This is a genomic window from Roseovarius sp. SCSIO 43702, assembly GCF_019599045.1.
Lineage (GTDB): Bacteria > Pseudomonadota > Alphaproteobacteria > Rhodobacterales > Rhodobacteraceae > Roseovarius.
Genome location: NZ_CP080623.1, coordinates 2,424,499 through 2,479,334 on the forward strand (window position 1 = coordinate 2,424,499; position 54,836 = coordinate 2,479,334).

Annotated in this window: 58 protein-coding genes (2 of these 58 only partly in view); 36 read left to right on the forward strand and 22 right to left on the reverse strand. The window is 66.8% G+C overall.

Translation table 11 applies throughout. The features are described 5' to 3' along the window. Window positions 1-435 carry the end of a class I SAM-dependent RNA methyltransferase gene (locus K1T73_RS11995; protein WP_220600931.1) on the forward strand. It extends 681 nt beyond the left edge of the window, so the window shows 435 of its 1,116 coding nt (coding positions 682-1,116); its start codon lies off the left edge, out of view; the stop codon is at window positions 433-435. Window positions 436-923: 488 nt separating this feature from the next. On the opposite strand, the gene K1T73_RS12000 is transcribed toward K1T73_RS11995, so the two are convergent. Further along, window positions 924-4,379: a chromosome segregation SMC family protein gene (locus tag K1T73_RS12000; RefSeq protein WP_220600932.1), complete on the reverse strand. Its 3,456-nt coding sequence runs from the start codon at window positions 4,377-4,379 to the stop codon at window positions 924-926. A gap of 234 nt (window positions 4,380-4,613) precedes the next feature. On the opposite strand from K1T73_RS12000, the gene K1T73_RS12005 reads away from it, so the two are divergent. The 3 genes from K1T73_RS12005 to K1T73_RS12015 all read left to right on the forward strand — a co-directional run bounded on the left by K1T73_RS12005 (window position 4,614) and on the right by K1T73_RS12015 (window position 6,034). Beyond that, entirely contained in the window at window positions 4,614-5,105 is a 492-nt protein-coding gene (locus K1T73_RS12005; protein ID WP_220600933.1) for a hypothetical protein, read from the forward strand. A 5-nt stretch (window positions 5,106-5,110) separates the two neighbouring features. Beyond that, a complete protein-coding gene (locus K1T73_RS12010) occupies window positions 5,111-5,566 on the forward strand; it encodes a GNAT family N-acetyltransferase (RefSeq protein ID WP_220600934.1) in 456 nt (151 codons plus the stop codon). Between the two features lie 69 nt (window positions 5,567-5,635). Next, a complete protein-coding gene (locus K1T73_RS12015) occupies window positions 5,636-6,034 on the forward strand; it encodes a GFA family protein (RefSeq protein ID WP_220600935.1) in 399 nt (132 codons plus the stop codon). Between the two features lie 3 nt (window positions 6,035-6,037). Here the strand turns inward: K1T73_RS12015 and K1T73_RS12020 are convergent, their stop codons facing one another. Together K1T73_RS12020 and K1T73_RS12025 are read right to left on the reverse strand one after the other, a co-directional pair. After that, window positions 6,038-6,355: a hypothetical protein gene (locus K1T73_RS12020; protein ID WP_220600936.1), complete on the reverse strand. Its 318-nt coding sequence runs from the start codon at window positions 6,353-6,355 to the stop codon at window positions 6,038-6,040. 198 nt (window positions 6,356-6,553) lie between these two features. Continuing rightward, window positions 6,554-7,033: a translation initiation factor 2 gene (locus K1T73_RS12025; RefSeq protein ID WP_220600937.1), complete on the reverse strand. Its 480-nt coding sequence runs from the start codon at window positions 7,031-7,033 to the stop codon at window positions 6,554-6,556. A gap of 412 nt (window positions 7,034-7,445) precedes the next feature. On the opposite strand from K1T73_RS12025, the gene K1T73_RS12030 reads away from it, so the two are divergent. Then, on the forward strand, window positions 7,446-8,768 hold the full coding sequence (locus tag K1T73_RS12030; protein WP_220600938.1) for an NAD(P)-dependent oxidoreductase: 1,323 nt from the start codon (window positions 7,446-7,448) through the stop codon (window positions 8,766-8,768). A 171-nt stretch (window positions 8,769-8,939) separates the two neighbouring features. Continuing rightward, window positions 8,940-10,241, forward strand: coding sequence for an NAD-dependent dihydropyrimidine dehydrogenase subunit PreA (gene preA / locus K1T73_RS12035; protein ID WP_220600939.1), 1,302 nt, complete (start codon window positions 8,940-8,942; stop codon window positions 10,239-10,241). Window positions 10,242-10,310: 69 nt separating this feature from the next. Here preA and K1T73_RS12040 read toward each other — a convergent pair whose 3' ends face one another. Next, window positions 10,311-10,928 (reverse strand): TetR family transcriptional regulator C-terminal domain-containing protein, encoded by a 618-nt coding sequence (locus K1T73_RS12040; RefSeq protein ID WP_220600940.1) that lies wholly within the window; start codon window positions 10,926-10,928, stop codon window positions 10,311-10,313. Between the two features lie 139 nt (window positions 10,929-11,067). Between K1T73_RS12040 and K1T73_RS12045 the strand changes: the two genes are divergently transcribed. The 8 genes from K1T73_RS12045 to K1T73_RS12080 all read left to right on the forward strand — a co-directional run bounded on the left by K1T73_RS12045 (window position 11,068) and on the right by K1T73_RS12080 (window position 18,367). Continuing rightward, window positions 11,068-12,318 (forward strand): Zn-dependent hydrolase, encoded by a 1,251-nt coding sequence (locus K1T73_RS12045; protein ID WP_220600941.1) that lies wholly within the window; start codon window positions 11,068-11,070, stop codon window positions 12,316-12,318. 96 nt (window positions 12,319-12,414) lie between these two features. Then, entirely contained in the window at window positions 12,415-12,729 is a 315-nt protein-coding gene (locus K1T73_RS12050; protein ID WP_259400236.1) for a GIY-YIG nuclease family protein, read from the forward strand. Between the two features lie 117 nt (window positions 12,730-12,846). Then, window positions 12,847-14,310: a dihydropyrimidinase gene (hydA, locus tag K1T73_RS12055; protein WP_220600942.1), complete on the forward strand. Its 1,464-nt coding sequence runs from the start codon at window positions 12,847-12,849 to the stop codon at window positions 14,308-14,310. Between the two features lie 3 nt (window positions 14,311-14,313). Beyond that, window positions 14,314-14,730 carry a VOC family protein gene (locus K1T73_RS12060; protein ID WP_220600943.1) on the forward strand — a complete coding sequence of 139 codons (417 nt, stop codon included), beginning with the start codon at window positions 14,314-14,316 and terminating at the stop codon, window positions 14,728-14,730. Beyond that, window positions 14,727-15,506, forward strand: a complete 780-nt coding sequence (locus K1T73_RS12065) for an ABC transporter ATP-binding protein (RefSeq protein ID WP_259400237.1) — start codon at window positions 14,727-14,729, stop codon at window positions 15,504-15,506. Before K1T73_RS12060 ends, K1T73_RS12065 begins: the two co-directional genes overlap by 4 nt. Before the next feature lie 129 nt (window positions 15,507-15,635). Next, complete coding sequence (locus K1T73_RS12070; RefSeq protein WP_220600945.1) at window positions 15,636-16,502, forward strand: ABC transporter permease; 867 nt, start codon at window positions 15,636-15,638, stop codon at window positions 16,500-16,502. Next, window positions 16,499-17,335, forward strand: coding sequence for an ABC transporter permease (locus K1T73_RS12075; RefSeq protein ID WP_220600946.1), 837 nt, complete (start codon window positions 16,499-16,501; stop codon window positions 17,333-17,335). The genes K1T73_RS12070 and K1T73_RS12075 overlap by 4 nt, the downstream gene beginning before the upstream one ends. 39 nt (window positions 17,336-17,374) lie before the next feature. Further along, window positions 17,375-18,367: an ABC transporter substrate-binding protein gene (locus K1T73_RS12080; protein WP_220600947.1), complete on the forward strand. Its 993-nt coding sequence runs from the start codon at window positions 17,375-17,377 to the stop codon at window positions 18,365-18,367. A 102-nt stretch (window positions 18,368-18,469) separates the two neighbouring features. Here K1T73_RS12080 and K1T73_RS12085 read toward each other — a convergent pair whose 3' ends face one another. The 8 genes from K1T73_RS12085 to K1T73_RS12120 form a co-directional block, all read right to left on the reverse strand. Then, window positions 18,470-18,820, reverse strand: a complete 351-nt coding sequence (locus K1T73_RS12085) for a RidA family protein (protein ID WP_220600948.1) — start codon at window positions 18,818-18,820, stop codon at window positions 18,470-18,472. A 25-nt stretch (window positions 18,821-18,845) separates the two neighbouring features. Next, complete coding sequence (locus tag K1T73_RS12090) at window positions 18,846-19,739, reverse strand: lysophospholipid acyltransferase family protein (RefSeq protein WP_220603725.1); 894 nt, start codon at window positions 19,737-19,739, stop codon at window positions 18,846-18,848. A 65-nt stretch (window positions 19,740-19,804) separates the two neighbouring features. Then, window positions 19,805-20,083, reverse strand: a complete 279-nt coding sequence (locus tag K1T73_RS12095) for an HPr family phosphocarrier protein (RefSeq protein WP_220600949.1) — start codon at window positions 20,081-20,083, stop codon at window positions 19,805-19,807. Continuing rightward, on the reverse strand, window positions 20,080-20,484 hold the full coding sequence (locus K1T73_RS12100; RefSeq protein ID WP_220600950.1) for a PTS sugar transporter subunit IIA: 405 nt from the start codon (window positions 20,482-20,484) through the stop codon (window positions 20,080-20,082). Before K1T73_RS12100 ends, K1T73_RS12095 begins: the two co-directional genes overlap by 4 nt. Then, window positions 20,481-21,443 (reverse strand): RNase adapter RapZ, encoded by a 963-nt coding sequence (gene rapZ / locus K1T73_RS12105; RefSeq protein WP_259400238.1) that lies wholly within the window; start codon window positions 21,441-21,443, stop codon window positions 20,481-20,483. The genes K1T73_RS12100 and rapZ overlap by 4 nt, the downstream gene beginning before the upstream one ends. Beyond that, on the reverse strand, window positions 21,427-21,864 hold the full coding sequence (locus tag K1T73_RS12110; protein ID WP_220600951.1) for an HPr kinase/phosphorylase: 438 nt from the start codon (window positions 21,862-21,864) through the stop codon (window positions 21,427-21,429). The genes rapZ and K1T73_RS12110 overlap by 17 nt, the downstream gene beginning before the upstream one ends. 6 nt (window positions 21,865-21,870) lie before the next feature. Then, window positions 21,871-23,580, reverse strand: coding sequence for a sensor histidine kinase (locus K1T73_RS12115; protein ID WP_220600952.1), 1,710 nt, complete (start codon window positions 23,578-23,580; stop codon window positions 21,871-21,873). A gap of 2 nt (window positions 23,581-23,582) precedes the next feature. After that, a complete protein-coding gene (locus K1T73_RS12120) occupies window positions 23,583-24,287 on the reverse strand; it encodes a response regulator transcription factor (RefSeq protein WP_220600953.1) in 705 nt (234 codons plus the stop codon). A gap of 361 nt (window positions 24,288-24,648) precedes the next feature. Between K1T73_RS12120 and K1T73_RS12125 the strand changes: the two genes are divergently transcribed. Further along, window positions 24,649-26,247 carry a phosphoenolpyruvate carboxykinase gene (locus K1T73_RS12125; protein ID WP_220600954.1) on the forward strand — a complete coding sequence of 533 codons (1,599 nt, stop codon included), beginning with the start codon at window positions 24,649-24,651 and terminating at the stop codon, window positions 26,245-26,247. A 63-nt stretch (window positions 26,248-26,310) separates the two neighbouring features. Here K1T73_RS12125 and K1T73_RS12130 read toward each other — a convergent pair whose 3' ends face one another. Together K1T73_RS12130 and K1T73_RS12135 are read right to left on the reverse strand one after the other, a co-directional pair. Further along, a complete protein-coding gene (locus K1T73_RS12130; RefSeq protein ID WP_220600955.1) occupies window positions 26,311-26,637 on the reverse strand; it encodes an AzlD domain-containing protein in 327 nt (108 codons plus the stop codon). Next, complete coding sequence (locus K1T73_RS12135) at window positions 26,634-27,335, reverse strand: AzlC family ABC transporter permease (RefSeq protein ID WP_220600956.1); 702 nt, start codon at window positions 27,333-27,335, stop codon at window positions 26,634-26,636. Before K1T73_RS12135 ends, K1T73_RS12130 begins: the two co-directional genes overlap by 4 nt. 60 nt (window positions 27,336-27,395) lie before the next feature. Here K1T73_RS12135 and K1T73_RS12140 point away from each other — a divergent pair, with 60 nt between their 5' ends. The 6 genes from K1T73_RS12140 to glp are packed head-to-tail and all read left to right on the forward strand — an operon-like array spanning window position 27,396 to window position 32,127. After that, complete coding sequence (locus tag K1T73_RS12140) at window positions 27,396-28,280, forward strand: formate dehydrogenase accessory sulfurtransferase FdhD (protein WP_220600957.1); 885 nt, start codon at window positions 27,396-27,398, stop codon at window positions 28,278-28,280. Then, the gene (locus K1T73_RS12145; RefSeq protein WP_259400239.1) at window positions 28,277-28,732 is read left to right on the forward strand and encodes a GNAT family acetyltransferase; all 456 of its coding nucleotides are present in this window, start codon (window positions 28,277-28,279) and stop codon (window positions 28,730-28,732) included. Before K1T73_RS12140 ends, K1T73_RS12145 begins: the two co-directional genes overlap by 4 nt. Before the next feature lie 60 nt (window positions 28,733-28,792). After that, on the forward strand, window positions 28,793-29,437 hold the full coding sequence (mobA, locus tag K1T73_RS12150; protein ID WP_220600958.1) for a molybdenum cofactor guanylyltransferase MobA: 645 nt from the start codon (window positions 28,793-28,795) through the stop codon (window positions 29,435-29,437). Beyond that, window positions 29,434-29,925, forward strand: coding sequence for a molybdopterin-guanine dinucleotide biosynthesis protein B (mobB, locus tag K1T73_RS12155; RefSeq protein WP_220600959.1), 492 nt, complete (start codon window positions 29,434-29,436; stop codon window positions 29,923-29,925). The genes mobA and mobB overlap by 4 nt, the downstream gene beginning before the upstream one ends. Window positions 29,926-29,929: 4 nt before the next feature. Beyond that, window positions 29,930-30,850: a molybdopterin guanine dinucleotide synthesis gene (locus tag K1T73_RS12160; protein ID WP_220600960.1), complete on the forward strand. Its 921-nt coding sequence runs from the start codon at window positions 29,930-29,932 to the stop codon at window positions 30,848-30,850. Continuing rightward, complete coding sequence (gene glp / locus K1T73_RS12165; RefSeq protein WP_220600961.1) at window positions 30,847-32,127, forward strand: gephyrin-like molybdotransferase Glp; 1,281 nt, start codon at window positions 30,847-30,849, stop codon at window positions 32,125-32,127. Before K1T73_RS12160 ends, glp begins: the two co-directional genes overlap by 4 nt. Before the next feature lie 37 nt (window positions 32,128-32,164). On the opposite strand, the gene K1T73_RS12170 is transcribed toward glp, so the two are convergent. Further along, window positions 32,165-33,175 (reverse strand): hypothetical protein, encoded by a 1,011-nt coding sequence (locus K1T73_RS12170; protein WP_220600962.1) that lies wholly within the window; start codon window positions 33,173-33,175, stop codon window positions 32,165-32,167. Window positions 33,176-33,189: 14 nt separating this feature from the next. Beyond that, window positions 33,190-33,660, reverse strand: coding sequence for a transcription elongation factor GreA (greA, locus tag K1T73_RS12175; protein ID WP_220600963.1), 471 nt, complete (start codon window positions 33,658-33,660; stop codon window positions 33,190-33,192). 273 nt (window positions 33,661-33,933) lie between these two features. On the opposite strand from greA, the gene K1T73_RS12180 reads away from it, so the two are divergent. The 3 genes from K1T73_RS12180 (at window position 33,934) to K1T73_RS12190 (ending at window position 38,250) form a co-directional block, all read left to right on the forward strand. Next, entirely contained in the window at window positions 33,934-35,583 is a 1,650-nt protein-coding gene (locus tag K1T73_RS12180) for an electron transfer flavoprotein-ubiquinone oxidoreductase (protein WP_220600964.1), read from the forward strand. Between the two features lie 119 nt (window positions 35,584-35,702). After that, window positions 35,703-37,418: a tetratricopeptide repeat protein gene (locus K1T73_RS12185; RefSeq protein WP_220600965.1), complete on the forward strand. Its 1,716-nt coding sequence runs from the start codon at window positions 35,703-35,705 to the stop codon at window positions 37,416-37,418. Further along, window positions 37,411-38,250 carry a 4-(cytidine 5'-diphospho)-2-C-methyl-D-erythritol kinase gene (locus K1T73_RS12190; protein WP_220600966.1) on the forward strand — a complete coding sequence of 280 codons (840 nt, stop codon included), beginning with the start codon at window positions 37,411-37,413 and terminating at the stop codon, window positions 38,248-38,250. The genes K1T73_RS12185 and K1T73_RS12190 overlap by 8 nt, the downstream gene beginning before the upstream one ends. 9 nt (window positions 38,251-38,259) lie before the next feature. Here the strand turns inward: K1T73_RS12190 and thyX are convergent, their stop codons facing one another. Further along, window positions 38,260-39,171: an FAD-dependent thymidylate synthase gene (gene thyX, locus K1T73_RS12195; RefSeq protein WP_220600967.1), complete on the reverse strand. Its 912-nt coding sequence runs from the start codon at window positions 39,169-39,171 to the stop codon at window positions 38,260-38,262. A 155-nt stretch (window positions 39,172-39,326) separates the two neighbouring features. On the opposite strand from thyX, the gene K1T73_RS12200 reads away from it, so the two are divergent. Genes K1T73_RS12200 through K1T73_RS12210 form a run of 3 tightly spaced genes read left to right on the forward strand, consistent with a single transcriptional unit; the run spans window position 39,327 to window position 41,346 of the window. Next, window positions 39,327-39,755, forward strand: a complete 429-nt coding sequence (locus K1T73_RS12200) for a VOC family protein (protein ID WP_220600968.1) — start codon at window positions 39,327-39,329, stop codon at window positions 39,753-39,755. Next, the gene (locus K1T73_RS12205) at window positions 39,749-40,462 is read left to right on the forward strand and encodes a DUF1194 domain-containing protein (protein ID WP_259400240.1); all 714 of its coding nucleotides are present in this window, start codon (window positions 39,749-39,751) and stop codon (window positions 40,460-40,462) included. The genes K1T73_RS12200 and K1T73_RS12205 overlap by 7 nt, the downstream gene beginning before the upstream one ends. Beyond that, entirely contained in the window at window positions 40,459-41,346 is an 888-nt protein-coding gene (locus K1T73_RS12210) for a DUF1194 domain-containing protein (protein WP_220600970.1), read from the forward strand. The genes K1T73_RS12205 and K1T73_RS12210 overlap by 4 nt, the downstream gene beginning before the upstream one ends. Here the strand turns inward: K1T73_RS12210 and K1T73_RS12215 are convergent. The 3 genes from K1T73_RS12215 to K1T73_RS12225 all read right to left on the reverse strand — a co-directional run bounded on the left by K1T73_RS12215 (window position 41,340) and on the right by K1T73_RS12225 (window position 42,583). Beyond that, complete coding sequence (locus tag K1T73_RS12215) at window positions 41,340-41,840, reverse strand: MarR family winged helix-turn-helix transcriptional regulator (RefSeq protein WP_409077705.1); 501 nt, start codon at window positions 41,838-41,840, stop codon at window positions 41,340-41,342. The genes K1T73_RS12210 and K1T73_RS12215 overlap by 7 nt on opposite strands. Before the next feature lie 91 nt (window positions 41,841-41,931). Further along, complete coding sequence (locus K1T73_RS12220) at window positions 41,932-42,195, reverse strand: succinate dehydrogenase assembly factor 2 (RefSeq protein ID WP_220600971.1); 264 nt, start codon at window positions 42,193-42,195, stop codon at window positions 41,932-41,934. Further along, the gene (locus tag K1T73_RS12225) at window positions 42,188-42,583 is read right to left on the reverse strand and encodes a helix-turn-helix transcriptional regulator (RefSeq protein ID WP_220600972.1); all 396 of its coding nucleotides are present in this window, start codon (window positions 42,581-42,583) and stop codon (window positions 42,188-42,190) included. Before K1T73_RS12225 ends, K1T73_RS12220 begins: the two co-directional genes overlap by 8 nt. Window positions 42,584-42,666: 83 nt before the next feature. On the opposite strand from K1T73_RS12225, the gene K1T73_RS12230 reads away from it, so the two are divergent. Then, complete coding sequence (locus K1T73_RS12230) at window positions 42,667-43,869, forward strand: pyridoxal phosphate-dependent aminotransferase (protein ID WP_220600973.1); 1,203 nt, start codon at window positions 42,667-42,669, stop codon at window positions 43,867-43,869. Window positions 43,870-44,071: 202 nt separating this feature from the next. Further along, the gene (locus K1T73_RS12235; RefSeq protein ID WP_220600974.1) at window positions 44,072-44,488 is read left to right on the forward strand and encodes a hypothetical protein; all 417 of its coding nucleotides are present in this window, start codon (window positions 44,072-44,074) and stop codon (window positions 44,486-44,488) included. Window positions 44,489-44,495: 7 nt separating this feature from the next. Here K1T73_RS12235 and K1T73_RS12240 read toward each other — a convergent pair whose 3' ends face one another. Beyond that, window positions 44,496-45,878 carry an MATE family efflux transporter gene (locus tag K1T73_RS12240; RefSeq protein WP_220600975.1) on the reverse strand — a complete coding sequence of 461 codons (1,383 nt, stop codon included), beginning with the start codon at window positions 45,876-45,878 and terminating at the stop codon, window positions 44,496-44,498. Between the two features lie 192 nt (window positions 45,879-46,070). Between K1T73_RS12240 and K1T73_RS12245 the strand changes: the two genes are divergently transcribed. Beyond that, window positions 46,071-46,781, forward strand: a complete 711-nt coding sequence (locus tag K1T73_RS12245) for an outer membrane protein (RefSeq protein WP_220600976.1) — start codon at window positions 46,071-46,073, stop codon at window positions 46,779-46,781. 205 nt (window positions 46,782-46,986) lie between these two features. Here the strand turns inward: K1T73_RS12245 and K1T73_RS12250 are convergent, their stop codons facing one another. Beyond that, window positions 46,987-47,298 (reverse strand): ETC complex I subunit, encoded by a 312-nt coding sequence (locus tag K1T73_RS12250; RefSeq protein ID WP_220600977.1) that lies wholly within the window; start codon window positions 47,296-47,298, stop codon window positions 46,987-46,989. A 167-nt stretch (window positions 47,299-47,465) separates the two neighbouring features. Here K1T73_RS12250 and K1T73_RS12255 point away from each other — a divergent pair, with 167 nt between their 5' ends. The 6 genes from K1T73_RS12255 to K1T73_RS12280 form a co-directional block, all read left to right on the forward strand. Beyond that, entirely contained in the window at window positions 47,466-48,341 is an 876-nt protein-coding gene (locus K1T73_RS12255) for a LysR family transcriptional regulator (RefSeq protein ID WP_259400241.1), read from the forward strand. Window positions 48,342-48,430: 89 nt separating this feature from the next. Continuing rightward, complete coding sequence (locus K1T73_RS12260; RefSeq protein WP_220600978.1) at window positions 48,431-49,882, forward strand: aldehyde dehydrogenase family protein; 1,452 nt, start codon at window positions 48,431-48,433, stop codon at window positions 49,880-49,882. 40 nt (window positions 49,883-49,922) lie between these two features. After that, on the forward strand, window positions 49,923-50,918 hold the full coding sequence (locus K1T73_RS12265) for a membrane dipeptidase (RefSeq protein ID WP_220600979.1): 996 nt from the start codon (window positions 49,923-49,925) through the stop codon (window positions 50,916-50,918). A 43-nt stretch (window positions 50,919-50,961) separates the two neighbouring features. Further along, entirely contained in the window at window positions 50,962-52,518 is a 1,557-nt protein-coding gene (locus K1T73_RS12270; RefSeq protein ID WP_220600980.1) for a BCCT family transporter, read from the forward strand. Between the two features lie 99 nt (window positions 52,519-52,617). Further along, window positions 52,618-54,297 carry a hypothetical protein gene (locus tag K1T73_RS12275; protein ID WP_220603730.1) on the forward strand — a complete coding sequence of 560 codons (1,680 nt, stop codon included), beginning with the start codon at window positions 52,618-52,620 and terminating at the stop codon, window positions 54,295-54,297. Beyond that, window positions 54,294-54,836, forward strand: partial view of a DUF3726 domain-containing protein gene (locus tag K1T73_RS12280; RefSeq protein ID WP_220600981.1) — the 5' portion only. 105 nt of this gene lie beyond the right edge of the window; only the first 543 of its 648 coding nucleotides appear in the window; the start codon lies at window positions 54,294-54,296; the stop codon falls past the right edge of the window. Before K1T73_RS12275 ends, K1T73_RS12280 begins: the two co-directional genes overlap by 4 nt.

The window sequence follows — 54,836 nt, forward strand, 5'->3', positions numbered from 1 at the left end:
TTCGACGCGGAAGGCTGGACCGCCCTGCGCGAGGCCACCGTGCCCCGCACCACGGCCCTCACCTTCCATGGCCGCGACCGCGACGCGGGCGCCATCAAGGGCGCGCGCGAAAATGCCCTCCGCGCCGGCGTCGCCGATCATTGCACCTTTGCCCAAGGCGCGATCAGCGACCTCACCCGCCCCGAGGGCCCGCCGGGCCTCGTCATCGTGAACCCACCCTATGGCGGCCGCGTCGGCAACAAGAAGATGATCTACGGCCTCTACGCCGCGCTCGGCAGGGTGCTGCTGGACGGTTTCTCCGGCTGGCGCGTGGGCCTCGTCACCACCGAGGGCGGTCTCGCCCGCGCCACCGCGCTCCCCTTCGCGCCGCCGGGACCGCCGGTCGCCCATGGCGGGCTCAAGGTGCGCCTCTGGCAGACCGGCCCGCTGCCCTGACCGTGCGCGAAAATCTTTACTTTTTGGCAGGAAATGACTAGTATCAGGTCATTGCGAAAGTTCGTTTTCAGAAGAATCACTGAAAGCAGTTGACCCTGCCGAGCGGCTACTCGGCAGGGTCTTTCCTTGTCCCGCACCCTAGGATGCGATCCAAAGTCGCAGAATGGTCACGATGAGCGTCGCCGCCGCGATCCCGACCATCCATTTGCGAAAGTTTCTTTCACTCAGAAGAATCACCTCCTCACACTGCGAAGGGTCGCAGCGAGAGGCACGCTATCCGTGCAATTGTCTGCAAATCGTTAAGGCTCGTGCGCGCGGTGGGTTAATCACGGCCCTTCCGGCTGCGCGCACCGACGCAATACCGACGTGGATACCGACATGGATACCGACGTCCGAAATCCGCCGATTTCCCCTGTTAACCGTGCGATCCGACCACCGATTCGCGCATCGGCCTCACCCACAGGCCGTACCGCGCGTTAACCACCCGGTCACGCGACCATCGCCTCGGCCTTCTTGAGATCGACCGAAACAAGCTGGCTCACCCCCTGCTCGGCCATTGTCACGCCGAACAGGCGGTCCATCCGGCTCATCGTCACGGCGTTGTGCGTGATGATCAGGAACCGCGTCTCGGTCCGGCGGCACATCTCGTCCAGCAGGTCACAGAACCGCCCCACATTCGCATCGTCAAGCGGCGCGTCCACCTCGTCGAGCACACAGATCGGCGCGGGATTGGCCAGGAACACCGCGAAGATCAGCGCGAGCGCCGTCAGCGTCTGCTCCCCCCCGCTCAGCAGGCTCAGCGTGGCCAGCTTCTTGCCCGGCGGCTGGCACATGATCTCGAGCCCCGCCTCCAGCGGATCGTCGCTCTCGACCATCACGAGATTTGCATCACCTCCGCCGAACAGATGCTTGAAAAGCAGGCCGAAATTCGAATTCACCTGCTCGAACGCCGTGAGCAGCCGCTCGCGCCCTTCGCGGTTGAGAGAGGCGATCCCCGACCGCAGGGTCCTGATCGCGTCCTCGAGATCGGTCTTCTCGCTCACCAGCGTGTCGTGCTCGGTCTGCACCTCGCGCGCATCTTCCTCGGCGCGCAGGTTCACGGCCCCCAGCGCGTCGCGCTGGCGCTTCAGACGGTTCACATCCGCCTCGATCGCATCGGCACCGGGCATGTCCTCGGGCACGGCATCCAGCTGTTCCAGAAGCGCCTCGGGCGTGGTCTCGAGCTCTTCCTCGATCCGGTGTGCGGCTTGCGCCCGGGTCTCGAGCGCGCCCTCGCGCCGCGCCTCTGCCGCCGCCCGCGCCTCGCGCGCTTCGCCCGCCGCGCGCTCGGCCTCGCGCTCGGTTACCGCGGCCTGCCGCGCGGCCCCCTCGCCGGTGCTCAGCGCATCCGCCGCCGCGGCCCGCCGCGCCTCGGCCTGCGCGATCTTGCCCGCCAGGTCCTCGCGCGTGCGGGCGATCTCCTCGGGCTGTGCCCGGGCCGTGCCCAGTTCTTCCTCCGACGCGGCCTTCCGCTCGGCCAGCTCGGTGCTTCTTTTCTCGGCGGTTTCAAGGCGATGGCGCCAGCCGCTCAACTCCTTGGCGACCTCCTGCGCGCGCCGCGTCCGCGCCTCGCCCTCGCGGCGCAACTCGTCATGGTCGGACCGGCGCGACATCATCGTGATCCGCGCGGCCTCGACCGTCAGGCGCACGTCCTCCACCTCCGCGCGCGCGGCCTCCAGATCGCCCAGGTCCTTCAGGCCCCGCTCCGCCTCCTGCGCCTGCGCGCGCGCCGCCATCGCCTCTTCCTCGTGGCGCGTCACGGCAAGGCCCAGCGCCTCGAGCCGCGACTGCGCGAGGTTGCGGTCGGCCTCGGTCCGGCTCAAGGCACGGCTCGCCTCGTTCAGCGCCTGGTCCGCCGCCTTGCGCGCCCGCCGCGCCTCGGCATCCTCCTCGTTCAACGCCTTCAGCCGCGCGGTCAGCGCCTCGTGCGCGGCCCGTGCCCCCTCGGCCCGCGCGGTGGCATGGGCCAGCAATTGCTTCAATTCTTCCAGCCGGTTGAGCTGCTCCAGCCTCAGCGCCGCCGCCGAGGGCGCCTCCTCGCCCCAGGCGCGATACCCGTCCCAACGCCACAGGTCACCCTCGCGGCTCACGAGGCGCTGACCGGGCCGCAGATCGGCCTGCAGATGCGCGCCGTCCTCGGCGTCGACGACGCCCACCTGGCTCATCCGGCGGGCCAGCACATCGGGCACCGAGACGTGATGCGTGATCGGCTGCACCCCGCCCGGCAGCGGCTGATGCGTGTCGTAGTCCGGCAGCACCAGCCAGCCCGACGCGCCATCGGGTGCCACCTCGGGCGCGCGCAGATCGTCGGCCAGCGCCGCGCCCAGCGCCTTCTCGAACCCCTGCTCCACCTGGAGCCGGTCGAGGATCTGCCCGCCCTCGCCCGTGTCCCGGTCCACCAGCCGCGCCAGCGCCGTCACCTCGGCGGAAAGCGCGTTGACCTCGCCCTCGGCCTCGGATCGCTCGGCGCGGGCATCGGCCTCGCGCGCCTGGGCCTCGGCGCGGGCGTCGTCGGCGCGGGTCAGCGCCTCGTCGGCCGCGCGTGCCTGCGCCTGCGCCACACGCTCGGCCTCGGTCGCCGCCTCGAAGCCGCGCGCCGCCTCCTCCAGCGCCGCGCGCGAGGCTTTCGCCGCCTCCCGCGCGCGCTCCGCTTCCCCTTCACTCTTCGTTAAGGTCTTGCGGCTATCGTCGAGCAACCTCTGGGCCGACTGGTGGCGCGCCGCCAACCGCGCGACATCCTCGGTCAGGGTGGACAGCGCGCTCTCGCGCTCCTGCAACACGCGCGCTGCCTCGCTTGCGGCGTCGCTGGCCTCGGCCAGCCTGTCGTCATGGCCCTCGCCCGCCTTCGCAAGCTCGCGCGCCTCCCATTCCAGCCGCTCGATCGTCTCGCCCGCGTCGCGGTTGAGCGTGGCCTCCCGCTCGATATCCTGCGCAAGCTGGCCGATCCGCTTCTCCAGCGTCTCGATCCGGTCCCGCGCGCCCCGCTCCTGGTCGGCCAGCGTGTCGTTCTGCACCTGCAACCGTTGCAGGACCGCCCCCGCGATGGCCTCCTCCTCGCGCAGCGCCGGCAGGGCTGCATCCGCCGTCTCGCGCGCCTTCGCGGCCTCCCGCGCGGCGCCTTCCGCACGCGCGGCCTCGGTGGTGCGCTCGCGCAGGGCAGCCTCCGCCCGCGCCACCGCCTCGTCGGCTTCCTTCCACCGCCGGTAGAGCAGCATCCCCTCGGCCCGGCGCAAGTCCTCGCCGATGGCGCGGTAGCGTGCGGCCTGCCGCGCCTGCCGTGCCAGTTGCGACAATTGCTGCGCCAGTTGCTCGATCACGTCGTCCACGCGGGTCAGGTTCGCCTCGGCGCCCTTGAGCTTCAGCTCCGCGTCGTGCCGGCGCTGGTAGAGCCCCGAGATCCCCGCCGCTTCCTCGAGGATGCGCCGCCGCGCCTTGGGTTTCGCGTTGATGAGCTCGCTGATCTGCCCCTGCCGGACCAGCGCGGGGCTATGCGCCCCGGTCGAGGCATCGGCAAAGAGCATCTGGACATCGCGCGCCCGCACGTCCTTGCCGTTCACCTGGTAGGCGCTGCCCACGTCGCGCGTGATCCGCCGCGTCACCTCGAGCGTGTCGGCATCGTTGAACCCCGCGGGGGCCAGCCGGTCGCCGTTGTCGATATGAAGCGCCACTTCCGCGAAGTTGCGCGCGGGCCGCGACGCGGCGCCGGCAAAGATCACGTCCTCCATCCCGCCGCCGCGCATGGCGGTGGGGCGGTTCTCGCCCATGACCCAGCGCAGCGCCTCGAGCAGGTTCGACTTGCCACAGCCATTCGGCCCCACCACGCCGGTCAGCCCGTCATGGATGATGAGGTCCGTGGGATCGACGAAGCTCTTGAAGCCCGTCAGCCTGAGCCGTGAGAAATGCACCCTGTCCCCTTGCTGCCCGATGGCCGCTGATTCCGGCCTCTTTGCCCTAATGTGACGAGGGCCGCGCGGGCCTGTCAACGCAAAACCCCACGATATGGCGCGGGACGGGCAGTTATCCACAAGATATTGCGCAATTCATCGCCGATCGCCCCGCCTCGCGCGGGGCTGGGCGCGCGGCCGCACCTGCGCTAGGCTCGCCGCACGTTCCTCCATCGACAGCCCCGGACCCCGCCCATGTCGAAACCCGCCGCCTTCCTTCTCATCGGCCTCTTCTTCGGGGCGGGCGGCGGCTATCTCGCCGGGCACGCGCTGGCGCCCGAGGCGCCCGATCCGCCCGCGACGGTCCATGACCATTCCGCCCACGATCACGGCGACGGCGCGCACGACACGGCCCATGACCGCATGGTCGAGGCCGGGAACCCCGCGCCGACGCTCCGCCTTGCGCTGACACCCGACGGCCCCCAAAGCCGCAACCTCCACATCATCGCCCGGAACTTCACCTTCGACCCCGAGGGGGTGAACGGTCCGCACGAACCGGGCCACGGGCACGCGCATGTCTACGTGAACGGCGTGAAGGTGATGCGCGCCTACGGTCCCCACGTCCACCTCTCGGCCCTGCCGCGCGGCGATCACGAGATCCGCGTGACGCTCACCACCAACGACCACGCGCAGCTTGTCCGCGACGGCACGCCCATCGCCGCCACGCTGCCCCTTGTCATAGAGTGAGGCCGATGCTCATCGTCGAACCCGCAGATCCCCTGGCCCCCGGTCCCCGCGCGCTTCTCGAGGCGAGCCATGCGCTCATGGCCGAGACCTTCCCGCCCGGGGACATCTACGCGCTCGACCTCGCCGATCTCACCGGCCCCGACATCCGCTTCTTCACCGCGCGCGACGGCGCCGAGGTGCTGGGCACCGGGGCGCTCGCCATCTGCCGGGGCTACGGCGAGGTCAAATCGATGTTCACCGCACCGCAGGCGCGCGGGCGCGGCGTCGCCGCCGCCCTCCTGCGCCGGATCGAGGACGAAGCGCGCGACCTGGGCCTGCCGCTCCTGCGGCTCGAAACCGGCGCGGCACTGGCGTCGGCCGTGCGTCTCTATGCCCGTCACGGATTCGTGGAATGCGACATTTTCGGCAGCTACGAACCCAACGGCACGAGCCTCTACATGGAAAAGCGCCTCGCCACGTGACCGCGCGCCGCGTTGCGCGAAAATCCCGCCCCACGCACCCGCCATCCCGCGACCCGAAAGGACACGACCATGCCCACCACCGGCCATTGCCTCTGCGGCTCCGTCACCTACAGCTTCGAGGGGCAACCCGGCTGGACCGGCTATTGCCATTGCGAAAGCTGCCGGCGCAACTGCTCGGCGCCCGTCACCGCCTTTCTCACCGTGGCCGCGTCGGGCTTCCGCTGGACCGGGGCCACCCCGGAGCGATACGCGAGCAGCAAGGGGGTGCGCCGCAGTTTCTGCGCCGCCTGCGGAACGCCCATGGCCTTCGAGGCCGATCACTACCCGGGCGAGGTGCATCTCTACATGGCCTCGCTTTCCGATCCGGCCGCGTTTCACCCGGCCGAGCATGTCCATCACGAGGAGCGCCTGCCCTGGTTTGACGTGGCCGATGACCTGCCACGTTTCGAGGGCTTTCACGGCGGCTGACGTCTATCGCGGGGCGGCGGTGCACAGCGCCTCCCCGAAGCCGTCGCCATCCACGACAAAGTCACAATCGAGATACGCCGCACGCGGCTTGGGCGGCGGCGCGCCTGCCCCGCAATCGAGCCGCGCCTCGAGCATCGCCTGGTCGCCCGAAAGCCCCGCCACGCGGCAGCCGCTCACCCGCTCGATCGCGTGGGTCGCGGCCACGGCGACGCTCATCCGGTCGGGGGCCCACCGGGAATTGAGCCGCACCGCCTCCGCCCGGCGCCCCTGCACGCGCACGTCGAACAGGTCGCCCGACACCGCCACACGCGTGACAGGCACCCCGCGAAATGCCGCGCTCGGGGTATCGCAGCCGGCGGTCAGCAACGCCGACAGGAAGATCGCACATCGCCACATCCGCCAACGCTTGCACGCCGCGTCCTAACAAAGCGTTTCGTTCGTCCGGATTTCTGCGGCCTCCCCATCCCGCCGCCCGGAAAGAAGGGGGCGCCGGCAACCGCCCGCGCCCCTCCCTTGGGATCAGCTGTCGTCCTCGGCCCGCTCCTTGGCCTTTGCCTCGGCCCGCGCCCGTGCGACCGCCTTCGCATGGGCCTCGGCGATCTGCTGCGCCGCCGCCTGGGGTTTCGAGAAATCGGCGTGAACCGGGTTGGGAACATGATCGAGGTTCGCCCCCGTCCCCGCATCCACCGCGACCCCCACGAGCCCGCCCACAAGGATGTTGCCCGCGCCCGCCGCGACGCCCTGGCCCGAGGTCTTCGGCATCACCTTGATCTGGCGCGTCTGCCCCTTGTGGCGGAACGCGGCGTAGAACGCCTCGTTGCGCTTGATGTCGAGCGTGCAGGGCGTCACGCAGGTCAGCCCTTGCGACGTGGTCACGGTGGCGCCGCTGGGGGCCGAGGTGAATTGCACGTCCTCGCTGTTGCCGCGCGTCACGGTGGCGCAAGCCCCCGTGGTCAGCACGGCGGCAAGGCAAAGGGCGGGAGTGAACGGTCGGATCATCGGTCGGTCCTTCTGGATGGTCTTCTGGAGGGTCATGTGTTCGATCGGGCCTCCGCCCGCAGGCGGCACCCGCGCGCCGCCTACCCGCGGCGCGCGGGGCGCGCAAGGAAAGACCGCCCGAGCCGCCCATGTCCCGCCGCCGAACGCCGGTTCGCGGGTGTAAACCATGCGTCCGCTGCGTTCACGATTGCTCCGAAAGGCCCTCCACCGACGTGGATACCGACGTGATACCGACATGATACCGACGCGGGTTTTCGACGTTAACCTTTCGATTCGCCTGCGGTTTTCCGGCGCCACCGCGCTCCGCATGACTTCGTTAACGCCACTTTCGACGCGGGTTGGATTTTACCAATTGATAAAATTTTCAGATGTGCTTTACTGAACGTCAGACTGTCAGCCAATGGAGACCCCCATGAGCCACAGCCCCCTGACGCCCGGCATCGTCGCGAACCGGCTCGCACCCGAGGACTACGCCGAGAACTTCTCGGATCTCCACCCGCCGCTCGACGCGCACGAGGCGATGGTCGCCGCCGATCGCTGCTATTTCTGCCACGACGCCCCTTGTGTCACGGCCTGCCCCACCGATATCGACATCCCCCTCTTCATCCGCCAGATCGCCACCGGCACCCCCGAGGCTGCGGCGAAGACGATCCTGACCCAGAACATCCTGGGCGGCATGTGCGCCCGCGTCTGCCCCACCGAACAGCTCTGCGAAGAGGTCTGCGTGCGCGAGGTGGCCGAGGGAAAACCCGTCATCATCGGGCAGTTGCAGCGCTATGCCACCGATACGCTCATGGAACAGGGCATCCACCCCTTCACCCGCGCCGAGCCCACGGGCAAGCGCGTGGCGGTCGTGGGGGCCGGTCCGGCGGGGCTGGCCTGCGCCCATCGCCTTGCGATGCACGGCCACGACGTGACCCTCATGGACGCGCGCGAGAAGCCCGGCGGCCTCAACGAATACGGGATCGCCGCCTACAAGACCGTCGACGATTTCGCCACGTGCGAGGTCGAGTGGCTTCTGCAGATCGGCGGCATCACCCTGCGCACCGGCACGGCCCTCGGACGCGACGTGACGCTCGAGGAACTGGCGGCCGACTACGACGCGGTTTTCCTCGGCCTCGGTCTCGGCGCCGTCAACGCGCTCGGACTCGAGAACGAGGACAAGGACGGCGTCCGGGATGCCGTTGATTTCATTGCGGAACTGCGCCAGGCCGACGATCTCGCCAAGCTTCCCATCGGGCGCGACGTGGTGGTCATCGGCGGCGGCATGACCGCCATCGACGCCGCCGTGCAGGCGCGCGCGCTGGGCGCGCTCAACGTCACGCTGGTCTACCGCCGGGGCCGTGACCGCATGAACGCCAGCGTCTTCGAGCAGGACCTCGCCGCCGCCCGCGGCGTGCGCATCATCACCAACGCGCAGCCCGTGGCGATCCACGGCAACGGCGCCGTGCGCGAGATCGAGTTCGAATATACCGACGACGATCTCACCCCCACGGGCGAAACCGTGCGCCTGCCCGCGGACCAGGTTTTCAAGGCCATCGGCCAGACCCTCACCCGCGACAGCCTGCCCGAGCTCGACGGGCGCAAGATCAGGGTCGAAGGTCCGGGCCGCACCTCGCTCGACCGGGTCTGGGCCGGCGGCGATTGCGCGGCGGGCGGCGACGACCTGACCGTCACGGCGGTCGCCGAAGGGCGCGACGCCGCGATGGACATCCATGCCAGGCTGATGGGCTGATGACCGGTCCGCGCGGCCCCAGAGACGAGGAAACGCCATGTATATCATGAGCTTCGTGGCCGCGGTTGATGAACGATCCGCGCCTGCGCGATCTGGGCGACATGCCCTTCGACGGCGCACGCATGATCTATGGCGGGTTCGAAACCCTCTTGGATGAATAGGAGGCCCCAAATGGCTGATCTGACAACGACTTTCATCGGAATCACATCCCCCAACCCGTTCTGGCTGGCCTCCGCGCCACCGACGGACAAGGAATACAACGTCCGCCGCGCCTTCGAGGCCGGATGGGGCGGCGTGGTGTGGAAGACGCTGGGCGAGGATCCGCATGTGGTCAACGTCAACGGCCCCCGTTACGGCGCGATCTGGGGCGCCGACCGGCGGCTCCTGGGGCTCAACAACATCGAGCTGATCACCGACCGCCCGCTTCAGACCAATCTCGACGAGATGACGCGCGTGAAGAAGGACTATCCCGATCACACGATCATCGCGTCGCTCATGGTCCCGGTGAACGAGGACAGCTGGAAGAACATCCTGGGGCGCATCGCCGAAACCGGCTGCGACGGGGTCGAGCTCAATTTCGGCTGCCCCCACGGTATGAGCGAGCGCGGCATGGGCTCGGCGGTGGGCCAGGTGCCCGAGTACATCCAGCAGATCGCCGAATGGTGCAAGACCCATACCGACCTGCCGGTGATCGTGAAGCTCACCCCCAACATCACCGACATCCGCAAGCCCGCGCAGGCCGCCAAGGCCGGTGGCGCGGATGCGGTCAGCCTCATCAACACCATCAACTCGATCACCTCGGTCAACCTCGACGCATTCTCGCCCGAGCCGATGATCGACGGGCAAGGCGCCCATGGCGGCTATTGCGGCCCGGCGGTCAAGCCCATCGCGCTCAACATGGTGGCCGAGATCGCCCGCGATCCCGAGACCGCCGGCCTGCCCATCTCCGGCATCGGCGGGATCACCACCTGGCGCGACGCGGCCGAATTCATGGCCCTGGGCGCGGGCAACGTGCAGGTCTGCACGGCGGCCATGACCTATGGCTTCAAGATCGTACAGGAGATGATCTCGGGCCTGTCGCAATATCTTGACGAAAAGGGCTTTTCCTCGGTCGAGGAGCTTGTGGGCCGGGCCGTGCCGAAGGTCGTGAACTGGCAGGACCTCAACCTCAACTACGTGACCAAGGCCCGCATCGACCAGGATCTCTGCATCAAGTGCGGCCGCTGCTACGCCGCCTGCGAGGACACGTCGCACCAGGCCATTTCCATGAGCGAGGACCGCACTTTCGAGGTCATCGACGCCGAATGCGTGGCCTGCAATCTTTGCGTCAATGTCTGCCCGGTCGAGGACTGCATCACCATGACGGAACTGGAGCCGGGCCAGGTGGACGAACGCACCGGCAAGGTGGTCGAGAAGGAATATGCGAACTGGACAACCCATCCCAACAACCCCGGCGCCTGCGCCGCCGAGTGATGGAGCGATCAGGCTACCCCCTCGGCGGTCGGTTCGACGCGGCCGCCGGCGCCCACCGTCACCCTCGGATCAGGGGGTGAGCATCCGGCGGTAGAGCGTGTCGAGGAACTGCGCCGCGCCGCCGAAACTGTCGGCGCCTTCCGTGAGGACGCTCACCTGCGCCTCGAAATCCGCGTAATGCTGCGTCGTGGCCCAGATCGAGAAGATCAGGTGCCGCGGATCGACCCGGGCGAGCCGCCCCTCCTCCATCCAGCGCTCGAAGAGCGACGCGGTGCGGTCGACAAGGGGCTTGAGCCCGCTCTGCAGATGCGGCCCCATGCGCGGTGCGCCCTGCAATATCTCGTTCGCGAAAAGCCTGCTTTCGCGCGGGTACTCCCGGCTCATCTCGAGCTTGCGGCCCACGTAGCGCAGGATCTCGTCGAGCGGTTCGCCCTCGGGGTCGATGTCATGCATCGGCGCAAGCCACGTCTCCATGAGGCGGCCCAGAAGCGTGACGTGAATCTCTTCCTTGTTCGCGAAATAGTAGAGGATATTGGGCTTGGACAGCCCCGCCTCCTCGGCGATCTGGTCGAGCGTCGCGCCACGGAACCCATGGGCCGCGAAGACCTCGAGCGCGGCGGACAAAATGCGCGCGCGGTTGCGGACCTGGATACGGCTCGGGCGGTTGCCGGACGTGGCGTGCTGCATGGTCGCTTGCGCTCTCGCTTTCCTCGTGCCAGATCAGCGTAGCGCCCCGGTCCGACAATCCCAACACGAAACTTGACTCTCGCGGTGGCGCCGTGGTCACATCTTTACCAAATGGTAAAATCGAGACGGGAGGCCCAGCATGTCAGCGCCAGGTGAGAATCTCAGGATCGACGGCGATCGCCTTTGGAACAGCCTCATGGAGATGGCCAGGATCGGCCCCGGGGTCGCCGGCGGCAACAACCGCCAGACCCTCACCGACGAGGACGCCGAGGGCCGCGCGCTTTTCCAGAGATGGTGCGAGGAGGCGGGCTGCAAGATGGGGCTCGACTCGCTCGGCAACATGTTCGCCGAAAGGCCCGGCACCGATCCCGATGCGCTTCCTGTCTACGTGGGCAGCCACCTCGACACGCAGCCCACGGGCGGCAAGTATGACGGCGTGCTCGGCGTTCTGGCCGGGCTGGAGCTCGTGCGCACGCTTAACGATCTCGACATCAAGACGCGGCATCCTATCGTGGTCACGAACTGGACCAACGAGGAAGGCACACGCTTCGCCCCCGCCATGCTCGCCTCGGGCGTTTTTGCCGGAATGCACGAGCAGGACTGGGCCGAGGACCGGCGCGATGCGGACGGAAAACGTTTCGGCGACGAACTGGACCGCATCGGCTGGCGCGGCGACGAGGAGGTCGGCGCGCGCAAGATGCACGCCTTCTTCGAGCTGCATATCGAACAGGGTCCGATCCTCGAGGCCGAGGGCAAGGATATCGGGATCGTCACCCACGGCCAGGGCCTCATGTGGACGCAGGTGACCATCACCGGCAAGGACAGCCACACCGGCTCCACCCCCATGCCCATGCGCCGCGACGCGGGCCTCGGCATGGCGCGGGTGCTCGAAAAGGTGAACGAGATCGCGCTCGACAACGCTCCCAACGCCGTGGGCGCCGCCGGCCATATCGAGGTCTTCCCCAACTCGCGCAATGTCATCCCCGGCAAGGTCGTCTTTACCGTCGATTTCCGCTCGCCGGACAAGGAGGTCCTGGACGACATGGTCGCCAGGATGCGCGACGAGACGAAAAAGATATGCGATGATATGGGGTTGGGCGTCGAATTTGAAGTGGCAGGCGGCTTCGATCCCGTCACGTTCGACGAAGGCTGCGTCACCGCGCTACGCAACGCCGCCGAGCGCCTCGGCTACTCGCACCGCGACCTGGTGTCTGGGGCGGGCCACGACGCCTGCTGGATCAACCGCGTAGCGCCCACGGCGATGGTGATGTGCCCCTGCGTGGACGGGTTGAGCCACAACGAGGCCGAGGAGATCAGCAAGGACTGGGCCAAGGCCGGCGCGGACGTGCTCCTGCACGCGGTGGTGGAGACGGCGGGGATCGAGGGGTGAAGTTGCCCATGGAAACACCCGTCCCGGGCTTGACCCGGGACCTCGTGGCCAAGCCGTGCAGAGGCCCCGGGTCAAGCCCGGGGCGGGATTTACCATTTGGCAATCATATCGCGCCAACCCTCGCGCATGACGCATTTCGTCTACATCATGGCCTCACGTCCCGGCGGCGCGCTCTATACAGGGCGCACCCGAAACCTGCGCAACCGGATCGAGGCTCATCGCGCGAGGCTCTCGCAGCATACGGCAAGATACCGTATCAAGACGCTCGTCTGGTTCGAAGCGCACGAGGACTTCGAAACATCGCTCCGGCGCGAACGCGCCATCAAGAAATGGCGGCGCGGCTGGAAGATCGCACTGATCACCGAGAACAATCCCGGATGGCAGGACGTCACCGCGCACATCCCCGGCTAACGAAAACGCCCGCCCCGGACTTGATCCGGGGCCTCGCGGCCGCCACGCTTCGTGGCAGAACCGACGGCGAGGTCCCGGCTCGAGGCGGGGACGGGTGACGACAAGGAGGACCAACCAATGACCACCAAAGTCATCAAGAACGGCACCGTCTGCACCGCCGACCGCACCTGGAAGGCGGACGTGTTGATCGAGGACGAGAAGATCAGGCAGATCGGCGAGGACCTGAAGGGCGACGAATATATCGACGCGGAGGGTGCCTATGTCATCCCCGGCGGCATCGACCCGCACACGCATCTCGAAATGCCCTTCATGGGCACCACCGCGGCCGAGACCTTCGAGACCGGCACATGGGCCGCGGCCTGTGGCGGCACGACGATGCTCATCGACTTCTGCCTGCCTGGCGAGGACGGCTCGATCAAGAACGCCATCAACGAATGGCACCGCAAGTCCGCGCCGCAGATCTGCTCCGACATCGGCTACCACATGGCCGTCACCGGCTGGAACGAGAGCGTCTTCAACGAGATGAAGGACGCGGTCGAGATGGGCGTCAACTCGTTCAAGCATTTCATGGCCTACAAGGGCGCGCTGATGATCGAGGATGACGAGATGTTCGCCTCCTTCAAGCGCTGCGCCGAGCTGGGCGCGCTGCCGATGGTTCATGCCGAGAACGGCGATCTGGTGGCGGAAATGCAGGAGAAATACTTCAACCAGGGCATCACCGGCCCCGAGGGTCACGCCTATTCCCGCCCCCCCGAGTTCGAGGGCGAGGCGGCCAACCGCGCGATCTGCATCGCCGACGCGGCGGGCGTGCCGCTCTATATCGTGCATGTTTCCTGTGAACAGGCGCACGAGGCCATTCGCCGCGCGCGCCAAAAGGGCATGCGCGTCTATGGCGAGCCGCTCATCCAGTTCCTGACGCTCGACGAGAGCGAATATTTCAACAAGGACTGGGACCATGCCGCGCGACGCGTCATGTCGCCGCCCTTCCGCTCGAAGGAGCATCAGGACGGGCTCTGGGCCGGGCTTCAGGCGGGCAGCCTGCAGGTGGTCGCCACCGATCACGCCGCCTTCTCGACCGAGCAGAAGCGCCGCGGACGCGACGATTTCCGCATCATCCCCAATGGCTCCAACGGGCTCGAGGAGCGGCTTCCGGTGCTCTGGACCACGGGGGTGGAAACAGGGCGCCTCACGCCGAACGAATTCGTCGCGGTCACTTCAACGAACGTCGCCAAGATATTGAATATCTACCCGAAAAAGGGCGCCATCGTGGAAGGCGCGGATGCCGATATCGTGGTGTGGGATCCCAAGATCACCAAGACGATCAGCCCCGCCAACCACCATTCGATCCTCGACTACAACGTCTTCGAGGGCTTCACCGTCACCGCCAACTCGCGCTACACCCTTTCGCGCGGCGAGGTGATCTGGGCCTGGGGCCAGAATTCGCAGCCCCAACCCGGCCGCGGCCGCTTCGTTCCCCGCCCGGCCTTCCCCTCGGCGCACGAGGCGCTGTCGAAGTGGAAGGCCCTCACCGCGCCCAAGATGATCGAGCGCGACCCGCTGAACATCCCGGCGGGGATTTGAGGCATGACACCTGCCCGCCCCGGCATCCTCGAGACCGCGCTCTATGTCGATGACCTCGACGCGGCGGCGGGGTTTTACAGGGATGTCGTGGGCCTCGAGGAACATGTGCGGGTCGATGGCCGCCACGTCTTCCTGCGCTGCGAAGGCTCGATGCTCATGCTCTTCAACCCCGAGGCCACGCATCAGTCTTCGGACGGCAGGTTCCCCGTCCCGCCCCACGGCGCGCGAGGGCCGGGGCATGTGTGCTTTCGCGCGAGGCAAGGCGAGACGCAGGCCTGGGCCGACCATCTGGCCGCTCACGGCGTCGAGATCGAGGCCGATTTCGAATGGCCGAACGGCACCCGCTCCCTCTATGTCCGCGACCCTTCCGACAACTCGGTCGAGTTCGCCGAAGCCAGCCTATGGGATTTCGACACGTGACAGACCCGGTGATCTCCGCCAAGAACCTCTCGCTCACCTTCGAGACCAACGATGGTCCCGTCCACGCGCTCAAGGACGTGAGCCTTGACGTGAAACAGGGCGATTTCGTGAGCTTCATCGGCCCGTCGGGCTGTGGCAAGACGACCTTCCTGCGCTGCATGGCCGATCTCGAACACCCGACCTCGGGCAGCATCACCGTGAACGGCAAGAGCGCGGCGGAGGCCCGCAAGGCGCGCGCCTACGGCTATGTCTTCCAGGCGGCGGGTCTCTATCCGTGGCGCACCATCGGCGGCAACATCCGCCTGCCGCTCGAGATCATGGGCTATTCCAAGGCCGATCAGGCCGAGCGGGTCAAACGCGTGCTGGAACTGGTCGAGCTTGCGGGTTTCGAGAAGAAATTTCCTTGGCAACTCTCGGGCGGGATGCAGCAGCGCGCCTCGATCGCGCGCGCCCTCGCCTTCGATGCCGACATCCTGCTCATGGACGAACCCTTCGGCGCGCTTGACGAGATCGTGCGCGACCACCTCAACGAACAGCTACTCCACCTCTGGCGCAGCACCAACAAGAGCATCTGCTTCGTCACCCATTCGATCCCCGAAGCGGTCTATCTCTCGACCCGCATCGTGGTGATGAGCCCCCGCCCCGGCCGCATCGCCGACGTGATCGAAAGCCCGCTGCCCCACGACCGCCCACTCGACATCCGCGACACGCCCGAATTCATCGAGATCGCCCATCGCGTCCGCGACGGGTTGCGTGCAGGGCACGGCGATGACTGAGCGTCGCTGTATCCCGCACCCTGCCCGCCGCATGGACCGGCGGTTCACCGGTCTTTGCCTCTTCGGCCCTTACCGTGGCATCGCGAAAGAGCGGAAGCCCTTCATGAAAACGGGAAACGGAGCGCACCCATGCGCAACGTGATCCCCGTTCTCACCGTCGTCGCGGCGATCTTCGTGATCTGGTATCTCGCGGCCTTCTGGATGAATTCCACCTGGGTTCTGGACCAGGCCGAGCGCGCGGGCACCGATCCGGGGCTGGGCGAGATCCTGCGCGCGACGATGAACCAGGACCGCCCCGTCGTCGCCGCGCCGCACCAGGTGGCCGTGGCCCTCTGGGACGGGATCTTCGGCCAAAGCGTCACCTCGAAACGCAGCCTCGTCTACCACGGCTGGATCACGCTCGAAGCGACGCTCTGGGGGTTCGTGCTGGGGATCGTGCTGGGCGTGGCGCTCGCCATCGCGATCGTCCACAGCCGCACCATGGACCGCTCGGTCATGCCCTGGGCCGTCATCAGCCAGACGGTTCCCATCGTGGCGCTCGCACCCATGATCGTGGTGCTGTCGAACACCGTGGGCATCGAAGACCGCCTCGTGCCCAAGGCAATCATCTCGGCCTACCTGTCCTTCTTCCCGGTGCTGGTCAGCATGGTGAGCGGCCTGCGCTCGCCGTCCGACATGCAGCTCGACCTGCTCAAGACCTATGGCGCCAGCCGCAGCCAAGTCTTCTGGAAGCTTCGCCTTCCGGCCTCGCTCCCTTATTTCTTCGCCTCGCTCAAGGTGGCCATCGCCGCCAGCCTCATCGGTGCCATCGTGGGTGAATTGCCCACCGGCGCGATCAACGGCCTCGGCGCGCGGATGCTGATCGGAAGCCAGTTCGGCCAACCGCTCATCATGTGGGCCGCGCTCATGGCCGCGGCACTACTGGCGGGCATGCTCATCCTCGTCGTGGGCGCGGTCCAGCGGCTCGCCGATCGCCGGATGGGGGTCTCCCCATGACGCATGTCCTCGCCGCGATCGCCGTCTGGCTCCTCGCCTGGTGGCTCAACACCCGCCTCGCCCGGCGCGAGGGGCGGGTCGCACGCTGGCTCGTGCCGCTCATCTTCGGCGCGACGATCCTCGTGATGTGGGAACTGGTGGTGCGCGGGCTCGAGGTAAGCCCCGTCATCCTTCCTGCCCCGACCGCCATCGCCGAGCGTTTCATGGCAAGCCTCGACACGCTCTGGATCGACTTTCGCCAGACGGTCGTGAAGGGCGCGCTCTCGGGCTACGTGATGGGGTGCGGCGCGGCGCTCGTCGTGGCCGTCCTGATCGACCGCTCGCCCTTCCTCACGCGCGGTCTGCTGCCGGTGGGCAATTTCGTGGCCGCCCTGCCCATCATCGGCATCGCGCCCATCATGGTGATGTGGTTCGGCTTCGACTGGCAATCGAAGGCGGCCGTGGTAGTGGTCATGGTCTTCTTCCCGATGCTCGTGAACACGGTCGCCGGCCTCAACGCCACCGATCCGATGCAGCGCGACCTCATGCGCACCTACGGCGCCAGCTACTGGCAGACCCTCGTGAAGCTCCGCCTGCCCGCGGCGATGCCCTTCATCTTCAACGGCCTCAAGATCTCGACCACCCTCGCGCTCATCGGCGCCATCGTGGCCGAGTTTTTCGGCTCGCCCATCCGTGGCATGGGCTTTCGCATCTCGACCAGCGTGGGACAGCTCGCCATGGATCTCGTCTGGGCCGAGATCGTTGTGGCCGCGCTAGCGGGCTCGTTCTTCTACGGCATCATGGTCCTGCTGGAAAAGCGCGTGACCTTCTGGCACCCTTCGCAACGAGGGTAGCCACAGATCAATAAGACCAACCAACAGGGAGACGACAAGATGAAACTACTCAGAACAGCCATCGCCGCAGGCGTGCTCGCGGCGCTTGCGCCCGTGGCGCAGGCCGCGGACGATCTGACCTTGCAGCTCAAATGGGTCACGCAAGGCCAGTTCGCAGGCTATTACGTCGCCAAGGACAAGGGCTTCTACGAGGAAGAGGGACTCGACGTCACGATCAAGCCCGGCGGCCCCGACATCGCCCCCACGCAGGTGATCGCGGGCGGCGGCGCGGATGTCACCGTGGAATGGATGCCGGCCGCCCTCTCGGCGCGCGAAAAGGGCCTGCCGCTCGTCAATATCGCGCAACCCTTCAAGAAATCGGGCATGATGCTGACCTGCCTCAAGAGCACCGGCGTCGAGTCGCCCGAGGATTTCCCCGGCCGCACGCTGGGCGTCTGGTTCTTCGGCAACGAATTTCCCTTTCTCAGCTGGATGAGTCAGCTCGGCATCCCCACGGATGGCGGCGAGAACGGGGTGAACGTGCTCAAGCAGGGCTTCAACGTCGATCCGCTTCTGCAAAACCAGGCCGATTGCATCTCGACGATGACCTACAATGAATACTGGCAGGTGATCGACGCCGGGATCGCGCCGGAGGAACTCGTCACGTTCAAGTACGAGGATCAGGGCGTCGCCACGCTCGAGGACGGCCTCTACGTGCTCGAGGACCGGCTGGAAGATCCCGAGTTCGTCGACAAGCTCGCCCGTTTCGTGCGCGCCTCGATGAAAGGCTGGGAATATGCCGCCGAGAACCCCGACGAGGCCGCGATGATCGTGCTCGAGAACGACGCGACGGGTGCGCAGACCGAGAAGCACCAGAAACGCATGGTCCGCGAGATCAGCAAGCTGACCGAAGGCAGCGACGGCACGCTCGACCCCGCCGATTTCGAGCGCACGGTCGAGTCGCTCCTCTCGGGCGGCTCGGACCCGGTGATCACCAAGCATCCCGGCGACGAAGCCTGGACGCATGAGGTGACCGACAAGGCGCTCGACTGAGAAGGCACGACCTCGACCGAAACAAGAATGCGCGCCCCGCGGGGCGCGCATTTTCGTTCGAGACTGTTGGGGGCGGCCTTATCTCGCCCCCACTTGGGCAGCCTACTTCTTCGCAGCGGTGATCATGAACTCGACCTTCAGCTCGGGATGGGCGAGCTTGGCCTCGCCGCAGGCCCGCGCGGGGGCGTGACCTTCGGGCACCCAGGCGTCCCAGACGGCGTTCATCTCGGCGAAATCCGCCATGTCGGCCAGCCAGATGGTCGCCTGCAGGATGCGCGTGCTGTCCGATCCCGCCTTCTCGAGAAGCGCCTCGATGCTCTCGAGACAGGTCTTGGTCTGGTCGGCGACGCTGTCGCCCGCGTTGCCCACCTGGCCCGCGAGATAGATCGTATCGCCATGGACCACGATCTGGCTCATCCGTCGCTTGGTATCCATTCGGGTGATGTCGCTCATGAGAAGCTCCTAAGTTGTCGAGATGTCATTCCGTTTCAGTCGCGGGCCGATTCTCTGCGCCGAGTGACAGCGTATGCGCCCGCAGCCAGGTCATGAAGCCCCGCGGGTCGTTTTGCAGAAGATCCATCTTCTCATCGGGAACAGGCGGCCCGACGACCGGCCTCTGGGGCCGGTTGCAGCTCCGCACCACCTCGTGCAGCAGAAGGCTCTGGCGCATGGTCGCGGAAATGCGGTTGGCCATCTGGTACCAGCGCGAATTCTGTCCCGAGAAATAGATCGGCACCACCTTCGCGCCGGATCTGCGGATCATCTGGGCGGTGAAGACGTTCCACTCCGCCTCGCGCACGGGCCCGAAAAGCGTGTCCGATGACGCCACGACACCCGAGGGAAACACGCTGATCACCCCGCCCTCCCTGAGATGCGCCATCGCCTTGGCCCGCATGGCAACCGATTTCGCCTGGGCGTCGGGCTCGTGCGGGAACGGCACCGAGATCATGTAGGACGCGGCCACCTCGTCGATGCCGGTCAGAAGCGCACGCGTCAGGATCTTGTAGTCGGTGCGCCGCCGGCCGATCAGATCGGCAAGGATCATCCCGTCGACAAGACCGTGCGGATGATTGGCCACGACGACCACGGGCCCCTCGGAGGGAATGTTGTCGATCTCTTCCTGCGGCGTCAGCAGCTCGATCCCCATCGTGTCGAGCGCGGCGCGCCAGAACGCCTGTCCGCTGGGCGCCCCGCGTTTCTCGAAAGCCCGGATCATGCGGATGATGCTGATCTTGCCGGTCATCCATTCGACCGACCGGATGACCCTCGCGGTCATGGGAGAATCGAAGGTGTTGGCATAGGTCAGGCTGCGGCGGTCGTACTTGGTGAAGGTGACGACCTCGGACGTGGCATCACGCGCCTCATGCGACATCTTGTCGGTCAAGAGTTCCCGTCCCATCTGCGCCTCCGTGCCCGGATCGCGGCACGCACATTCTCTCACATGTCCTCGCCGAAACAATCCGCCACGAGCGTTTCAATGGCATCGGCGAGCGCCTCGGCATCGGGCCCGCGCGTCTGAACGTCAATAGTTGTTCCGCGCGAAGCTGCCAACATCAAAAGCCCCATGATGCTGTCGCCGCTTGCCGAATGGCCGTCACGCGACACCTCGGCGGTCGCGTCGAATCCCTCGACCACCTCGACGAGCCGGGCCGATGCACGGGCATGCAGGCCCTTCTCGTTCACGATCTGCATCGTGCGGCTCACCGTCTTGGTCATGTTCGTTCCTGTTCTGCCGAGATGTTCTGGCTGTCGATATACTTTCGCCCCGCGTCGAGCGCATGGGCCACCGCGTCGGGCACGCTCTTGTGGCGGCTTTTCGCAAGCTTGATGAGCATCGGCAGGTTCGCGCCGTAGAGGATGCGCCGGTTGTCGGGCCGGCATGCCATGAGCGAGAGGTTCGAGGGCGAGCCGCCGAACATGTCGGTGACGACCACGACGCCGGCGCCCGTATCGACGGCATCGGCGGCGTCGCAGATTTCGGCCTGCTTGGCGGCGCGGTCATGGTCGCGCTCGATGGTGATCGCGCGGATGCCCGGCTGATCGCCCATCACGTGCTCGATCGCGGCAAGGTATTCCCGCGCCAGTCCGCCATGCGCCACGATCACGATCCCGATCATTGCGTCCCGTCCCCGTCATTGCGGCTGCCCGCAGGCATCGCGGCCGTGGCGTCTCGCCCGGCCAGCCGCTCCAGTTCCCGGTGCCTAATTGACACCGGCAAGCCCTCCTCTGCAAGGGTCCGGGCGACGGATTCCGCCATCGCGACGGAACGATGCCATCCCCCCGTGCAGCCGAAGGCGATGGTGAGGTAGGATTTGCCTTCGCTGCCATAGGCGGGCACGAGGAAACGCAGGAAGGAAAGGCAGCGCTCGCGGAACTCGGCGGCGCGCGGATCGCCCTCGATGAAGCGCGCGACCGGGGGATCGCGACCGTCGAGATGTCGCAACTCGGGCTCCCAATGGGGATTGCGCAGGAAGCGGCAGTCGAAGACGAGGTCGGCACTGCGCGGCAAGCCACGCTTGTACGAGAAGGACTGAACCGACAGGACAAGGCCCTGCCCCTCCGTCACGGCGAACCAGTGCCGCATTTCCGCACGCAGGTCATTCGGGCTCAGACCCGAGGTATCGACGAGCACATCGGCCAGCGCACGAACGGGGGCGAGAAGCTCGATCTCGCGCGCGATGCCCATCGCGGGGCCCGCTTCGGGGGCAAGCGGATGACGCCGCCGCGTCTCGGAATACCGGCGCAGCAACGTATCGGGATCGGCATCCAGATAGAGCAGTTGAACCGGCGCCCCGGTAAGACGCCGCACATCGTCCATCGCAGCCACGAGACCATCGGGCGAGAAGTCGCGGGTCCGCACGTCGACACCGAGCGCCAGAGGGCGTTCCGCGCGCGTTCCCTCGAGCAGGCGCGACAGGAAGCTGAGCGGAAGGTTGTCGATGGTCTCGTAGCCCAGATCCTCGAGCGCGTGAAGCGCGGTCGTGCGGCCCGCACCCGACGGCCCGGTCACGAGCACCAGCGACGCGAGGTCCGTGAGAGTATCGCCACGCGCCGTCATGTCATTCAGTTCGCCCATGCCCGAGATATAGGATCAGCGCGGCGGGAAAACAGGTCATCGGGCTCGCGCGGAGGATCGGGAGCGTGATCCCGAGAAGCTCGGTCTCCCTTGCCGGGGGCAGACGTTCGGTCTCGGGTGTGTCCAGATCGACCACCGCGATCAGGATCGCACCGTCCGTGGCGACCGGCGCGTTCAGAAGACCCAGGCCGCGAGCCTCGATCCGGCCCCGGATCGGTGCGGGTGCCGCGACGCGCAGGCCCTCTCCGGTGCGGGTGATCTCGGTGCGGTCATCCGAGACGAGCGATGCGCCGCGCGATAGCAGGTCGAGCGCGAGGCTACTCTTGCCCGCGCCCGCCTTGCCTCGGATCAGCAGGGCACGAGAGCCCAGCGCGACGCAGGACGCATGCACCACCGCGCGGGACGATGGATCGCCCGTCATCGCGCCCTAGACGGGAAGGCCGACGACAAACCGCGCGCCCAGGGGATCGGAAGTGACGTCGGCATCGGTCGGGCGGATATTCTCGGCCCATATGACACCTCCATGGGCCTCCACGATCTGCTTCGAGATGGCAAGGCCGAGGCCGGAATTGTTGCCGAAATCCTTCTCGTCGCGCTGCGAATAGAACCTCTGGAAAATCTTGGTGAGCGCCTGGTCGGGGATGCCGGGGCCGGTATCCTCGACCACGACAAGTACGCGATTCTCGCGCATGCGCGCCCAGATGCGGATCGCGTCGCCGTCCTCGCAGAAGCTGATCGCGTTGGTGATGAGATTGACGAAGACCTGCGCGAGCCGCGCCTCGAGCCCGTTGATGATGATGGGCTCCTTGGGAAAATCGGTGATGAAATCGATGCCCTGCGCCTTGGCGTCCTCGCCCAGGTATTGGCCGAGATTGCCCAGCATCGTGAGAAGATCGAAAGGCTCCTCCTCTTCCTTGACGAGTTCGCTGTCGAGCCGCGAGGCATTGGAAATGTCGCTTACCAGCCGGTCGAGGCGGCGCACGTCGTGGTCGATCACGTCAAGCAGTTTCTCGCGCTGGTCGTCGCGCTTGGCCACGCGCAGCGTGCCGACGGCAGAGCGCAGCGAGGCGAGCGGATTCTTGATTTCATGCGCCACGTCCGCCGCGAACTGCTCGTTCCCGTCGATACGGTTGTAGAGGGCGCCCACCATCCCCCGAAGCGCGCCGGAGAGGCGGCCGATCTCGTCGGGCCGCGAGGTCAGATCGGGGATGCGGATGCGGGCCGAACCGGACTTGCCGCGATTGCGCGCGCCGCCGACCTCGGCCGCCGCGGCCAGGTCGGCAAGCGGGTGCGCGATGGTCGAGGCGAGAATGAGGCTGAGGCCGATCGAGACCAGGGTGGCGATGATGAACATCTGGAGCACGCGCTCCCGCTCGGACATCACGAGATTGTCGATCTCCCCCGCGGCGCTGGTGATCGCGACGACGCCCACGGCCGTGCCGTTCCGTTCGATCGGGGCCACGGCGGCAAAGATCGTGCCCTCGGCGGTCTGGCCCGTCTTGACCTGCGTGCCGTTCTCGAGCGCCGGCGCGACCATGTCGCGCAGCAGATCCTCGGTTGTGGGAAGACGCTCGTCTCCGTCTCCGCGAAACGGTGTGGAAATCGCGGTCCAGACCGCGTTGAGCGCGTCGATGATGACCGTGGGCCGGGCGGTTCCGCCAACGCCTCCGTCCTCTCGCGCGCCGACGACCTCTCCGACCGCCACGCCCTCGGAATCGAAGACCACCACCTCCGCGCCACCGCGCAGATCGAGCCCGTCGAGCGTCTCGCCCACGTCCACGCCGTCGCCGGTCACGAGGTTGACGGGCGCGCCACTAGGCAACTGTGCCTCGAAGACATCCGCCACAAGCTCCGCCTCGCTCACGAGCCCCTCGATCCGCTGCACCGCCAGCCCGTCGCGCGAGGAATTGAGATAGAGGATACCCGCCACCAGCACGTTCAGGGCGATGAGGTTGAATGTGATGATCTTCCGCGTCAGCGGCGATGAGCGCAGCGAGGCGAGGCCACGCCGGTTGCGGCGCTGGCGCACTTCCTGCTCTACGACGCTGTCGGGCGCGACGAAGTCGTCGCCCAGAACGACGTCACCCCTTCGTCCGCGTGCCGCGTCGCGCACATGCGCCCCCTCGACCAGTGCCATGATTACTCTTCGTTATATCTGTAGCCGATACCGTAAAGCGTCTCAATCGCCGAGAAATCCGGGTCCACGCTCCGCAGCTTCTTGCGCAGACGCTTGATATGGCTGTCGATGGTCCGGTCGTCGACATAGACCTGGTCGTCATAGGCCACGTCCATCAACTGATCGCGGCTCTTGACGAAACCGGGTCGCTGCGCGAGCGCCTGGAGAAGAAGGAACTCGGTCACGGTGAGCGATACGTCCCGCCCCTTCCACGAAACCGAGTGGCGAAGCGGATCCATGCGCAGATCGCCACGCTCGATCACCTTGCCGTCCTCGGCATCGCTGGCCGAGATCGTGCCGTCCATCGCGTCCTGCCGGCGCAGAAACGCGCGGATGCGCTCGACCAGAAGCCGTTGCGAGAACGGTTTCTTCACGTAGTCGTCCGCCCCCATGCGAAGACCCAGGACCTCGTCGATCTCGTCATCCTTCGACGTCAGGAAGATCACCGGCATCGAGGATTTCTGACGCAGGCGCTGCAACAGGTCCATGCCGTCCATCCGCGGCATCTTGATGTCCAGAACCGCCATGTCCGGCAGCTTCTTGTTGAAGGCGTCGAACGCCTGCTGTCCATCATTGTAGGTTTCGACCTCGAACCCTTCCGCTTCGAGAGTCATGGAAACCGATGTCAGGATATTCCTGTCATCGTCCACAAGGGCGATTTTCGACATTTCTGATTTCCTTGTACTGCTCAATTGCCTGATTTTTTTCAACACTATGCGCGCAACCCGTGATCGCGATCAATCCAATTCTGCGAATCAACACGGACCTGCGACCGATTTGACGCAGAAAGTCCTTACGAATGGCTAATTTGCCCCGGTCCCGCCGGATCCTGCGCGGGGGGTTGCCGTCTGGCAGGGCTGATTGCGCTAACTTCATGGTGGTTGCGCTAACTGCTCGGAACCGCCCTGTTCTTTCTTCAAATCACCGTGTTATGAGGCCGGCAACGGGCCGGGAAGGCATCGCTTCCGAACCGCGGGCCCGCTGGACCTGGCCGCGTCTGCCGGCCCTACCAAGTGGAGAATGAAGGCTATGACAGTCGGACGGGTGAATCCGCAATTCCGTGTCGAGGACCAGGGCATCACCGGGCTGGGCGAAGTCCACTACAACCTGATCGAGCCGGCACTCGTCGAGGCCGCGCTCAAGAACGGCGAAGGCGCCCTCGGGCGGGGCGGCGCGTTTCTCGTCTCGACCGGCAAGTTCACGGGCCGCTCACCCAAGGACAAGCACGTGGTCCGCACCGACAGCGTGGCCGACAACATCTGGTGGGAGAACAACGCCGAGATGTCGCCCGAGGGCTTCGACGCGCTGCATGCCGACATGGTGAAGCACATGGAAGGCGGGCGCTACTACGTTCAGGACCTGACCGGCGGCGCCGATCCGGCGCATTCCATCAAGGTCCGGATGATCACCGAGCTTGCCTGGCACGGGCTCTTCATCCGCCATCTGCTGCGGCGCCCCGACCGCGAGGCGCTCGATCATTTCACCGCCGATTTCACCATCATCAACTGCCCCAGTTTCAAGGCCGATCCCAAGAAGCACGACTGCCGCTCGGAAACCGTCATCGCGATGAATTTCGACCGCAAGATGATCCTTATCGGCGGGACCGAATACGCGGGCGAGAACAAGAAATCCGTTTTCACCCTGCTGAACTACCTTCTGCCCGAGAAGGGCATCATGCCGATGCACTGCTCGGCCAACCACGCGCGCGGAAACCCGGTCGACACGGCCATCTTCTTCGGGCTTTCGGGCACGGGCAAGACCACGCTCTCGGCCGACCCCGACCGCGTGCTCATCGGCGATGACGAGCACGGCTGGTCGGATCGCGGCACTTTCAACTTCGAGGGCGGGTGCTATGCCAAGACCATCAACCTCAACCCCGAAGCCGAACCCGAGATCTACGCGACGACCTCCAAATTCGCGACCGTGATCGAGAACATGGTCTACGACGAGGAGACGCGCGAGCTCGATTTCGACGACGATTCGCTCACCGCGAACATGCGCTGCGCCTACCCGCTCGATTACATCTCGAACGCCTCGGCCACCTCGGTCGGGGGGCATCCGAAGAACATCATCATGCTCACCTGCGATGCGTTCGGCGTCCTTCCGCCCATCGCGCGGCTTACCCCGGCGCAGGCCATGTATCACTTCCTGTCGGGCTTCACCTCCAAGGTCGCCGGCACCGAGCGCGGCGTGACCGAGCCCGAGCCCACCTTCTCCACCTGTTTCGGCGCGCCCTTCATGCCGCGTCGTCCGGAAGTCTACGGCAACCTCCTGCGCGACAAGATCGCGAAGCATGGCGCGACCTGCTGGCTCGTCAACACGGGCTGGACCGGCGGCGCCTATGGCACCGGCTCGCGGATGCCGATCCGCGCCACACGCGCGCTTCTGACGGCGGCCCTCGACGGATCGCTGTCGAAGGTGAAGTTCCGCAAGGATCCGAACTTCGGCTTCGACGTGCCGGTGGATGCACCCGGCGTTCCCGAGGTCCTGCTCGACCCGCGCCGGACTTGGGACAATCCCGAAAGCTATGACCGCCAGGCTGCGAAACTGGTCGAGATGTTCGCCAAGAACTTCGAGCAGTACCTGCCTTACATCGACGAGGACGTGAAGGCCGCCGCCATCGGCTGACCTTCCCCACGCGCAAGGGCCGGCCTCCGCGAGGTCGGTCCTTCTTCCTCGCGCGACAGCCTCCTATCCGGCCAGGTAGAATCCCAGGTAGAGCACTGCGCCACCCGTCACGATCGTCGCGATCACGTTGCGCGTCCAGAGGCCGACGGCGACCGCCGCGAAGGCCGCGACGAGCCGCGCGGGATCGACCTCTCCGCCGGTCGCGGGAGGCCAGAGCACCAGCGGCGCGATAAGCGCGGGCAGCACCGAGACCGCCGTGTAGCGCAGGTGCCGCAGGACCCACCCCGGAAGCGAGCGGTTCCCGATCAGCCCGAGGAAGACGAAGCGAAAGAAATAGCTGCCCCCGCCAAGCGCCAGGATCACGATCCAGAGCTGCACGTGATCGATCATGCCCAGCCCTCCGTGCGGCGCTCGACCTCGGCTCCCACGACCATGCCGACCGCACCGGCGGCGATGATACCGAGGCTGTAGGGCATCCATGTCAGCATCAGCGAGGCGGCAATCGCGCTGATCGCCGCCACGCGGTGGGCGCCGGTGCGCAACATCGGCGCGACAAGCGCGATGAAGGTGATCGGGATCGCGAAATCGAGCGCGAGCGCCTCGGGAATGCGCTCTCCCACCAGCGCGCCCACCACGGTGAACACGATCCAGTTCGGGATGAGAGGCGAGGACATGCCGAAATAGAAGGCAAGGCGCTGGCGCAGGGTCCAGTGCGGATGCGCTTCGAAGACCGCCGCGCCGCCGGCGGCGTTCTGGTCCACCAGGCAATAGGCCACGAGCGCGCGCATCGGCAGCGAGGCCTGGCCCAGATGCGGCACCAGCGACGCCGAATACATCGCGAGGCGCAGGTTCACCGTCAGCGCCGCCGCGATCACGATCAGCGTCGGCACCCCGTCCTGCAAGAGCTGGATGGCGGTGAATTGCGACGCTCCCGCGATGGTCAGCGCCGACATGGTGACCGCCTCGAAAAGGTTCAGTCCGGCCTCGGTCGCCACGACGCCGAACAGCACCCCGAAGGGCGCGAGAATGACGATGAAGGGCAGCCCGGCGCGCACGCCTTGCCAGTAGGGCGATTTGGTGTTTTCCATTGTGTGCCTGCCAAAGTGCGCTCTCGCCATTGGCCTAGCCCGAAGTCCGAGGAGACGCAATTGCCCCCGCCCCTGCCCCCCCGCGACTACGTCATCGCCCCCGATCCCGCGCGCGACGATCTCACGCGGCGCATCGACGGCGTGGACCACGAGGGGCAGGCCATCCGCATCTCCGTGGTCGAGGAATGCCCCCTCACGATATTCCTCAACGGTCAGGAAATCGTCACCGCCATGACGATCGGGGATTACCCCGAGTATCTCGCGCTCGGCTTCCTGCGCAACCAGGGCATGCTGCAACCCGGCGAGACCGTGCAGGGCGTGGAGTTCGACGCCGATCTCGAAACCGTGGTCGTGCGCACCGACGGGCGCACCACCTACGAGGAGAAGCTCGCCCGGAAGACGCGCACCTCGGGCTGCGCCGTGGGCACCGTCTTCGGTGACATGATGGAGGGGCTCGAAGATCTGCGCCTTCCCGATTGCGAACTGCGCGCCTCGGATCTCTACGCCCTCGCCCATCGCATCAACACCACCCCCTCGCTCTATCTCGAGGCGGGGGCCATCCACGGCACCGTGCTCTGCCAGGGCGATCGCCCGCTCGTCTACATGGAGGACGTGGGACGGCACAACGCGGTGGACAAGATCGCGGGCTGGATGTTCTCCGAAGGGATCGAGCCCGGCGACAAGCTTCTCTACACCACCGGGCGGCTGACCTCCGAGATGGTGATCAAGACCGCCCTCATGGGCATCCCGGTCCTCGCCTCGCGCTCGGGCTTTACCGCTTGGGGCGTCGAGATCGCGCAGCAGGTCGGACTTACATTGATCGGCCGGATGCGCGGCAAGCGGTTCGTCTGCCTCTCGGGCGACGAGCGTCTCATCCGCGATATCGACACCGCGAGCCTGCCCGAGGAAGACCGCAAGCACCGCCGCAAGGGAGCGACAGAATGACCAGCTTCGATCCGATGGAAGAGGCCGATATCGACGCGCTCATCGCGCTCTGGGACGCCTGCGACATGACCCGGCCCTGGAACCCCCCCGAGGTCGACATCGCGCAGTTCCGCGCAAGCCCGCACGCGGCCATCTTCGTCCATCGTCACGAGGGGCGCCTCGTCGCCGCCTTCGCGGTGGGTGAGGACGGGCATCGCGGATGGGTCTACTACCTCTGCACCGACCCCGCGCACCGCCGGCACGGTCTCGCCCGCGCCGCCATGGCCCAGGCCGAGGACTGGGCACGCGCCCGCGGCATCGCCAAGCTGCACCTCATGGTGCGTCTTTCCAACGCCCCCGTCCTCGCCTTCTACGAAGGGCTCGGCTACGAGGACAGCGGCGTGGTCGTCATGCAGAAATGGCTCGACCCCGAGCGGGCGCGCCTCCAGGCGGAGCATGCCGATGCCCTCTGACATCCGCAGGCTCCCCCGGCCCCCGCGGCGCGGCACCATCCACGGGAGGCCCGAGGCCACATGAAACAACCGCTCGGCATCATTCTCGCGGGCGGGCTTGCCACGCGCATGGGCGGCGGGGACAAGACGCTCCTGCGCTTGGGCGACCGCCCCATCCTCGCGCATGTGATCGACCGTCTCGCGCCGCAGGTGGCGGGGCTCGCGCTCAACGCCAACGGCGATCCCGCACGGTTCGACGAGTTCGGCCTGCCTTTCCTGCCCGACACCGTCGCCGATCATCCCGGCCCGCTCGCCGGGGTTCTGGCCGGTCTCGACTGGGCCGCGCACGAGGGCGCGGAGACGGTGGTCAGCGTCGCGGGCGACACGCCGTTCTTCCCTTGCGACCTCGTCGCCCGGCTGCAATGGGCGGCCGAGGGCATGGCGCACCCGCTCGTCCTCGCCGCGACGCCCCGCGATCCCGGCACCGACACGAAATCCGAGACGCGCTCGGGCCTCATCCGTCATCCCACCTTCGGCCTCTGGCCCGTCGCGTTGCGTCACGACCTGCGCTCCGCGCTCGAAGACGGCCTCAGAAAGGTGGTTCTCTGGACCGAGCGTCATGGCGGGCGCGAGGCGCTATTCGACGGCCCCGGCGACCCCTTCTTCAACGTCAACACGCCGCAAGACCTCGAACACGCGCGCACCACGCTGGAGCGCGGCGCATGAGGCTCTACGGCATCACCGGCTGGAAGAACGCGGGCAAGACGGGCCTGGTCGAACGTCTCGTGACCGAGATCACCGGGCGGGGCCTCACCGTTTCCACCGTGAAACACGCCCATCACAGTTTCGACGTGGACCAGCCCGGTCGCGACAGCCATCGTCATCGCACCGCCGGTGCGACCGAGGTCCTGCTGGCCTCCGGCGCCCGCTGGGCGCTCATGCACGAACTTCGCGGCGCCGAAGAGCCGGCGCTCGACGACCTGCTCACGCGGCTCTCACCCGTCGACCTCGTGCTGATCGAGGGCTACAAGCACGCGCGCCATCCCAAGATCGAGGCATGGCGCGCGGAAACCGGCCATCCGCTCATTGCGCCGGGTGACTCCTCGATCCGCGCCGTGGCCGCCGATGCGCCGCTCGATCTCGACCGGCCGGTTTTCGAGCTCGACGACACGTCGGCCATTGCCGATTTCATCCTGCGCGAGGTGGGGCTATGACACCATGACCGGGTTCGACACCGTCGCCATGGTCGATTGGTCCGCCGCGTCCCGGCCCTCGCCCGCGCGTCCATCAAAGGATGCGATCTGGCTGGGCATGGCCCGACGGGGCGCACCCTTCGCGCCCTCCTACTTCCGAACGCGCCGCGCCGCCGAAGCCGCGCTTGCCGGTCTGATTACCGCGGAACGTGCCGCCGGTCGCCGTCTCCTTCTCGGCTTCGACTTCCCCTTCGGATATCCCGCCGGGTTGGCGCGGGCGCTCACCGGATCGGATGATCCCTTCGCGGTCTGGAACTGGCTCGCGGCGCGTATCACCGACAACCTCCGGAACCGCAACAACCGCTTCGACGTGGCCTCTGCCATGAACCGCGTGCTGCCGGGTGCCGGGCCGTTCTGGGGCAAGACACATGCCGACCGTTGGCCCGACATCCCCTATCGCAAGGCGGGCATCACCTATGACGCGATCCCCGAGAAACGCAGCTGCGACCGCGTGGCGCGCACCTCCTCGAGCTGTTTTCAGCTTTGCTACAATCCCACGGTCGGCTCGCAGGTCCTGATGGGACTGCCGATGCTGAACCGCTTGCGCCGCCTGCCCGGTGTCGCGATCTGGCCCTTCGAGGACTGTGCCACCGCGCCTGTCGTCCTCGCCGAGATCTGGCCCGGCCTCATCGAGAACGCCGTGCGCACCGCCACCCGCGCCGATCCCGAGGCGATCCGCGATGCGGTGCAGGTCACGCGGCTCGCCACCGTTCTCTCGCGCCTGCCTCCAAGTGAATTGGCCGCGATGATGCGGGATCTTCCCGACGCGGCGCGCGAGGAGGCCTGGATCCTCGGCGCCACGGCACGCGACCGTCTGACGGCACTGGCGCAGGATTGCGGCGCGTCCTATCTGGAGACCGAGCGGCAGATGAGGACAATCGCATGACCGGAGAGCCCGACCCCGAGGCGCGGCTTATGCCCCCGCCCCTGCGCGACGATTGCTTCGCCATGCCCGCGGGTGTGGAATGGACGCCCGTGGAGGACGCGCTGGCGCTCCTGCGCACGAACCTCGCCCCCGTGACCCCGGCCTCCGCCCTGCCCGCCACCGAGACATTGGGCCGCGTGCTGGCCCGCCCCGTCACCGCCCGGCGCGCCAATCCGCCCACGGCAAACTCGGCGGTAGACGGCTACGGCTTCGCCCATGCGAGCCTGCCTTCTGGCGATCCGGTCCTGCCGCTCGTTGCCGGGCGCGCGGCAGCGGGCGTCCCGTTCGACGGCACGGTTCCGCCCGGCCACGCCATACGCATCCTGACCGGCGCCGCCCTTCCCGACGGGGTGGATACCGTCATTCTCGAAGAGGAGGTGCGCACCGACGGCAGCGCCATCGCCTTCCGTGCCGGGATCAAGCCGCGGGCCAATGCGCGTCGCGCGGGCGAGGACGTGGAGGCGGGACAGACCATCCTGCCCGCGGGCCGACTCGTCACGGCGCCCGACCTGGCGCTCATGGCGGCGACGGGCGTGGGCGAGGTCATGGTGCGCGACCGGTTGCGCGTCGCGGTGCTCTCCACCGGGGATGAGCTGGCCGAGGCTGGCGAGCCCGCCGCTGAAGGGCAGATCTGGGATGCGAACCGACCGATGCTCTTGGGCCTGCTCGAACAGTTCGGCTATGCGCCCCTCGACCTCGGGCGCTGTCCCGACGACCGGGGCGCGCTTGCCGCCGCCCTCGACCGCGCCGCGGAGGGCGCGGACGCGATCCTAACCTCGGGCGGCGCGTCGGCGGGTGACGAGGACCATGTCTCGGCTCTGCTGCGCGAAGCCGGGGCCATGACGGAGTGGCGGATCGCGCTCAAGCCGGGGCGGCCGCTGGCGCTTGGCCTCTGGCACGGCACGCCGGTTTTCGGACTGCCGGGCAACCCGGTGGCGGCCCTCGTCTGCACGCTCATCTTCGCGCGTCCCGCGCTCCGGGTGCTGGCCGGTGAGGAATGGCGGATGCCGCAGGGCTTCGATCTGCCCGCCGCCTTCTCCAAGTCCAAGAAGCCCGGCCGCCGCGAATACCTGCGCGCCCGCATCCGAAAGGGTCGCGCCGAAGTCTTCGCTTCGGAGGGATCAGGCCGGATCAGCGGACTGAGCTGGGCCGAGGGGCTCGTCGAGCTTGCCGACGGCGCGCGGGAGATCGCGCCCGGAGACCCCGTGCGCTACATCCCCTACTCGAGTTTCTTCTGAAATCGTGAATGCCCGGGCGCGCCCGTCAGGAGCAATCTCAGTCGAAGATACCCGAGGCACGCCCCAGGAGCATGAAAGCCCGCGCGGTGCGGGTATTCGACAACTCCGTGATCTCGCCGTCATCCGCCGTTTCGGCAAAACGCGCCATGGTGCGATCGAAAAGCCGCAGAAAATGATGCGCGGCATCGCGAAAGATCGTGTCGCTCTTCATCCGCGCCGCCGTCAGCGCCAGCGAGGACCGGTCGCGGATCCCCCCCAGCGCGGCCAGTTCACGCCCCCGCTCGCCCGCGGCAAAGCGGCGCCACAGCTCCGGGCGCGCCAGGTCTGGGCGCAAATCGTCCATGTAGATGCCGTCCTGGCTCATCAACGTCAGCACGTCCTGCGCGGCCTGGACAAGCTGGGCGGTGGGCCGGTCCTTCAGCGCGCGGCGCAGCGCGTCGAAGCCGGCCTTGTCCTGGGCGTTCTCGGGGAAATTGAGCGCGCGGATGAAATCCTCGGTCGAAAGCGGCGGCGTCATATCCTCGGCGGTGGTTCCAAGCGGCAGCGCCGCCTGTTCGGCGGCCGGCGCGGGCGCTGCCACCTGCGCGCCCACGCGCCGCACCGGGACCGGCGCCTGCCGGACGGTCGAGAAGGTGGCAAGCGCGGTTTCCGTCTTGCGCTGTGCCGCGGCGATCTCGTCGAGCTTCTTGGTGACGCTCTCGTCGCTCACGCGTTGATCGTTCTGTTTCGCCTGCGCCACATAGGCCTTGCGGATGGCGTCGATCGCGGCCTGGAGCCGCCGGCTCTCCTCGCGCATCACCCGCGTCGTGCGCGCCGACATCACCGCGATCCAGATCATCGCCACCGGCATGAAGATCGCGAGCATCGTCATCACGAAACGGAAGGCGCCGCCCTCCTCGCCGGTGCCGCTTCCCCAAATCAGGAAGAAGCCCGCCGACACCACCAGCCAGATCAGCGAACACGCCACGGCCAGCAGCTCGATGCCGGTCATCGGCTCCTTGCCCTGGGGATCGGGGCGCCCGCCTCCGGGCGCATGGCGGTCGGACATCTGCGCGATCTCCGTCAGATATACTCGATCTTCAGAACTTCGTAGGACCGCTCGCCGCCGGGCGTGCGCACCTCGACGCTGTCACCCTCGTCCTTGCCGATGAGCGCGCGCGCGATGGGCGACTTGATGTTGAGAAGCCCGTTCTCGATATCCGCCTCATGCTCGCCGACGATCTGCCAGGTCCTTTCCTCGTCGGTGTCCTCGTCGACCACCGTGACGGTCGCGCCGAACTTGATCGACCCCGAATGCTTGGCCGGGTCGATCACCTCGGCAAGGCCGATCACGCCCTCGAGTTCCTTGATGCGTCCTTCGATGAAGCTCTGCTTTTCCTTGGCCGAGTGATACTCGGCGTTCTCGGACAGGTCACCATGCTCGCGCGCCTCGGCGATCGCGCGGATGATGGCCGGGCGTTCCTCGCTCTTGAGCTGCTTCAGTTCCGCCTCTAGAGCCGCGTGGCCCCGGCGGGTCATAGGTATCTTTTCCATTCGTCCGGTATCCGTCGTCTCGGGTCTTTTCCGCGCGGCCGGGGCAGACATGCCGGGTGCCGCGCGATTTTCATGGCAAACTGCCCCGAAGGCCGGGGGGTTTGCAATGCCGAACTGCGACTGGGCGCGCTTTCCCGCCCCCTGAAGCGGGAAAATTGCCGCATTCCCGCCCCCATGACGTCGTGTTTGAATTGACCTCGACGCACCCCGCGCGATAACCACGTGCGAAACCTTGTGACCCAGACAGCCACGCCTCGGGAAAGGACGGAACGCATGTCCGAGATTGAACGCGAAGCCATGGAATACGATGTCGTGATCGTCGGAGCGGGGCCCGCGGGCCTATCGGCGGCGATCCGGCTCAAGCAGCTTGATGCCGACCTGAATGTCGTCGTGCTCGAGAAAGGCTCCGAGGTGGGCGCGCATATCCTCTCGGGCGCCGTGCTCGACCCCATCGGCATCGACCGGCTCATTCCCGACTGGAAGAAGAAGGGCGCGCCGATTACCGTCCCGGTGAAAGAGGACAATTTCTACATGCTGGGCGAAGCGGGCAAGATCCGCGTGCCGAATTTCCCGATGCCGCCCCTGATGAACAATCACGGCAATTACATCGTCTCGATGGGCAATGTCTGCCGCTGGATGGCCGAACAGGCCGAGGAACTGGGCGTCGAGATATTCCCCGGCATGGCCTGCTCCGAGCTCGTCTACGGCGAGAACGGTGAGGTAAAGGGCGTCGTCGCCGGCGAGTTCGGCATCGAGCCCGACGGCACCAAGGGCGCCAATTACGAGCCCGGCATGGAACTGCATGGCAAGTACGTTTTCCTCGGGGAAGGCGTGCGCGGCTCGCTGTCGAAACAGGTGATCGCCAAATACGACCTCGCCCAGGGCAAGGAGCCGCAGAAATACGGCCTCGGGATGAAGGAAATCTGGGAAATCGACCCCGACAAGCACCGCGAGGGCACCGTCACGCACACGATGGGCTGGCCGTTGGGCAAGAACGCGGGCGGCGGATCGTTCATCTATCATCTCGACAACAACCAGGTCTACGTGGGCTTCGTCGTCCACCTGGGCTACAAGAACCCCCACGTCTTCCCCTACATGGAATTCCAGCGGTTCAAGCATCACCCGATGGTGGCCGAGCTTCTCGAGGGCGGCAAGCGGGTGGCCTATGGCGCGCGCGCCATCTCCGAAGGCGGCTGGCAGTCGATGCCGAAGATGGTCGCGCCCGGCGTGGCGCTGCTGGGCTGTTCGGTCGGCATGGTCAACGTCCCGCGCATCAAGGGCAATCACAACGCGATGCTCTCGGGGATGGCCGCCGCCGAAGCCGCGCACGAGGCGATCAAGGCCGACCGCGCGGGCGACGAGCTTGCGGATTACGAGAAGGCCGTGCGCGAAGGCGATATCGGCCGCGATCTCAAGAAGGTTCGCAACGTCAAACCGCTCTGGTCGAAATACGGGCTCACGGCTTCGCTCGGGCTGGGCGGGTTCGACATGTGGACGAATACGCTCGGTTTCTCGCTTCTCGGAACGCTGGGGCACGGCAAATCCGATGCCGAGGCGACCGAGAAGGCCGAGGCCCACAAGGAAATCCCCTACCCCAAGCCCGACGGCAAGCTGAGCTTCGATCGGCTCACCAACGTCGCGTTTTCCTTCACAAACCACGACGAGAACCAGCCCGCGCATCTCAAGCTCAAGGACCCGTCGATCCCGGTCAAGGTGAACCTGCCCGAATATGCCGGCCCCTCGGCGCGCTACTGTCCGGCAGGCGTCTACGAATTCGTCCACGAAGAGGGCAAGGAGCCTCGCTTCGTCATCAACTTCCAGAACTGTGTCCACTGCAAGACCTGCGACATCAAGGATCCGTTGCAGAACATCGTCTGGACGACGCCGCAGGGCGGGGACGGGCCGAATTACCCCAACATGTGACGTGAGTTCTCGTTGCCGGTGCCTTGCCGGGCGGTCTCGTGCCGCCCTGCATTGCGTTGGGCGGGCGCGCGGATTAGGTTCTCGTTACCAATGGGCGATCCGAGGCACCGAGCATCCGCATGAGTAATCGTTTTCTAGTTACCGTCGTCACCGCGCTATCCCTTGTCCCGCTTTCCGGGACCGCCAGCGCCGAGGTGGCACCGGGCGCATATCTGGCCGCACGGCAGGCGCGCTACAACAGCGATTACGCCGCGGCCGCCGAGTACCTGACACAGGCGCTCCTGCGCGATCCCGAGAACGCGGAACTGCTCGATCACGCCACGGCCGCCTTCGTTTCGCTTGGCCGCATCCGCGCCGCGATCCCCATCGCCCGGCGCATCGAAGAGCTGGAGCTTCAGAGCCAGATCGCCAACATGACGCTCGTCGCCGACCTGATCAAGGAAGAGGACTACGACAGTGTCATCGCGCGCGTCGAGGAGGATCGCGCCATCAGCCCGCTTGCCGATGGCCTGCTGGCCGCCTGGGCGCATCTTGGCAAGGGCGACATGTCCACCGCGCTCGGACTTTTCGACGCGGTGATGAAAGAGCCGGGCATGAGCGATTTCGCCGCCTATCACAAGGCGCTCGCGCTCGGCACGGTGGGCGATTTCGAAGGCACGGTGGCGATCTTCTCGGGCGATGCCGTGGGCGAGGTGCAGACAACCCGCCGCGGCGCCATCGCATGGGCCGAGGCGCTGAGCCAGCTCGAGCGCAACGAGGATGCGATCAAGGTGATCGACGACACGTTCGGCAAAGGGCTCGACCCCGAGCTTGCCGATCTGCGCGCGCGCCTAGAAGCCGAAGAGCGCGTGCCCTTCAGCCGCGTGTCCGGCGCCACCGACGGTGTGGCCGAGGTGCTTTATTCGCTGGGCCGCGCCTTGTTGCAGGAGACAAGTTCCGAATACGTCCTCGTCTATTCCCGCCTCGCCGAGTATCTCAGCCCCGATCATATCGACGCACAGATCATGAGCGCGGAACTGCTCGAGGATCTGGGCCGCTACGAGCTCGCGACCGAGGCGTATGCGCGTGTGCCCCGCGATCACCCCTCCTTCCACGTGGCCGAAATCGGCCGCGCCGAGACGCTGCGTCGCTCGGGGCGTCTCGAAGCGGCAGCCGAGGTGCTCAATCAGCTCACCAAGAGCCATCCGAACCAGCCGGTCGTGCATGTCTCGGCGGGCGATCTCTTCCGTCAGCTCGAGGAGTTCGACAAGGCCGTCGACGCCTATGACCGCGCCGTCGAGATCTACGAAGAGCAGGACGAGCCGCAATGGTTCGTCCATTACACGCGCGCCATTTCCTACGAACGCCAGGGCAAATGGCCCGAGGCAGAGGCCGATTTCCGCCGCGCGCTCGAGCTCAATCCCGAGCAACCGGAGGTTTTGAACTACCTGGGCTATTCGCTCGTGGAAAAGCGCCAGAAACTCGACGAGGCGCTCGACATGATCGAGCGCGCGGTCGAGCAGCGCCCCGAAAGCGGCGCCATCCAGGACAGCTACGGCTGGGCGCTCTACCGGCTCGGCCGCTATGACGAGGCGGTGGGCCCGATGGAAACCGCCGCATCGCTGTCGGCGGTCGATCCCGTGATCAACGACCACCTCGGCGATGTGCTCTGGGCCGTCGGACGCAGGACCGAGGCCGAGTTCCAGTGGAAGCGCGCGCTGAGCTTCATCACCGAAGACACGCCCGAGCAGGATATCGACCCCGAGCGCATCCGCCGCAAGCTCGAGGTCGGCCTCGACGAGGTTCTGGCGGAGGAAGGCGCCGCGCCCATCGCCGTGGCGGATGACGATGGTTGAAGTCTTCGCGCCGGCCAAGGTGAACCTTACGCTGCATGTGACGGGGCGGCGTGAAGACGGCTATCACCTGCTCGACAGTCTCGTGATGTTCGCCGATATCGGCGACCGGATCGTCGCGCGCCCGGCCACCGAAACCACGCTCGAGGTCAACGGGCCGCTGGCCGGTGGCGTGCCGGTGGACGACGACAACCTCGTCATGCGCGCGGCCGCCATGATGGGCGCGACCGGCGCGCTCACCCTCGACAAGTGCCTTCCGCATGCCGCCGGTCTCGGCGGCGGTTCGTCGGATGCCGCCGCCACGTTTCGCGCACTCTCGATGCTGACGGATCGGCCCATCCCCGACACGTCCGACGCGCTGCGGCTGGGTGCCGACGTGCCCGTCTGCCTCGCGGGCGTCACCGCCCGGATGCGCGGGGTGGGCGAGGACGTGACCCCCCTGCCGGACATGCCGCAGCTTCACGGCGTGCTGGTCAACCCCAGGATCCCGGTCCTGACCAACACCGTCTTCGCCAATCTCGAACGCGCCGACAACGCACCCATGCCCGACGAGATACCGCTGGGTCTCGACGCATCCGCGATGATCGACTGGCTCTCGACCATGCGCAACGATCTTCAGGACGCCGCGATCGCCGCCGAGCCCGTCGTCCAGGAGGTCTTCTCGGCGCTCGAGGTCACGCCCGGCTGCCTGCTGACCCGCATGTCCGGCTCGGGCGGGACGTGTTTCGGCCTCTACGCCGACCGCGAAACGGCCCAATCCGCCGCCGGCCGCCTGACCGAGACGCACCCCACCTGGTGGTCGCACGCGGTGGTGTTGGGAAATGCGACGGGCTGAAAGCCCCGGTCACTCCTCGTCGAGAACCCCCCGAAACTCCCGCCATTCCCCCTTGCTCATGCCCGAGTTTTCCTGCGTGACCTCCTCGCCCCTGAGCATCCGGCGCACGCAATCGAGCGCGCGGGCCGAAAGCGTCGCCCCGCCCATGCGGTAATCCTCGAACGCGGCATAGGCCGCCGGCACCCAGTCGGCCACGATCTTGCAGATCTCCTCGGCATAGACCCGGATCTCGTATTGGGCATGGGCATCGGCGCGCAGGCGCAGGAAATGCAGCAGGTTGTGCAGGTCGACCTTCCAGTACCACTGCGTGTAGATATTCGCGGGAAGGTTCATCCGGGCAAGCTCCCTTGCGAGGCCCTGCTGTCCCTCGTCGCTGATCATCTCCTCGTAATGATCGTAACACCGCATCGCGTCATCGCGCAGATAGCGCAGGACACGCTCGGCCTCCTCGCCCTCGAGCGCCGCTCCCCGGCCCTGGTTGTTCACCACCGACTGCGCCGCAAGGTGCTCGGGCGCGGGGATATAGAATTCCCGGTCGAGGATCGAATAGCGGGCGGAGTATTCGTTCACGTTGGCCGTGCGGTGCCGGATCCACTGCCGCGCGACGAAAACCGGCAGTTTCACGTGCAGCTTCACTTCGCACATCTCGAAGGGCGTCGAATGCCAGTGCCGCATCAGGTAGCGGATCAGACCCTCGTCGTTCTGCACGCTCTTGGTGCCCCGGCCATAGCTCACCCGCGCCGCCTGGCAGATGGCCGCGTCGTCGCCCATGTAGTCGATCACCCGCACGAACCCGTGATCGAGGACCGGGTAGGCCGTGTAGAGATGGCGCTCCATCCCTTCGGCCACGGCGCGCGCGGTCGGGCGCGTTTCGGCACGCTGCGCGTCGATTTCGGCCTGCTGTTCTGGGCTGAGCGGCATGGGGCTTCCTTTCACGTCTGTGTGACCCGAGTCGTTTGCCACTATATCTGGTAGAACCGCGCCTGAGAACGGCGATATCGGCGCGATTTCGCCCCTCGACAGATCGCGGTGCCCCTCTATCCTTTGACTGGGCACAGATCACGAGGAGGCACTGCATGGCACTGAAATACCTACACACCATGGTCCGGGTGAAGGATCTCGACAAGACGATGGATTTCTTCCGCCTTCTCGGGCTCGAGGAAACCCGCCGCTGGGACAACGAAGAAGGGCGTTTCACCCTTGTTTTCATGGCGCCGCCGGGGCAAGAGGAATGCCCGGTCGAACTCACCTACAACTGGGACGGCGACGATGGGCTGCCCTCCGACAGCCGGCATTTCGGCCACCTCGCCTACCAGGTCGACGACATCTACGCCACCTGCCAGCACCTCATGGATAGCGGCGTGACCATCAACCGGCCCCCGCGCGACGGCCACATGGCCTTCGTCCGCTCGCCCGACAACATCTCGATCGAGTTGCTTCAGGCCGGCGACGCGATCGAGAAGAAGGAGCCGTGGGCCAGCATGGAAAACACCGGCCATTGGTAAGGCTCGCCGCCTGCCTCGCGCTGATCCTGGTCGCGGGATCGGCGTGGTCCCAAGCCGCGCCCTGCCGGTTGGCGCTTGCGCTCGGGCTCGACGTATCGTCGTCGGTGGACGCGCGCGAGTATGACCTGCAACGCCTCGGCCTCGCTGCGGCACTCGACGCGCCAGAAGTGCGTCATGCGATCCTTTCGGGATCGCCCGGCGACGTGGCACTCGCGGTCTACGAATGGAGCGGTTTCAACCAGCAGAAGCTCCATCTCGACTGGACGCTCCTGCGCAGCAATGCCGATATCAACCGGGCCATCGCCGCCCTCGCCGCGATGGAGCGCAGCCACGACGATTTCCCGACGGCCATCGGACAGGGGCTCGGCTTCGGGGCGAATACCTTGGCCCGCGCGCCCGATTGCGCGCGCAAGGTGCTCGACATCTCCGGGGACGGGATCAACAACGCGGGCTTCGGCCCCGCGGCGGCCTATCGCCATTTCCCGTTCGAAGACGTTACCGTCAACGGGCTCGTCATCAGCCGGGACATCGAGAAGACCATCTCCTACTATCGCGACAACGTGCTCTACGGGCCGGGCGCCTTCATGATCGTGACGGCCGATTTCGAAGGGTTCGCAGAGGCGATGGCCCGCAAGCTTCATCGCGAGATCAACGACCTGGTATTCGGCGCGGCCCCCCGGGACCGCGCGCGACAGGCGCCGGGATGACCGGCCCGGGCAGAGCGAGACGGCCATGTCCAACGAGGGAGGATCAGGGCCCACCAGGCCGCCCGCACGTCACCGACCGGGGGCACGCACCGCAGGCGAGGCGCAGGCGCGGCCGCGTCGGCTGGGCTTGCGCCGCGCTCCTCGTCCTTGTCCAGCTCTCACTCCCCGCCCCGCTTCACGCGCAGGCCGAAAAACCCTGCCGGCTCGCCCTTGTCCTCGCGCTCGACGTGTCCGGCTCGGTCGATGCGCGCGAGTATCGCCAGCAACTCGACGGCACCGCGCGCGCGCTTCTCGACCCAGAGGTGCAGGCCGCGTTCTTCGCCCTCCCGGGCGCGTATGTCGAACTCGCCGCGTTCCAGTGGGCCGCGCGCGATCAGCAGCACCTGCTTCTCGACTGGACACCGGTGACATCCTCGGCCGTGCTGCGGGACATGGCGGCCCGGCTCGCCGAGGCCGCCGCACCGTTCGACGACCCGCAAACGGCCATCGGTGCGGCGATGCTCTTCGGGGAGGCGAAGCTGCGGGAGCGGGCCGGATGCTGGGCGCAGACCATGGATATCTCCGGAGATGGCCCCTCCAACCACGGCCCCTTCCCCGACGAGGTGCTGCGGGACCTGCCGCCGAACGTGACCGTCAACGCCCTCGTCATCGGGCCGGGGTCGCGCGACAACATCACCAAGAACCTCGCCAACGCCGGTACGCTTCTCGACTATTACGAGGCGCGGGTGCTGCGCGGCGCGGGTGCCTTCGCCGTCACGGCGCGCACCTTCGATGACTACGCCGACGCGCTCAAGGCAAAGCTCCTGCGCGAACTGCGCCCGCTGGCCGTGGCTTCGGCGCCTCCGGGCGGGCGGGCGCCTACCGGCCGGCTCGAACCTCAGTAGATATACCTGATCTGGTCGGTCCAGTAGCGCTCCACCCGCCGGAGCGAGGCCGCGATCACGTCGATCCCGTCCGCGCCCAGAACGCCCTTGCCGCGCAGACCCTCCGCATGGCGCGCGAAAAGCCTCTTCACCACGTCGCGGATCTCGCGCCCCTTCTCGGTGAGGCGGACACGCACCGAGCGGCGGTCGATCTCGCATCTCTGGTGATGCATGTAGCCCATTTCCACCAGTTTCTTGAGGTTGTAGCTCACGTTGCTGCCCTGGTAATAGCCGCGCGTCTTCAATTCGCCCGCCGTCACCTCGTTGTCACCGATGTTGAACAGGAGCAGCGCCTGCACCGCGTTGATCTCGATCACGCCGACGCGCTCGAACTCGTCCTTGATCACGTCCAGCAGAAGGCGATGGAGCCGCTCCACCAGCGACAGCGCGTCGAGATAGCCGGTCATGAACCCGTGATCGTTCATCGGCGGGTCGAGGGGTTTGTGCATACTCATGAAACTCTCCGTGCGATACTGCTCGGAGCGAGGTTTGCGCGAAATCCCCCAAAATTCGGTTAAACCGCATGGGTGACGTGTAAAATCCGATCTACTTTCCGCGGTGCGCCAGCGCGGTGATATCCGCCATCAGCGGCTCGTAACAGGCAGGTGCCGCGTCACGGCCGGTCACCCACGCATAGAGATCTTGGTCGCTTTCTTCCAGGAGCCGGTCATAGAGATCGAGCAGCGGCGCGCTCAGCGAGGCGAGACGCGCGTCGGCGAAACGCATCAGGATGATGTCCATTTCCTTCGTGCCGCGCCGCATCGACCGCATCCGCAGGCGGTTGAGCCGGTCCTCTCGCCGCTCAGCCACGCTCGAGCGTCGCCTCGAGCCGCGTCTCGAGCCGCGTCATCCGCTCGGCGGCGGCATCCATGAGTCCGCGCAACGCGCTCACTTCGCGCAGAAGATCGTGGATCGTGACCTCGGGATCGGCTTCCTCGCGAGGGGCGTTCGGCCCCGCCCCCTCGCCCGAGAGAAGCCACGGGATCGACACGTTGAGAAGGCCGGCGAGCATCGAAAGGTGATTGGCTCGCGGAAAGGTGTGGTCGTTCTCCCATCGCTCGAGCGACTTGAGCTTGACGCCAAGCCGTCGCGCCAGTTGATCCTGCGTCATGCCCGCATCCTCGCGCGCGCCTGCAAGGCGGTCGCCGAAAGTGGTGCTGGTCGGGTCGAACCATTCATCCGTGGATTTGGCGGGCATGGGTGTCCTCTCTGTTACCGGCTTGATCAATCATCCGGGCGAACCTAAGACATCCGCAAGCAGCTTTCAAACCGGAGTCCGCCATGTCCTTCCTCTCCGCGACACTATCACGCGTGAAACCCTCGCCCACCGTGGCCGTCACGACGCTCGCGAACGAGTTGAAGGCCAAGGGGCGCGACGTGATCGGCCTCGGCGCCGGTGAGCCCGATTTCGACACGCCCGCACATATCCGCGAGGCCGGCAAGCGCGCCATCGACGAGGGCAAGACGCGCTACACCGCCCCCGACGGCATCGCAGAGCTGAAAGAGGCGATCTGCGCCAAGTTCAAGCGCGACAACGGCCTCGACTACAGCCCCGAGCAGGTCAGCGTCGGCACGGGCGGCAAGCAGATCCTCTACAACGCGCTGATGGCGACGCTCAATCCGGGCGACGAGGTCATCATCCCCGCCCCCTACTGGGTAAGCTACCCCGACATGACGCTCCTCGCCGGTGGTGAGCCGGTCTTCGTCGAGGCCACGCTCGAGAACGCCTTCAAGATCACCCCCGACCAGCTCGAGGCGGCGATCACCGACAGGACCAAGTGGTTCATCTTCAACTCGCCCTCAAACCCCACCGGCGCGGGCTATACCCGTGACGAGCTCAAGGGCCTGACCGACGTGCTCAAGCGGCATCCGCATGTCTGGATCATGACCGACGACATGTATGAACACCTCGCCTATGACGGGTTCGAGTTCTGCACCCCCGCCCAGGTCGAACCGGCGCTCTACGACCGCACGCTGACCTGCAACGGCGTCTCCAAGGCCTACTGCATGACCGGCTGGCGGATCGGCTACGCGGCGGGCGACGCCAAGCTCATTGCCGCCATGCGCAAGATCCAGTCGCAATCCACCTCGAACCCCTGCACCATCTCGCAATGGGCGGCGCTCGAGGCGCTGAACGGCCCGCATGATTTCATCGCCGAACACAACGCCGTCTTCAAGCGCCGCCGTGATCTCGTGGTCGAGGCCATGAACGCCATCGACGGCATCACCTGCCCCACGCCAGACGGCGCCTTCTACGTCTACCCGTCCATCGCGGGGCTTATCGGCAAGACCTCGGCGGGCGGCACCACGATCGACAGCGACGAGGCCTTCGCCACCGCGCTCCTCGAGGAGAAGGGCGTGGCCGTGGTCTTCGGCGCGGCCTTCGGCCTCTCGCCCTGCTTCCGCATCAGCTACGCCACCTCCGACGACGCGCTGAAGGAAGCCTGCGGACGCATCCGGGACTTCTGTAACAGCCTGTCGTGACAGGGGGTCGGATCGCCCTTCACCAGACCGACCGCGGCGGCCACCGCGACGCGCTCCGGCGTGGCCCCGTCCTGTCCTTCTTCTTGCCGGAAATATCCCCGCCGGACGCATGAGAAAATTCGCACGAATTTTCTCCCCCCGCTTTGACAGACGCGCCGCGGGGCGACTACTCTGCGCCAGCCCAAACCGCGAAGGACCGGACGTGAGCGATCTGCCCGAGTATTATTTCCGCGTGCGTGAGAACGGGGCGTTCGTGTTCCGCGTCGACACCGAGAACCGCCAGCGGCGCATCGACATGGACCAGATCGCGGTCGTCAACATCCGCAACGGGCAGGTGAAACCCCATGGCGACCGGGAGCTCTCCGACGCGGACATGCAGGCCATCGAGGACTGGATGCACGACCGCGCCGAACTCCTCGCCTGGCGCGATATCGACGACATCCATCGCGCCGTGGACTACCTCAACACCACCGCCCACTGGGCCCAATCGAAGGCCAGCGACGAACAGCTCGAGGCGGTGACCGACGCGCTGCTTCTGGCGATGCACGACCTGCGCACGGTGCTCGTCCGCAAGAAGGCCGACCGGATGCTGGCCCACACCAGGACCGACGCCGACTGACCCCGCCTCAGGCCGTGGCTTCCGCGTCCGGCTGGCAGGCGCGGGCATACCGCCCGGACCAGCGCAGGAAACGCAGCATGAGAAGTGTCGCCGCCCCGGCCAACCCGATGGCCAGGCCCAGCCAGATGCCGATCCCGCCATAGCCCAGCGTGAAGCCGAGCACGTAGCTCGCCGAGATGCCGAGCCCCCAGTAGCACAGAACCGCGATGAGAAGCGGAACCACCGTGTCCTGCACCCCGCGCAACAGGCCGAGCGCCATGATCTGCGCCCCGTCCATCACCTGGAAAAGCCCCGCCCCGATCATCAGCAGCGCCCCGATCTCGATCACCGCGGCGCGGTCCGGCACCTTCTCCCCGATGAAGAGTCCGACCAGCTCGTGCGGGAAGGCAAGAAAGGCCGCCACTGCCGCGAGGGCCACGCATCCCGACAAGGCCACCGCCGTCAGCGCGCCCCGCCGCAGGTTCGCGGCGTCGCGGCGGCCGATGGCCTGGCCCGCGTGGATCGTCGCGGCGTTGGAAATCCCCAGATGGATCATGAAGGTGATCGAGGAAAGCTCCATCACCACCCCGTGTGCGGCCAGCGGCACGGTCCCGAGCCAGCCCATCATCACCGTCGAAGCCGCGAACAGCCCCGATTCCGCGAGGTTGGTCAGCCCGATGGGCGCGCCCACGCGGATCAGCCCGAGAAGGGCCTGGCCGTCCAGCCGCCACAGCCGCGCGAACAGGTCGTGGCCCTTCCGCATCCATGCCGCGTAGACGGCCAGCGCCCCCGAGGCCGCCACGTTGACCGCGAGCGAGGCGATGGCCGCCCCCCTCACCCCCAGTTCGGGAAACCCCAACCGGCCGAAGATCAGAAGCCAGTTGACCCCGATATTGAGCAGCACCGCCGCCACCGTCACCCAAAGCACGATCTGCGTCCGCTCGAGCGCCGAAAGGTAGGACTTCAGCACCATCACCAGAAGCGCGGGCACCAGCGCCCAGCCCGCGATGCGCAGATATGCGCCCGCCGTGGTCGCGGCCGCCTCGGTCTGGCCCATGGCGCGGAACAGCGGCTCCGACCACCACAGGGGCGCCACCATGACAAGGCCGTAGACGACCGAGATCCACAGGCCCATCCGCGTCACCCGGCGCACCTCGCGCGCATCCTGCGCGGCCTCGGCACGCGCGACCATGGGCATCACGGCCAGCGCGAAACCCGAGCCGACGATGAAGATGACAAAGAAGAACGTCGCTCCCAGCACCTGTCCCGCGAGCGCCTCGACGCTGTAGCGGCCCAGCATCACCGTGTCGGTGAGGTGAATGGCGATCTGCGCCAGATGGCTCCCCACCAGCGGCAGGCCAAGCCGCAACACCTTCGAGGCATGCGCGCGATGTGTGAGAAGCTCGATCATCCCCAAGCTCTACGCCCGGGACCGGGCCCCGGCAAGGCCGAGAAACGGCGCCGCGATCCGACGCCAGATCGGCACAATTTGCGAACATTATCCAATAAATTCAACGAACCCCTTGATTCGGACGGGGCCAGGCACCGGGTCCGCATGAGATACGCTGGTGCCGACCATCAACCAAACTGAGGGGAAAATCTGATGTCCAAGAGCAAGATCGCACTCACGATCCCGTTCGTTCTCGCAGCGATAACCACCGCCGCAGCCGCCGGATCGCTGAACGACGGCTCCGCCACACCGGCAACCGTGGCGCCGGACCCCGGCCTTGACTGGTCCGGCCACTATGTAGGGGGCTTCGCCGGATATGGCGGCGGGGACTACACGCAAGGCGTGTCGCAGGCCGGAGAAGTCGGTGTCGAGGTCACCGTCGACGGCACCTTCGCGGGTCTGCGCTACGGGCGAAACTGGCAGAGATCCAACCTGGTCTTCGGCTTCGACGTCTCGATCAGCAGTGGAATCGACGGAATCACGCCCCAGGGCACGAGCGGTCCCTTCTGGGTCTGCGGCACCGGCGACTGCAACATCTCGATCCATGCGCTGGCCATGGGCCGCGGGCGCCTTGGCCGGCTCGTCACCCCGAGAACGCTGGTCTATGGCGCCGCCGGCCTGGCCGTCGGAGATATCGGAGGCGGCATCTACAACAGCGTTCAACAGGGCAGTTCCACTGCCGTCGGATACACGCTCGGGCTCGGGATGGAGTACAGGATCAACGAGAAGATCAGCCTCTATGGCGAAGCGAACTACGTGGACTTGGGCGAGATCGATTTCGGCGAGGGAAGTACGCCTGCGGAAACCTTCGATGCGAAGGGTGATTTCTCGACCGTTCTCGTCGGTGTGAATTATCACTTCTGACCGGCGGCGCATCTCGCATTAGCGGACAGGGGCGGCCATCCGATCGCGGCACGCGCACGGATGGCCGCCCCCACCTTCGTTGCCGGCGAAGCAAGGCCGCACAGATACGGCGCAGCATCCCCCGCCAATGAGGTGGCGCTATCAGGCAGCCACGATAATGCCTCACGAAAGGTCCGTGAGAGACTTTTCCGGATCTAGGACAGGCTTAGTGTGTCCAGGTCCCGCGCCGGTTGGTGGCGAAATTCTCGCCATAGCCGCCGGGGCGGATATTCGGCTTCCGGCGCGTGGGCTCCAGCACGACCGCGTCGATCCCCTGTTCCTCGGCATAGGCGAGCGCGGCCTTCTTGGTGGGAAACCTCAGCCGCACCTGCGCCTGCGTGTCCGACGAGGATGTCCACCCCATCAGCGGATCGACCTCGCGCGGCGTCTGGGGCACGAATTCCAGAACCCATTTCTTCGTCTTGGCCGTGCCCGACGACATGGCCGTGCGGGCGGGTTGATAGATACGTGCCGGCATCACTCTCTCCTCTGGGACCGCCGTGGTTATCCCAAATTCCCCCCCTGCGGGCAAGATGCGAAATCGCCGGCCCCGCCCCGCTATCGTGCGCCATGGAAATGATCGCGGCACTCCGCTACTAGGGTGCGCATCCACCGGGAGGATCGACCCTGGCGATCAAGATCGAAATGCTGCGCGTCTTCTGCGCCGTGGCCGACCACGGAAGCCTCGCCGACGCGGCCGAGGCCCTGGGGCGCACGCCCTCGGCCGTCTCGATGATGCTGCGCCGGTTCGAGGATCACATCGGCGCGCCGCTCTTCGAATCCGCGCGCAAGTCGCATCTCACCCCGCTCGGGCGCCTCATCCGGGACGAGGCCGCGCGCGAGCTCGAGCATTTCGAACGCACCGTGGCCCGCATCGAGGGGCTGGCACAGGCACGGCAGGGGCGCGTGCGCATCGCGGTCACGCCCTCCGTGGCCCAGGTCGTCATGCCGCCGATCCTGCGCCGTTTCATGGCCGACCATCCCGGTGTGCGCATCGAGATGAGCGACACCGACAGCGCCACGATCGAGCGCGAGCTCGAGGCGGGCCGTGCCGATATCGGACTCGCCACCATCGGCCCCATGGCCGGGTTCGAGCGCGAATTGCTCTTCTCCGATCCCTATGGCGTCGTCTGTCCCGTCGATCACCGGCTGGCGCGGAACTGGTCGCGGCTCACCTGGGCCGACATGGCCGACACCACGCTCATCGCCAACGGGCTCTGCCGCCAGATCACCGACGAAGGCTTCCGGCCCATCCTCGAGGGCGCGACTCTCATGGTGCGCAACACCGCCTCGCTCCTGAGCCTCGTGCGCTCGGGCGTGGGCGTGACGATCCTGCCGGAACTGGCGGTGCTGCCCGAGTTTCTCGACCTCGAGTTTCTCCCCCTGGTCGAGTGCTCGACCCGGCGCGAGGTCTGGATGTTCACCCGGCCCGACATCTTCATGACGCCCGCCACGCGCGCCTTCGTCGCCACGATCCGCGCAAGCAACGTCTCGGGGCGCGCAGAACTTCAGGATAACTGAAATCTGTTTCAGTTTTTTCCGTTTGCCTTAAACCCTCGAACCTGACCTGATACGGCGGCGCGTTTTTCAAGCCGAGCAGGAGCGAGTCCATGACCGACATCAAACGGAATTTCATCGCGGGTGAATGGGTCGCGGGACCGTCCGAGATCGAGAATCGCAATCCTTCGGACCTCTCCGACCTCGTGGGCACCTTCACGCAAGCCAGCGCCGCGCAGCTCGATGATGCGCTCGAGGCCGCCGCCCGTGCGCAGGCGGAATGGGCGGGCTACGCGCTGGAACGCAAGCAGGCCGTGCTCCTGGCCATCGGCAACGAGATGATGGAACGTGCCGAGGAACTGGGAACGCTCCTGTCGCGCGAGGAGGGCAAACCGCTGGCCGAGGGCAAGGGCGAAGTGTTCCGTGCGGGGCAGTTCTTCACCTACTACGCGCATGAAGTGCTGCGCCAACTGGGCGAGAACGCCGATTCCGTCCGCGCGGGCGTCGAGATCGACGTGCGGCGCGAGCCGGTCGGTGTCGTGGCCATCATCAGCCCGTGGAACTTCCCCACCGCGACCGCAAGCTGGAAGATCGCGCCCGCTCTCGCCTACGGCAACGCGGTGCTCTGGAAGCCGGCGAACGTGACCCCCGCCTCGGCCGTGGCGCTGACCGAGATCATCGCGAAACAGGACATCCCGGCGGGCCTCTTCAACCTCGTGATGGGCGCAGGCAGCGAGGTAGGCCAGCGCCTGGTCGAATCGCCGAAACTCGACGCCATTTCCTTCACCGGCTCGGTGCCCGTGGGGCGCGGCATCGCGCAGGCCGCGGTCGGCAACTTCACCCGCGTGCAGATGGAGATGGGCTCGAAGAACGCGCTCGCCGTGATGGACGACGCCGATCTCGATCTGGCCGTGACGATCGCGCTTGGCGGCGCCTTCGGCGGCACGGGCCAGAAATGCACCGCCTCCTCTCGCCTCATCGTGCACGAGGCCGTCCATGACGCCTTCGTCGAGAAACTCGTCGCCGGTGCGAAGGCGATGAAGGTGGGCCACGCGCTCGAACCCGGCACCCAGATGGGCCCCGTGGTCAGCGAGGGCCAGCTGACCGAGAACCTCTCCTGGGTCGAGAAGGGCCGCGCCGAGGGCGCCGAACTGGCCTGCGGCGGCGAACGACTCTCGCTCGATCATGACGGCTACTACATGTCGCCCGGCGTTTTCCTCGGGACCACCAACGACATGGAGATCAACCGCGAGGAAATGTTCGCGCCCCTGACCTCCGTGATCAAGGTGGGTAGCTACGACGAAGCGCTTTCGGTCGTCAACGACACCCGCTTCGGCCTCGTCTCGGGCATCGCCACCACCTCGCTCGCCCGCGCCACGCATTTCCGGCGCAACGCCAGGACCGGCGTCGTGACGGTGAACCTGCCCACCGCCGGGACCGACTACCACGTCCCCTTCGGCGGCCGCGGCGAAAGCTCCTACGGCCCGCGCGAACAGGGCATCCACGCGCGCGACTTCTATACCGTGGTCAAGACCGCCTACATCTCGGCCGGGACGCCCGACTGATGATCGCCCGCGCGTTCCCCCCGTCCGCCGGAGCCGCCGCATGACCTATCGCATCGACTGCCTCCAATATGCCAACTGGTCGGAGAAGATCTTCCGCCAGATGCGCGAGGGCGGCGTCGATGCCGTCCACGTCACGATCAGCTACCACGAGAATTTCCGCGAAACCGTCCTCAACATCGAGAAATGGAACCGCTGGTTCGAGCGGTTCCCCGACCTCATCTTCCACGGCCAATGGGCCAGCGATGTCGAACATGCGCGCGACACGAACCGCACCGCGATCTTCTTCGGCTTCCAGAACCCCGCGCCCATCGAGGACGACATCGGCCTGGTCGAGATCGTCCACAAGCTCGGTGCGCGGTTCATGCAACTGACCTACAACAACCAGTCGCTGCTCGCGACGGGATGCTACGAGGACGAGGACACCGGCCTCACGCGAATGGGCAAGCAGGTCGTGCGCGAGATGAACCGCGTGGGGCTCGTCATCGACATGAGCCATTCCGCCGACCGCTCCACCATCGAGGCCGCCGACCACTCGACTCGGCCCATCGCCATCACCCACGCCAACCTGCATTCCTGGGCTCCCGCCCTGCGCAACAAGCGCGACGACGTGATCCGCGCGGTGACGTCAAACGGCGGGATGATGGGCTTCTCGATGTATCCCCACCACCTGAAGGACAGGTCCGACTGCACGCTCCGGTCCTTCTGCGAGATGGTGGCCACCGCTGCCGAAACCTTCGGGGTGGACCATTTCGGCATCGGCTCGGACCTCTGCCAGGATCAGCCCGACAGCGTCGTCGAATGGATGCGCACGGGCCGCTGGTCGAAGGAGATCGACTACGGAGAAGGCTCCGCCGCCGCACCGGGCTTCCCCGAGCAACCCGACTGGTTCCGCGACAACCGCGATTTCGACAAGATCGAGGCGGGCCTGCGTGACGTGGGCTTCTCCGAGGCCGAGGTCGCAGGTCTCATGGGCGGCAACTGGCACCGATTTTTCGCCGAGAGTTTCGGCCCCGAAGGCACCGCGTCGGGGGGCTGAACCCCCGGCGTAAACCGCACTCCGGCCACGAAAGGGAGAGACCGTGACCGACACCACAGAGAAATCCAGCAGCGGAGGCGCGGATATCGCGCATATCAACACGCCGCTCTTCATCATCACCGGCGGCTTCATCGCGCTATTCTGCGTCGTGGCCCTCATCGACATCGAGTTCCTCTCGGCCATCGTCGATGCGAGCTTCGCGTTCTGCGCGAAGTATTTCGGTCTCTATTGGCAGGTTCTCCTGCTCGCCACCTTCCTGATCGGGCTGCTTCTGATCGTCCTGCCCGGCGGGCGCGCGATCATGGGGCTTGCCACCACGCCCGAATTCACCGTCTTCCAATGGGGCGCGATGATCATGTGCACGCTCCTGGCGGGGGGCGGCGTCTTCTGGGCAGCGGGAGAGCCCATGGCGCATTTCCTCTCGCCCCCGCCCTATTTCGGCGGCGAAGGCGGAACGGCCGAGGCGGTAGTTCCCGCCCTCGCGCAGAGCTTCATGCACTGGGGGTTTCTCGCCTGGGCGATCCTCGGCTCGCTCTCGGCCGTGATGCTGATGCACTACCACTACGAGAAGGGGCTGCCCATGGCGCCCCGGACGCTTCTCTACCCGGTCTTCGGCGACCGCGCGATCAACGGGCCGATCGGCTGGATCGCGGATGCCTCCTGCATCATCGCCGTGGTGGCGGGCACCGTGGGCCCGGTGGGCTTTCTCGGGCTCCAGGTCAGCTACGGGCTCAACGCCCTTTTCGGCATCCCCGACAGCTTCGTGACACAGACCTGCGTCATCGCGGCGCTGGTGGCCATCTACACGATCTCGGCCATCACCGGACTTTCGAGGGGCATTCAGTTCCTCAGCCGCGTCAACGTGATCCTCGCCGGCATCCTGTTGATCTTCATGCTGATCGCGGGTCCGACCGCCTTCATCTTCAAGAGCTACGTGGCAGGCTTCTCGACCTACATCACCGATTTCTTCGGCATGGCGCTCTATCGCGGCGATGCGGCCGCCTTCGGCGATCCCGGCTGGCTCGGGTGGTGGACGGTTTTCTTCTGGGGATGGTTCATGGGCTACGGCCCGCTCATGGCGATGTTCATCGCGCGCATCTCGCGCGGGCGGTCGATCCGGGCGATCGTGATCATGCTCTCGATCGTCGCGCCCGTGGTCACGACCTTCTGGTTCACCATCGTGGGCGGGTCGGGCATCGCCTTCGAACTGGCCAATCCCGGCTCGGTCTCGACGGCGTTCGAAGGCTTCAACCTGCCCGCCGCGCTCCTCGCGATCACGCAGCAGATGCCATGGGGCTTCCTCGTTTCGGTGCTGTTCCTGATCCTCACCACGATCTTCGTGGCCACGACGGGCGATTCGATGACCTACGTGATCTCTGTCGCCATGTCCGACGAGGACCGCAGCGCGACCCCGGTGCGCGTCTTCTGGGGCGTGGCGATGGGGGTGATGGCGCTCATCCTGATCGGAACCGGCGGCGGCGGCATCGGCAAGCTGCAGAGCTTCATCGTCGTCACCGCCGTTCCCGTCTCGCTCATCCTGCTGCCGTCGCTCTGGGACGCGCTGCGGATCACGCTGGCCAAGGGCCGCGAGGGGGCGTGACACGAAACCATCTGGGCGGCCCTCCGGGGCCGCCCTACCTTGTCGCAATGGATTGACCCACGATCAGACGCCATCCGCCGGAGACCGCCGATGACCTCGATGACCCCGATCCCGCCACGCGATCCGCGCACCGTCATGCGCCTGGCGCGCATGGGCTCGCTTCATCAATGCCGGCTCAGCTTCATGCGCACCCTCCTGCGCCGCCTGAAATCCGACGCGTGGCGCTTCGAGACGACCGCCTTCGAGATCGACGCGAAGGGTGTCGGCCACGCGGTCTACACCGCCCATGGTCCCCGCCACAGCTATTCGCTCGTGGCCTTCGCCCATGACCTGCCCGCAGACCAACGCTCGGACCGGGTGATCGCGACCGCCTGGGACGCGACCTTCGCCCTTTTCGACGGCATCCCCTCCGACGCGGACATCGCGCGCCTCCGCCAGAACGTGCCCAGGCAGGAGGCCGGGCGCCTTTCGGACCGCGAATTGTCGCTCAGCCGCGCCAACCGCTCGGTGCGCCTCTGGGACCACGTGGTCGACGCGCTGGCGCAGGGCCACCAACCCGACGCCGCGCGCATCCGCGAGGTGGGCTACCTGATGCGCACCACCGCCGTCTACGGCTCGGGCAAGTTCGGCGCGGCGGACCGCGAACAATCCGGCCGGCGCGAGGAATGCCGCGGCCCCTTCCAGGTCGAGATGCTCTCGGTCTATCTCACCCGCGCCTTCGTGATGGACCTTGTCGAGCACATGGCCCGGATGCGCGCACCCGAAACCGCGGTGCCGCTTGCGCCCGCGCTGCGCCGCACCTTCGGGATCGGCAATTCCACCGGCCTCGGCATGGCGCCGTTCCTCATGAACCACCCCGTCCTCATCAATCACTGGATGGCCGCCCGCGAAGAGGCCATCGCCCGCGTGCGCTCGCTCCCCACCGCGACCGAGGACGAGGCCCGCGCCTTCCGCGACTACGCCGCCCGCGCACGTCTTCACGCCGAGGACTGGACGTCGGATCACCCCGTCCAGGTCTCGCGCATCGCCGATCTGCGCGCCGACATGGCCCATCTCGCCGCCCATCTCCAGACCGCCGATCTCACCACCGATCGCCCCTGGCAACGGCTCTGGCAATGGGCCGAGGATCGCTGCTCGCTCGAGGGGCAGGAACAGGTGGCGTCGCTCCTGATGGAGCCCTACGGCCATCTCGTCGACGGCCTCACGTCCTGCATGGATGCCGACGAGCAGGAGGTCATGCGCATCGACGGCGCCATGCGCACGCCCGCGCTTCTGGCACTCACCCGCGATATCTACGACTGGGCGCTCGCGCTCGACTGGTCGAACCCCAACACGCAGGCCCGCCTCTGGTATGTCTCCGAGGCCAAGCTCGAGCCGCGCCTGGCCGAGCGTGCCGAAGAGCCGCTCGAGCCTTACGAACAACCTCTCTGCCCGGGCCGCGACGCGGCGCGCATGTATGACGACCTGAAGGATGTCCCGGATACGACCGTGGCCGAATTCCTGCTGCGCCACCCCGAGCATCGCCATATCGTCCGCCGCGCGCAGATCGCCGGGCGCTACCCCTATGCCGAGATCCGCGACAACACGATCGACGCGGGGCTCATGCCCATCGACCTGCTGCGCGCCAAGCTCAGCTTCTTCGGCGCCTGCCATTTCGATCCGCGCTCCGACCGCTGGCTGCGGATCACCATGTTCCAGCACGCCCCCTTCCCCGACGAGCTGGCGACCGGCAATGCCGACGACTGGACCTATCCCTACCTTCCCGAGGCCGCCCAATGAGCTGGTCGCTGAACGAGGTCGAGGGGCTTTCGCGCCGGGCCACGCGCGGCGCGGGGCTGAGCTGGGGCCTGGCCGAGGACGCGGGCCGTGCGATCCGCTGGATCTGCGCCATGGGACTGCCGGGGGCCGACGCGCTGGCGCGGGTTCTGACCGAGATCGACGGCGCGGAATACGAACGGATTGCGCCGCGCGACCTCGGGCCCGAATGGCGCGCGCCGGGCGAACGGCTCTGCCCGCTCGTCGCCGGCGCGGCGCTGTGCGACATGGCGGGCACACTGGCCGAGGGCGCCGGGATCTCGCTCTTCGACGTGCCGCAACCGCTGCTGCTCTATCCCTACCTGGCCGCCGCTTCGGACATGACCGGCTGTGCCCTCCGGCTCTCGTGGGAGGATACGGTCCTCACCCGCCACGCGCGCGTGACCTACCTGCAAAGCGATGCGCCCGACGCCGCCTTCGCGGCGCGCGTCGATGTTGCACGCGCGCCCGGAGAGCCCCTGGGCCGGCCCGCGCGGCGCGCCTGGCGCGGCGACATCTCGACC

What these genes read in the sequence shown, in the direction of transcription:
- K1T73_RS12005 (WP_220600933.1), top strand. Translation starts at nt 4,614, where the DNA reads ATGTCGAAACCCGCCGCCTTCCTTCTCATCGGCCTCTTCTTCGGGGCG.
- K1T73_RS12010 (WP_220600934.1), top strand. Translation starts at nt 5,111, where the DNA reads ATGCTCATCGTCGAACCCGCAGATCCCCTGGCCCCCGGTCCCCGCGCG.
- K1T73_RS12015 (WP_220600935.1), top strand. Translation starts at nt 5,636, where the DNA reads ATGCCCACCACCGGCCATTGCCTCTGCGGCTCCGTCACCTACAGCTTC.
- K1T73_RS12025 (WP_220600937.1), bottom strand. Translation starts at nt 7,033, where the DNA reads ATGATCCGACCGTTCACTCCCGCCCTTTGCCTTGCCGCCGTGCTGACC.
- K1T73_RS12030 (WP_220600938.1), top strand. Translation starts at nt 7,446, where the DNA reads ATGAGCCACAGCCCCCTGACGCCCGGCATCGTCGCGAACCGGCTCGCA.
- preA (WP_220600939.1), top strand. Translation starts at nt 8,940, where the DNA reads ATGGCTGATCTGACAACGACTTTCATCGGAATCACATCCCCCAACCCG.
- K1T73_RS12040 (WP_220600940.1), bottom strand. Translation starts at nt 10,928, where the DNA reads ATGCAGCACGCCACGTCCGGCAACCGCCCGAGCCGTATCCAGGTCCGC.
- K1T73_RS12045 (WP_220600941.1), top strand. Translation starts at nt 11,068, where the DNA reads ATGTCAGCGCCAGGTGAGAATCTCAGGATCGACGGCGATCGCCTTTGG.
- hydA (WP_220600942.1), top strand. Translation starts at nt 12,847, where the DNA reads ATGACCACCAAAGTCATCAAGAACGGCACCGTCTGCACCGCCGACCGC.
- K1T73_RS12060 (WP_220600943.1), top strand. Translation starts at nt 14,314, where the DNA reads ATGACACCTGCCCGCCCCGGCATCCTCGAGACCGCGCTCTATGTCGAT.
- K1T73_RS12070 (WP_220600945.1), top strand. Translation starts at nt 15,636, where the DNA reads ATGCGCAACGTGATCCCCGTTCTCACCGTCGTCGCGGCGATCTTCGTG.
- K1T73_RS12075 (WP_220600946.1), top strand. Translation starts at nt 16,499, where the DNA reads ATGACGCATGTCCTCGCCGCGATCGCCGTCTGGCTCCTCGCCTGGTGG.
- K1T73_RS12080 (WP_220600947.1), top strand. Translation starts at nt 17,375, where the DNA reads ATGAAACTACTCAGAACAGCCATCGCCGCAGGCGTGCTCGCGGCGCTT.
- K1T73_RS12085 (WP_220600948.1), bottom strand. Translation starts at nt 18,820, where the DNA reads ATGAGCGACATCACCCGAATGGATACCAAGCGACGGATGAGCCAGATC.
- K1T73_RS12090 (WP_220603725.1), bottom strand. Translation starts at nt 19,739, where the DNA reads ATGTCGCATGAGGCGCGTGATGCCACGTCCGAGGTCGTCACCTTCACC.
- K1T73_RS12095 (WP_220600949.1), bottom strand. Translation starts at nt 20,083, where the DNA reads ATGACCAAGACGGTGAGCCGCACGATGCAGATCGTGAACGAGAAGGGC.
- K1T73_RS12100 (WP_220600950.1), bottom strand. Translation starts at nt 20,484, where the DNA reads ATGATCGGGATCGTGATCGTGGCGCATGGCGGACTGGCGCGGGAATAC.
- rapZ (WP_259400238.1), bottom strand. Translation starts at nt 21,443, where the DNA reads ATGGGCGAACTGAATGACATGACGGCGCGTGGCGATACTCTCACGGAC.
- K1T73_RS12110 (WP_220600951.1), bottom strand. Translation starts at nt 21,864, where the DNA reads ATGACGGGCGATCCATCGTCCCGCGCGGTGGTGCATGCGTCCTGCGTC.
- K1T73_RS12115 (WP_220600952.1), bottom strand. Translation starts at nt 23,580, where the DNA reads ATGGCACTGGTCGAGGGGGCGCATGTGCGCGACGCGGCACGCGGACGA.
- K1T73_RS12120 (WP_220600953.1), bottom strand. Translation starts at nt 24,287, where the DNA reads ATGTCGAAAATCGCCCTTGTGGACGATGACAGGAATATCCTGACATCG.
- K1T73_RS12125 (WP_220600954.1), top strand. Translation starts at nt 24,649, where the DNA reads ATGACAGTCGGACGGGTGAATCCGCAATTCCGTGTCGAGGACCAGGGC.
- K1T73_RS12130 (WP_220600955.1), bottom strand. Translation starts at nt 26,637, where the DNA reads ATGATCGATCACGTGCAGCTCTGGATCGTGATCCTGGCGCTTGGCGGG.
- K1T73_RS12135 (WP_220600956.1), bottom strand. Translation starts at nt 27,335, where the DNA reads ATGGAAAACACCAAATCGCCCTACTGGCAAGGCGTGCGCGCCGGGCTG.
- K1T73_RS12145 (WP_259400239.1), top strand. Translation starts at nt 28,277, where the DNA reads ATGACCAGCTTCGATCCGATGGAAGAGGCCGATATCGACGCGCTCATC.
- mobA (WP_220600958.1), top strand. Translation starts at nt 28,793, where the DNA reads ATGAAACAACCGCTCGGCATCATTCTCGCGGGCGGGCTTGCCACGCGC.
- mobB (WP_220600959.1), top strand. Translation starts at nt 29,434, where the DNA reads ATGAGGCTCTACGGCATCACCGGCTGGAAGAACGCGGGCAAGACGGGC.
- K1T73_RS12160 (WP_220600960.1), top strand. Translation starts at nt 29,930, where the DNA reads ATGACCGGGTTCGACACCGTCGCCATGGTCGATTGGTCCGCCGCGTCC.
- glp (WP_220600961.1), top strand. Translation starts at nt 30,847, where the DNA reads ATGACCGGAGAGCCCGACCCCGAGGCGCGGCTTATGCCCCCGCCCCTG.
- K1T73_RS12170 (WP_220600962.1), bottom strand. Translation starts at nt 33,175, where the DNA reads ATGTCCGACCGCCATGCGCCCGGAGGCGGGCGCCCCGATCCCCAGGGC.
- greA (WP_220600963.1), bottom strand. Translation starts at nt 33,660, where the DNA reads ATGGAAAAGATACCTATGACCCGCCGGGGCCACGCGGCTCTAGAGGCG.
- K1T73_RS12180 (WP_220600964.1), top strand. Translation starts at nt 33,934, where the DNA reads ATGTCCGAGATTGAACGCGAAGCCATGGAATACGATGTCGTGATCGTC.
- K1T73_RS12185 (WP_220600965.1), top strand. Translation starts at nt 35,703, where the DNA reads ATGAGTAATCGTTTTCTAGTTACCGTCGTCACCGCGCTATCCCTTGTC.
- K1T73_RS12190 (WP_220600966.1), top strand. Translation starts at nt 37,411, where the DNA reads ATGGTTGAAGTCTTCGCGCCGGCCAAGGTGAACCTTACGCTGCATGTG.
- thyX (WP_220600967.1), bottom strand. Translation starts at nt 39,171, where the DNA reads ATGCCGCTCAGCCCAGAACAGCAGGCCGAAATCGACGCGCAGCGTGCC.
- K1T73_RS12200 (WP_220600968.1), top strand. Translation starts at nt 39,327, where the DNA reads ATGGCACTGAAATACCTACACACCATGGTCCGGGTGAAGGATCTCGAC.
- K1T73_RS12210 (WP_220600970.1), top strand. Translation starts at nt 40,459, where the DNA reads ATGACCGGCCCGGGCAGAGCGAGACGGCCATGTCCAACGAGGGAGGAT.
- K1T73_RS12215 (WP_409077705.1), bottom strand. Translation starts at nt 41,840, where the DNA reads ATGAGTATGCACAAACCCCTCGACCCGCCGATGAACGATCACGGGTTC.
- K1T73_RS12225 (WP_220600972.1), bottom strand. Translation starts at nt 42,583, where the DNA reads ATGCCCGCCAAATCCACGGATGAATGGTTCGACCCGACCAGCACCACT.
- K1T73_RS12230 (WP_220600973.1), top strand. Translation starts at nt 42,667, where the DNA reads ATGTCCTTCCTCTCCGCGACACTATCACGCGTGAAACCCTCGCCCACC.
- K1T73_RS12240 (WP_220600975.1), bottom strand. Translation starts at nt 45,878, where the DNA reads ATGATCGAGCTTCTCACACATCGCGCGCATGCCTCGAAGGTGTTGCGG.
- K1T73_RS12245 (WP_220600976.1), top strand. Translation starts at nt 46,071, where the DNA reads ATGTCCAAGAGCAAGATCGCACTCACGATCCCGTTCGTTCTCGCAGCG.
- K1T73_RS12250 (WP_220600977.1), bottom strand. Translation starts at nt 47,298, where the DNA reads ATGCCGGCACGTATCTATCAACCCGCCCGCACGGCCATGTCGTCGGGC.
- K1T73_RS12255 (WP_259400241.1), top strand. Translation starts at nt 47,466, where the DNA reads ATGCTGCGCGTCTTCTGCGCCGTGGCCGACCACGGAAGCCTCGCCGAC.
- K1T73_RS12260 (WP_220600978.1), top strand. Translation starts at nt 48,431, where the DNA reads ATGACCGACATCAAACGGAATTTCATCGCGGGTGAATGGGTCGCGGGA.
- K1T73_RS12265 (WP_220600979.1), top strand. Translation starts at nt 49,923, where the DNA reads ATGACCTATCGCATCGACTGCCTCCAATATGCCAACTGGTCGGAGAAG.
- K1T73_RS12275 (WP_220603730.1), top strand. Translation starts at nt 52,618, where the DNA reads ATGACCCCGATCCCGCCACGCGATCCGCGCACCGTCATGCGCCTGGCG.